57 protein-coding genes (1 of these 57 only partly in view) are annotated in these 56,166 nt (G+C 73.7%); 28 read left to right on the top strand and 29 right to left on the bottom strand.

Features of this window, described 5'->3' with window-relative positions:
• Window positions 1-1,191: the 3' portion of an aldehyde dehydrogenase family protein gene (locus ABZS58_RS39555; RefSeq protein WP_354788748.1), read on the top strand. Its footprint begins 270 nt before the window's first position; only the last 1,191 of its 1,461 coding nucleotides appear in the window; its start codon lies beyond the left edge, outside the window; it ends in the stop codon at window positions 1,189-1,191.
• Window positions 1,192-1,257: 66 nt separating this feature from the next.
• On the opposite strand, the gene ABZS58_RS39550 is transcribed toward ABZS58_RS39555, so the two are convergent.
• A complete protein-coding gene (locus ABZS58_RS39550) occupies window positions 1,258-2,652 on the bottom strand; it encodes an MFS transporter (protein WP_354788747.1) in 1,395 nt (464 codons plus the stop codon).
• 52 nt (window positions 2,653-2,704) lie between these two features.
• The gene (locus ABZS58_RS39545; protein ID WP_354788745.1) at window positions 2,705-2,980 is read right to left on the bottom strand and encodes a Dabb family protein; all 276 of its coding nucleotides are present in this window, start codon (window positions 2,978-2,980) and stop codon (window positions 2,705-2,707) included.
• Between the two features lie 83 nt (window positions 2,981-3,063).
• On the opposite strand from ABZS58_RS39545, the gene ABZS58_RS39540 reads away from it, so the two are divergent.
• From ABZS58_RS39540 to ABZS58_RS39500, 9 genes are all read left to right on the top strand, one after another.
• Entirely contained in the window at window positions 3,064-4,659 is a 1,596-nt protein-coding gene (locus ABZS58_RS39540) for a nitrilase-related carbon-nitrogen hydrolase (protein ID WP_354788744.1), read from the top strand.
• 61 nt (window positions 4,660-4,720) lie between these two features.
• Window positions 4,721-5,521 (top strand): oxidoreductase, encoded by an 801-nt coding sequence (locus ABZS58_RS39535; RefSeq protein WP_354788743.1) that lies wholly within the window; start codon window positions 4,721-4,723, stop codon window positions 5,519-5,521.
• An 85-nt stretch (window positions 5,522-5,606) separates the two neighbouring features.
• Window positions 5,607-6,572, top strand: a complete 966-nt coding sequence (locus tag ABZS58_RS39530) for an alpha/beta hydrolase (protein WP_354788742.1) — start codon at window positions 5,607-5,609, stop codon at window positions 6,570-6,572.
• Window positions 6,573-6,592: 20 nt separating this feature from the next.
• Entirely contained in the window at window positions 6,593-7,783 is a 1,191-nt protein-coding gene (locus ABZS58_RS39525) for an aromatic ring-hydroxylating dioxygenase subunit alpha (RefSeq protein WP_354788741.1), read from the top strand.
• Window positions 7,783-8,517: a hypothetical protein gene (locus tag ABZS58_RS39520; RefSeq protein WP_354788739.1), complete on the top strand. Its 735-nt coding sequence runs from the start codon at window positions 7,783-7,785 to the stop codon at window positions 8,515-8,517. Before ABZS58_RS39525 ends, ABZS58_RS39520 begins: the two co-directional genes overlap by 1 nt.
• Window positions 8,514-9,437, top strand: a complete 924-nt coding sequence (locus tag ABZS58_RS39515; protein WP_354788737.1) for a hypothetical protein — start codon at window positions 8,514-8,516, stop codon at window positions 9,435-9,437. Before ABZS58_RS39520 ends, ABZS58_RS39515 begins: the two co-directional genes overlap by 4 nt.
• Window positions 9,434-10,189 (top strand): SDR family oxidoreductase, encoded by a 756-nt coding sequence (locus ABZS58_RS39510; RefSeq protein WP_354788736.1) that lies wholly within the window; start codon window positions 9,434-9,436, stop codon window positions 10,187-10,189. Before ABZS58_RS39515 ends, ABZS58_RS39510 begins: the two co-directional genes overlap by 4 nt.
• Entirely contained in the window at window positions 10,186-10,806 is a 621-nt protein-coding gene (locus ABZS58_RS39505) for a hypothetical protein (protein WP_354788734.1), read from the top strand. The genes ABZS58_RS39510 and ABZS58_RS39505 overlap by 4 nt, the downstream gene beginning before the upstream one ends.
• Window positions 10,803-11,546 carry an arylmalonate decarboxylase gene (locus ABZS58_RS39500; RefSeq protein ID WP_354788733.1) on the top strand — a complete coding sequence of 248 codons (744 nt, stop codon included), beginning with the start codon at window positions 10,803-10,805 and terminating at the stop codon, window positions 11,544-11,546. The genes ABZS58_RS39505 and ABZS58_RS39500 overlap by 4 nt, the downstream gene beginning before the upstream one ends.
• A gap of 381 nt (window positions 11,547-11,927) precedes the next feature.
• On the opposite strand, the gene ABZS58_RS39495 is transcribed toward ABZS58_RS39500, so the two are convergent.
• From ABZS58_RS39495 to ABZS58_RS39485, 3 genes are all read right to left on the bottom strand, one after another.
• Window positions 11,928-12,923: an AI-2E family transporter gene (locus ABZS58_RS39495; protein WP_354788732.1), complete on the bottom strand. Its 996-nt coding sequence runs from the start codon at window positions 12,921-12,923 to the stop codon at window positions 11,928-11,930.
• Between the two features lie 129 nt (window positions 12,924-13,052).
• A complete protein-coding gene (locus ABZS58_RS39490) occupies window positions 13,053-13,643 on the bottom strand; it encodes a hypothetical protein (protein ID WP_354788731.1) in 591 nt (196 codons plus the stop codon).
• Window positions 13,633-14,043 carry a hypothetical protein gene (locus ABZS58_RS39485; RefSeq protein WP_354788729.1) on the bottom strand — a complete coding sequence of 137 codons (411 nt, stop codon included), beginning with the start codon at window positions 14,041-14,043 and terminating at the stop codon, window positions 13,633-13,635. The genes ABZS58_RS39490 and ABZS58_RS39485 overlap by 11 nt, the downstream gene beginning before the upstream one ends.
• 114 nt (window positions 14,044-14,157) lie before the next feature.
• Here ABZS58_RS39485 and ABZS58_RS39480 point away from each other — a divergent pair, with 114 nt between their 5' ends.
• Together ABZS58_RS39480 and ABZS58_RS39475 are read left to right on the top strand one after the other, a co-directional pair.
• Window positions 14,158-15,420 carry a cytochrome P450 gene (locus tag ABZS58_RS39480; RefSeq protein ID WP_354788728.1) on the top strand — a complete coding sequence of 421 codons (1,263 nt, stop codon included), beginning with the start codon at window positions 14,158-14,160 and terminating at the stop codon, window positions 15,418-15,420.
• Window positions 15,417-15,620: a ferredoxin gene (locus ABZS58_RS39475; protein WP_354788775.1), complete on the top strand. Its 204-nt coding sequence runs from the start codon at window positions 15,417-15,419 to the stop codon at window positions 15,618-15,620. The genes ABZS58_RS39480 and ABZS58_RS39475 overlap by 4 nt, the downstream gene beginning before the upstream one ends.
• Before the next feature lie 3 nt (window positions 15,621-15,623).
• Here ABZS58_RS39475 and ABZS58_RS39470 read toward each other — a convergent pair whose 3' ends face one another.
• From ABZS58_RS39470 to ABZS58_RS39420, 11 genes are all read right to left on the bottom strand, one after another.
• Window positions 15,624-16,853 (bottom strand): MFS transporter, encoded by a 1,230-nt coding sequence (locus tag ABZS58_RS39470; RefSeq protein WP_354788727.1) that lies wholly within the window; start codon window positions 16,851-16,853, stop codon window positions 15,624-15,626.
• A 22-nt stretch (window positions 16,854-16,875) separates the two neighbouring features.
• Window positions 16,876-17,037 carry a LuxR C-terminal-related transcriptional regulator gene (locus tag ABZS58_RS39465; protein WP_354788725.1) on the bottom strand — a complete coding sequence of 54 codons (162 nt, stop codon included), beginning with the start codon at window positions 17,035-17,037 and terminating at the stop codon, window positions 16,876-16,878.
• 34 nt (window positions 17,038-17,071) lie between these two features.
• The gene (locus tag ABZS58_RS39460; protein ID WP_354788724.1) at window positions 17,072-18,448 is read right to left on the bottom strand and encodes a hypothetical protein; all 1,377 of its coding nucleotides are present in this window, start codon (window positions 18,446-18,448) and stop codon (window positions 17,072-17,074) included.
• A 5-nt stretch (window positions 18,449-18,453) separates the two neighbouring features.
• Window positions 18,454-19,086, bottom strand: a complete 633-nt coding sequence (locus ABZS58_RS39455; protein WP_354788723.1) for a neocarzinostatin apoprotein domain-containing protein — start codon at window positions 19,084-19,086, stop codon at window positions 18,454-18,456.
• 11 nt (window positions 19,087-19,097) lie between these two features.
• Window positions 19,098-21,938, bottom strand: a complete 2,841-nt coding sequence (locus tag ABZS58_RS39450) for an ATP-binding cassette domain-containing protein (protein WP_354788721.1) — start codon at window positions 21,936-21,938, stop codon at window positions 19,098-19,100.
• 58 nt (window positions 21,939-21,996) lie between these two features.
• Window positions 21,997-22,725, bottom strand: coding sequence for an ABC transporter ATP-binding protein (locus tag ABZS58_RS39445; protein ID WP_354788720.1), 729 nt, complete (start codon window positions 22,723-22,725; stop codon window positions 21,997-21,999).
• Window positions 22,712-24,088 (bottom strand): hypothetical protein, encoded by a 1,377-nt coding sequence (locus tag ABZS58_RS39440; RefSeq protein ID WP_354788718.1) that lies wholly within the window; start codon window positions 24,086-24,088, stop codon window positions 22,712-22,714. Before ABZS58_RS39440 ends, ABZS58_RS39445 begins: the two co-directional genes overlap by 14 nt.
• On the bottom strand, window positions 24,075-25,319 hold the full coding sequence (locus tag ABZS58_RS39435; RefSeq protein WP_354788717.1) for a hypothetical protein: 1,245 nt from the start codon (window positions 25,317-25,319) through the stop codon (window positions 24,075-24,077). Before ABZS58_RS39435 ends, ABZS58_RS39440 begins: the two co-directional genes overlap by 14 nt.
• The gene (locus ABZS58_RS39430) at window positions 25,316-26,299 is read right to left on the bottom strand and encodes a DUF916 domain-containing protein (protein ID WP_354788715.1); all 984 of its coding nucleotides are present in this window, start codon (window positions 26,297-26,299) and stop codon (window positions 25,316-25,318) included. The genes ABZS58_RS39435 and ABZS58_RS39430 overlap by 4 nt, the downstream gene beginning before the upstream one ends.
• Window positions 26,300-26,356: 57 nt before the next feature.
• Entirely contained in the window at window positions 26,357-28,006 is a 1,650-nt protein-coding gene (locus ABZS58_RS39425; RefSeq protein WP_354788713.1) for a hypothetical protein, read from the bottom strand.
• Between the two features lie 295 nt (window positions 28,007-28,301).
• Complete coding sequence (locus ABZS58_RS39420) at window positions 28,302-29,078, bottom strand: alpha/beta fold hydrolase (protein ID WP_354788712.1); 777 nt, start codon at window positions 29,076-29,078, stop codon at window positions 28,302-28,304.
• A gap of 53 nt (window positions 29,079-29,131) precedes the next feature.
• Between ABZS58_RS39420 and ABZS58_RS39415 the strand changes: the two genes are divergently transcribed.
• Together ABZS58_RS39415 and ABZS58_RS39410 are read left to right on the top strand one after the other, a co-directional pair.
• Window positions 29,132-29,725 (top strand): helix-turn-helix domain-containing protein, encoded by a 594-nt coding sequence (locus tag ABZS58_RS39415; protein WP_354788710.1) that lies wholly within the window; start codon window positions 29,132-29,134, stop codon window positions 29,723-29,725.
• Complete coding sequence (locus ABZS58_RS39410) at window positions 29,722-31,155, top strand: NAD(P)/FAD-dependent oxidoreductase (protein ID WP_354788709.1); 1,434 nt, start codon at window positions 29,722-29,724, stop codon at window positions 31,153-31,155. Before ABZS58_RS39415 ends, ABZS58_RS39410 begins: the two co-directional genes overlap by 4 nt.
• Here ABZS58_RS39410 and ABZS58_RS39405 read toward each other — a convergent pair.
• Window positions 31,131-31,769, bottom strand: a complete 639-nt coding sequence (locus ABZS58_RS39405) for an acetoacetate decarboxylase (protein WP_354788708.1) — start codon at window positions 31,767-31,769, stop codon at window positions 31,131-31,133. The two genes, ABZS58_RS39410 and ABZS58_RS39405, sit on opposite strands and share 25 nt — an antisense overlap.
• A gap of 122 nt (window positions 31,770-31,891) precedes the next feature.
• Between ABZS58_RS39405 and ABZS58_RS39400 the strand changes: the two genes are divergently transcribed.
• The 3 genes from ABZS58_RS39400 (at window position 31,892) to ABZS58_RS39390 (ending at window position 34,337) form a co-directional block, all read left to right on the top strand.
• Entirely contained in the window at window positions 31,892-32,860 is a 969-nt protein-coding gene (locus ABZS58_RS39400; protein ID WP_354788707.1) for an alpha/beta hydrolase, read from the top strand.
• A 113-nt stretch (window positions 32,861-32,973) separates the two neighbouring features.
• Complete coding sequence (locus ABZS58_RS39395) at window positions 32,974-33,903, top strand: hypothetical protein (RefSeq protein ID WP_354788706.1); 930 nt, start codon at window positions 32,974-32,976, stop codon at window positions 33,901-33,903.
• A gap of 116 nt (window positions 33,904-34,019) precedes the next feature.
• Window positions 34,020-34,337, top strand: coding sequence for an STAS domain-containing protein (locus ABZS58_RS39390; protein ID WP_354788704.1), 318 nt, complete (start codon window positions 34,020-34,022; stop codon window positions 34,335-34,337).
• Here ABZS58_RS39390 and ABZS58_RS39385 read toward each other — a convergent pair.
• Window positions 34,309-35,550, bottom strand: a complete 1,242-nt coding sequence (locus tag ABZS58_RS39385; protein ID WP_354788703.1) for an acyltransferase — start codon at window positions 35,548-35,550, stop codon at window positions 34,309-34,311. The two genes, ABZS58_RS39390 and ABZS58_RS39385, sit on opposite strands and share 29 nt — an antisense overlap.
• Window positions 35,551-35,840: 290 nt before the next feature.
• Between ABZS58_RS39385 and ABZS58_RS39380 the strand changes: the two genes are divergently transcribed.
• Window positions 35,841-36,731 (top strand): ABC transporter substrate-binding protein, encoded by an 891-nt coding sequence (locus ABZS58_RS39380; RefSeq protein WP_354788701.1) that lies wholly within the window; start codon window positions 35,841-35,843, stop codon window positions 36,729-36,731.
• 62 nt (window positions 36,732-36,793) lie between these two features.
• Here the strand turns inward: ABZS58_RS39380 and ABZS58_RS39375 are convergent, their stop codons facing one another.
• Window positions 36,794-36,997, bottom strand: a complete 204-nt coding sequence (locus ABZS58_RS39375; RefSeq protein ID WP_354788700.1) for a cold-shock protein — start codon at window positions 36,995-36,997, stop codon at window positions 36,794-36,796.
• Window positions 36,998-37,249: 252 nt separating this feature from the next.
• Window positions 37,250-37,768 carry an NUDIX domain-containing protein gene (locus ABZS58_RS39370; protein WP_354788698.1) on the bottom strand — a complete coding sequence of 173 codons (519 nt, stop codon included), beginning with the start codon at window positions 37,766-37,768 and terminating at the stop codon, window positions 37,250-37,252.
• Here ABZS58_RS39370 and ABZS58_RS39365 point away from each other — a divergent pair.
• The 3 genes from ABZS58_RS39365 to ABZS58_RS39355 all read left to right on the top strand — a co-directional run bounded on the left by ABZS58_RS39365 (window position 37,767) and on the right by ABZS58_RS39355 (window position 39,608).
• On the top strand, window positions 37,767-38,204 hold the full coding sequence (locus tag ABZS58_RS39365) for an alpha-hydroxy-acid oxidizing protein (protein WP_354788697.1): 438 nt from the start codon (window positions 37,767-37,769) through the stop codon (window positions 38,202-38,204). The genes ABZS58_RS39370 and ABZS58_RS39365 overlap by 2 nt on opposite strands.
• 64 nt (window positions 38,205-38,268) lie before the next feature.
• Window positions 38,269-38,481 (top strand): hypothetical protein, encoded by a 213-nt coding sequence (locus tag ABZS58_RS39360; protein WP_354788696.1) that lies wholly within the window; start codon window positions 38,269-38,271, stop codon window positions 38,479-38,481.
• A gap of 116 nt (window positions 38,482-38,597) precedes the next feature.
• Window positions 38,598-39,608, top strand: coding sequence for a discoidin domain-containing protein (locus ABZS58_RS39355; protein ID WP_354788694.1), 1,011 nt, complete (start codon window positions 38,598-38,600; stop codon window positions 39,606-39,608).
• A 236-nt stretch (window positions 39,609-39,844) separates the two neighbouring features.
• Here ABZS58_RS39355 and ABZS58_RS39350 read toward each other — a convergent pair whose 3' ends face one another.
• From ABZS58_RS39350 to ABZS58_RS39315, 8 genes are all read right to left on the bottom strand, one after another.
• The gene (locus ABZS58_RS39350) at window positions 39,845-40,834 is read right to left on the bottom strand and encodes an ADP-ribosylglycohydrolase family protein (protein ID WP_354788693.1); all 990 of its coding nucleotides are present in this window, start codon (window positions 40,832-40,834) and stop codon (window positions 39,845-39,847) included.
• A complete protein-coding gene (locus tag ABZS58_RS39345) occupies window positions 40,759-41,625 on the bottom strand; it encodes a metal ABC transporter permease (RefSeq protein WP_354788691.1) in 867 nt (288 codons plus the stop codon). The genes ABZS58_RS39350 and ABZS58_RS39345 overlap by 76 nt, the downstream gene beginning before the upstream one ends.
• Entirely contained in the window at window positions 41,618-42,475 is an 858-nt protein-coding gene (locus ABZS58_RS39340; protein WP_354788690.1) for a metal ABC transporter permease, read from the bottom strand. The genes ABZS58_RS39345 and ABZS58_RS39340 overlap by 8 nt, the downstream gene beginning before the upstream one ends.
• Window positions 42,476-42,483: 8 nt before the next feature.
• Entirely contained in the window at window positions 42,484-43,203 is a 720-nt protein-coding gene (locus tag ABZS58_RS39335; RefSeq protein ID WP_354788689.1) for an ABC transporter ATP-binding protein, read from the bottom strand.
• A complete protein-coding gene (locus ABZS58_RS39330; protein ID WP_354788687.1) occupies window positions 43,196-44,140 on the bottom strand; it encodes a metal ABC transporter substrate-binding protein in 945 nt (314 codons plus the stop codon). Before ABZS58_RS39330 ends, ABZS58_RS39335 begins: the two co-directional genes overlap by 8 nt.
• Before the next feature lie 168 nt (window positions 44,141-44,308).
• Entirely contained in the window at window positions 44,309-44,701 is a 393-nt protein-coding gene (locus tag ABZS58_RS39325) for an SCO5389 family protein (protein WP_354788686.1), read from the bottom strand.
• A gap of 72 nt (window positions 44,702-44,773) precedes the next feature.
• Complete coding sequence (locus ABZS58_RS39320) at window positions 44,774-45,736, bottom strand: ATP-binding protein (RefSeq protein ID WP_354788685.1); 963 nt, start codon at window positions 45,734-45,736, stop codon at window positions 44,774-44,776.
• 156 nt (window positions 45,737-45,892) lie between these two features.
• Window positions 45,893-46,249 (bottom strand): hypothetical protein, encoded by a 357-nt coding sequence (locus ABZS58_RS39315; RefSeq protein WP_354788683.1) that lies wholly within the window; start codon window positions 46,247-46,249, stop codon window positions 45,893-45,895.
• 169 nt (window positions 46,250-46,418) lie between these two features.
• On the opposite strand from ABZS58_RS39315, the gene ABZS58_RS39310 reads away from it, so the two are divergent.
• The gene (locus ABZS58_RS39310; RefSeq protein ID WP_354788681.1) at window positions 46,419-47,663 is read left to right on the top strand and encodes a PQQ-dependent sugar dehydrogenase; all 1,245 of its coding nucleotides are present in this window, start codon (window positions 46,419-46,421) and stop codon (window positions 47,661-47,663) included.
• Window positions 47,660-48,337, top strand: coding sequence for a pentapeptide repeat-containing protein (locus ABZS58_RS39305; protein WP_354788680.1), 678 nt, complete (start codon window positions 47,660-47,662; stop codon window positions 48,335-48,337). The genes ABZS58_RS39310 and ABZS58_RS39305 overlap by 4 nt, the downstream gene beginning before the upstream one ends.
• Window positions 48,338-48,482: 145 nt before the next feature.
• On the opposite strand, the gene aqpZ is transcribed toward ABZS58_RS39305, so the two are convergent.
• Window positions 48,483-49,274 (bottom strand): aquaporin Z, encoded by a 792-nt coding sequence (gene aqpZ / locus ABZS58_RS39300; protein WP_354788678.1) that lies wholly within the window; start codon window positions 49,272-49,274, stop codon window positions 48,483-48,485.
• Window positions 49,275-49,330: 56 nt separating this feature from the next.
• Here aqpZ and ABZS58_RS39295 point away from each other — a divergent pair, with 56 nt between their 5' ends.
• The 5 genes from ABZS58_RS39295 to ABZS58_RS39275 all read left to right on the top strand — a co-directional run bounded on the left by ABZS58_RS39295 (window position 49,331) and on the right by ABZS58_RS39275 (window position 56,010).
• A complete protein-coding gene (locus tag ABZS58_RS39295) occupies window positions 49,331-52,102 on the top strand; it encodes an FtsX-like permease family protein (protein WP_354788676.1) in 2,772 nt (923 codons plus the stop codon).
• 82 nt (window positions 52,103-52,184) lie between these two features.
• Window positions 52,185-53,018 (top strand): alpha/beta hydrolase, encoded by an 834-nt coding sequence (locus tag ABZS58_RS39290; RefSeq protein ID WP_354788675.1) that lies wholly within the window; start codon window positions 52,185-52,187, stop codon window positions 53,016-53,018.
• A 12-nt stretch (window positions 53,019-53,030) separates the two neighbouring features.
• A complete protein-coding gene (locus tag ABZS58_RS39285; protein ID WP_354788673.1) occupies window positions 53,031-53,510 on the top strand; it encodes a phosphoribosyltransferase family protein in 480 nt (159 codons plus the stop codon).
• A gap of 104 nt (window positions 53,511-53,614) precedes the next feature.
• Complete coding sequence (locus tag ABZS58_RS39280; RefSeq protein ID WP_354788671.1) at window positions 53,615-54,955, top strand: hemolysin family protein; 1,341 nt, start codon at window positions 53,615-53,617, stop codon at window positions 54,953-54,955.
• Window positions 54,952-56,010 carry a hemolysin family protein gene (locus ABZS58_RS39275; protein ID WP_354788669.1) on the top strand — a complete coding sequence of 353 codons (1,059 nt, stop codon included), beginning with the start codon at window positions 54,952-54,954 and terminating at the stop codon, window positions 56,008-56,010. Before ABZS58_RS39280 ends, ABZS58_RS39275 begins: the two co-directional genes overlap by 4 nt.
• Window positions 56,011-56,166: the final 156 nt, after the last annotated feature.

Raw genomic sequence — 56,166 nt, 5'->3', positions numbered from 1 at the left:
GAGATCGGGTTCGCCGTGCAGCACCTGCGGTGGGTCATCGAGTACGCGCCGGGCGCGTACGCCGACCGGGAGCTCGACGACGCGCAGGGCCGGCTGCTGAGCGTCCGCAAGCCCTACGGCGTGGTCGTCGCCGTCACCCCGTGGAACGCGCCGGTCATCCTCGCGATGCTGAAGCTCGCCGCGGCGCTCGCCGCCGGCAACACCGTCATCGTCAAGCCGTCCCCGCTCGGCCCGCTCACCGTCGACCGGGTCGTGCGGCTGTTCCAGGCGCACCTCCCGGACTCCGCCGTCCAGGTCATGCACGGCCACGCCGACCTGGTCACGGCGCTCGTCACGCACCGCCTCGTGCGGAAGGTCGCGTTCACCGGCGGCGAGGACGCCGGGCGGGCGATCGCCGCCGCGTCGGCGGACCGGCTCATCCCGGCGGTCCTCGAGCTCGGCGGCAACGACCCGGCCGTGTTCCTGTCCGACGCGCCGTTCGACGACGCGGTGATGGAGCGGCTCGTCATGGCGAGCTTCGCGACCGCCGGTCAGGTGTGCATGGCCGCGAAACGGCTGTACGTGCCGCGCGCCCGGCAGACCGGGTTCGTCGACGCCTACGTGGCCGCCGCGCGGCGCGTCCTGGTCGTCGGCGATCCCCTCACCGACGGCGTCACGATGGGGCCGCTCATCAGCGCCGGCACGCAGTCCCGCGCGTTCGAGCTGGCGACCGCCGCCGACCACACCGCCGGGAGGGTCATCGACCTGGGCACCGAGGCCGACGGCTATGACGAGACGGCGGGCTACTTCTCCCCGCCGCTGCTCGTCGTCGACCCCCGGCCCGACGCGGCACTGATCCACGAGGAGCAGTTCGCGCCGGTCGTGCCGCTGATCCTCTACGACGACGAGGACCAGGTCCTGGCCATGGCCAACGACGACGACCTCGGTCTCGCCGCGTCGGTGTGGAGCGCCGACGAGGACCGCGCGTTCGCGTTCGCCCGGCGTCTGGAGGCCGGGTTCGCGTTCGTCAACACGCACAACCGCACCGGCATGTCGCTGCGGGCCCCGTTCGGCGGGGTGAAACGGTCCGGCTGGGGCCGCGAGTACGGCGAGGAGGGCCTCGCCGAGTACGTCCAGACGTGCGTCGTGCACGCCCCGGCCGCCTTCCGCGCGGGCGGTGCCGGCCTGTCCCCCACCGCCTACCCGTCGTAGCGCGCCGACACCCCGGATCGTCGCCGGGTCCCGCACCACCGGCGCCGGCCCGCGCGAGGAGCCGGGTCAGGGCGGGCGGCGGCGGCGGGCGAGGGCGACGTCGGTGACGGCGGCGGCGAGGGCGAGGACGACGAGGCCGATCGCGACCGTCAGCGCCATCTCGAACGCCGCCGTCCAGTCGCCCGAGGTGGCGTCGAGCCGGGCGAAGAACACGGCGCCGATCGCGGCGATGCCGAACGCGGCGCCGACGCGTTGCGCGGTCTGCACGACGCCGGCGGCGCTGCCGGACCGGTCGACCGGCACGTCGGCGAGGGTGAGGGTCTGGTTGGGGGTGATGACCAGGCCGCTGCCGATGCCGGCGAGCAGCAGCGGCGCCGACAGCGCCCAGGGTGACGGCACCAGGTACAGCACGGCGACCGTTCCCGACAGGCCCGCGACGACGGTGATCAGCCCGGCGACGACGAGGGGCCGGCCGAACCGGTTCACGACCCGGCCGCCGGTGAACGCGGCGAGGGCCGAGCCGAGCGCGAACGGGGTGGTCGCCAGGCCCGCCTGCAGCGCCGTGAAGCCCTGCCCGCGCTGCAGGTACAGGGTGAGGATGAAGAAGTTCGCGGTGAACCCGCCGAAGTACAGCAGGACGACGGTCGTGCCGAGCGCGTAGGACCGCCGGCGGAACAGCTGCAGGTCCGCCAGGGGCGTGCCGGGGCACCGCAGCTCCCACCACACGAACCCGGCGAGGGTCAGGATGCCGGTGCCCACCAGGTACCAGTGCCGCTGCTCGATCAACGGGAGCAGCAGTTGCACGACCGCGACGCCCAGGAGCAGCACACCGACCGGGTCGAGGCTCTCCCGGCGGCGCCGGTCCGCGGGTCGCTGCGGCAGCAGCCGCCAGCCGAGCACCGCCGTGGCGAGACCGACGGGCACGTTGATGTAGAACACCCACCGCCAGCCGTCGTGCGGGCCGGCCAGCTGGATGATCACCCCGCCGAGCAGCGGGCCGGCGGCGGTGGCGATGCCGATCGTGGCACCGAGCAGCCCGAACGGCCTGGCCCGCTCCGGCGGCGCGTACAGGCGCTGGATGAGGCCGGTGACCTGCGGGTTGACCACGCCGGCGAAGGCGCCCTGGACGAGGCGGGCGACGACCAGCCACGCCTCGCTCTGCGCCGCTCCCGCCGCGGCGCTGGCGGCGGTGAACCCGACGAGCCCGGCGACGAAGACGGGCCGGATGCCGCGGGCGTCGCCGAACCGGCCGGCGGGCACCAGCAGCAGGCCGAACGTGAGCGCGTATCCGGACAGGACCCACTGCAGCCCGCTGGAGCCCATGTGCAGATCGGCCTGCATGGAGGGGATGGCGACGTTGACGATGCTGACGTCGAGCAGCGTCATGAACGCCGCCACGAGTGCGATCGCAAGCGCCCGGCCTCTCATCGTCCCCGTGTTGCCCGCGCGCCGCCGGTTCATGCCCGGCGGCGCTCACCACGCAGCGCTCGTTTCGTGCCGGGCGCGGCGGCTCTCAGAAGTCGACGGCGGTGCGGGACGCCAGGCGCGGGCGCAGCCAGGCGCCGACCTCCTGGTGCGCCTCGTGCGACTGGTAGCCGCGCAGCCCGTCCAGGTCGTCGTGGGTGGTGATCATGCACAGGTCGCCGGACACGTCGCCGCGCACGGTGTCCAGTCCCACAAGCATCGAGCGGACCTGCGGCACCACCCCCACCAGGGCTTCCAGTCGATCCTTGGCCTCCGGCGCGTCGGCGGGATCCACGAACTTCATGACGACGACATGGGTCAGCACGACAATCGGCCTCTCTTTCAGTGAACGCGCGGCGAGTGTATGTTCGGGAAACACTGTTCCGCTAGAGGAACCAGGAGGCCCTCGTGAGGGTTGCCGCTGTCCAGTTCGCCGTCGGTCAGGACGTGTCCGCGAACCTCGCGAACTGCCTGCGGATGATCGACCAGGCCGCCGCCGAGGGCGCGGATCTGGTGGTCCTGCCGGAGTTCTGCAACCACCTGTCGTGGTACGACGACCGCGACCATGCCCGGCGCATGGCCTGCCGGCCCGGCGACGCGTTCCTGACCGCGGTCGCCGGCCGGGCCGCCCGCCACGCCGTCCACGTGAAGATCAACGTCACGCTCGCCCGCGACGACGGCCGGACCACCGGCACCAACCTGCTCTTCGGGCCGGACGGCGCACTGCTCGGGCAGAGCGACAAGCAGACCCTGATGGGCAGCGAGAACGACCACCTGCACCGCGGCAGCGAGAACGGGCCGGTCGTCGGCACCGCCTTCGGTACCGTCGGCATGTATGCCTGCATGGAGGGCGTCGCACCCGAGGTGGCCCGCGGTCTCGCGCTGCGCGGGGCGGAGGTGCTGCTCAACAGCCTCAACTCGTTCGCCACCGACGAGGCGAGCCTGCACATCCCGGTGCGGGCGGCGGAGAACCGGGTCTGGGTCGTGGCGGCCAACAAGGTCGGCCCGCTGCTGCCCGCCGACAAGCTCGACGTCATCAGCGCCGGGCTCAAGGTGCCGCCGGAGTGGCTGCACGGCGCCGGGGAGAGCCAGATCGTGGCGCCCGACGGCACCGTCGTGGCGAAGGGCCCCCGGTCCGGTGAGGCGGTCGTGATCGCCGACATCGACCCGGCCACGGCCCGCGACAAGCGACGGCCCGACGGCACCGACCGGTTCACCGCGCGGCGCGGGCCGGTCTACGCGCCGATCGGCCTGCCGCCGCGGGTGCCCTCCAGGCCGGCGGCCGCCGAGTCGCTGCGGGCCGCCGTGGTGCGAGCGTGCGACGACGTCAAGGACGCCCTGGCCGCCGGGGCGCGGCTCCTGGTGCTGCCGGAGCTGCAGGAGCCGTCGGTCGTGCCGGCCCTGCGGGACCTCCTGCGGGGCACGGAGGCGGTCGCGGTGACCAGCGTCCTGGAGGACGGCGCGCACGTCGGCGTCGTGGTCTCCGGCGCCGGTGTCATCGGCAGGCAGTTGCAGCTGCACCCGGTCGCGCGCCTCGACGGCCGGGTCGGCCGGCACGGCGACGACGTGCGGACGTTCGACCTGCCGTGGGGGCGGCTCGCCGTCGTGGTCGGCGACGACGCCATCTATCCGGAGGTGTTCCGGGTGGCCGCGATCGCCGGCGCGGACGTGGTCGCGGTGCCGTTCACCCCCGCCGAGGACTGGGAGCTCGCTCTGGGCCTGCCCGAGCGCGCGGCGGAGAACCGGCTCAACATCGTCGCCGCCTCCGCCCTGGAGCACCCGGCCGCGTTCTACGCGCTGAGCCCCGACTTCACCCTGTGGACCGCCTGGGAGGGCCCCTTCACGGGCAGGATCAGCCACCCGGTCGTCACCGCCGTCGAGACGGGCACGCCGGTCGCCACGGCCGTCCTGGCGCCCGCACAGAGCCGCAACAAGCTGGTCTCGCGCGGCACCGACCTGCTCGACGGGCGGCCCTGGCAGCTCGTCGACGCCCTGACCCGTTGACATCCGTTACCCGTAGCGAAACACTGTTTCCATTGCAGCTTGAGAGTTGGGGAGTGAGCGCGTGGAGGAAACCGTCCAGCACGTCGAGGAGATGCTCGACGCGTCGCCCGTGATCGACGTCCACGACACCTTCGCACAGTTCCAGCAGCTCCTGGCGGATCTCAAGGCCAAGATCGACGCGAGGTTCGCCACGACGCGCGACCCGTCGACCGACACACTGGAGCAGTACGGGACGTATCCGGAGGGTCCGGGCGGCCGGGTCGCCGCCTACAGCGGGACGGAGGTCGACTGGATGGTGCACTCGTGGCTGGGCGACCCGTCGCGCAGCTTCGTCAACCTGCACCTCACCTGCTGGCTCGGCCCGCAGGTCAAGGTGCCGCACCTCGGCATCGCGCTGCTGTGCTGGCCCGGCGGCTGGTTCTACACCGACTACATCCCGCGCACCGACATCGTCGTGGACGGCGACTACTTCGACCGCTACTACGCGGGCCCCAACGACGCGTGGCTGGAGCACCGGGCCGACGAGGAGTTCGCCTGGTTCACCAGCCGGGCCGGCTTCATCCGCGCCTCCCTGTCGCCGAACGCGTACGTGTACTCGTTCGAACGCAAGGAACGCAACCTCAAGGTGGTCGGCGACGTGCTGCACGCGCGGGTCGACCAGTGGCTGGCGTGGGTCGACTCCGCAGAGGCGGTGCCGTTGTACGAGCGCGACGCCCTGCGCGAGCGGGACCTGGCGACCCGGCGCAACATCGCCGACCGGGACCCGGCCAACGTGATGGGTGTGCGGTACTTCGGCGAGGAGCTCACGTCCCGTCTCGTCCGGGCCCTCTGGGGCGGCGACCGCGAACTGCCCCGGCCATGACCGGCCCGGAGCGCAGCGGAGAGGCTGGTCATCATGAGCACAGCTTTCAGTCGGGGCGGCGCCGGAGCGCAGCGGAGGTGACGTCGTGAGCACCGTCCGCTCCCTGTGGTCCGCCGTGACGATCCCCGGCGCGCCGGACCCCTTCGCCACCGCACATCTCAAGGTGCACTACCCGGCCCTGGTCACCGGGTCGGACGCCGAGCGGCTCAGCGGCGTCTTCCAGGCCGACCCTTCGGGCGGCCCGTATCCGGTGGTCCTGGTGCTCAGCGGCATCAACGTCGGGCAGGACGCCTACCGCTGGCTCGCCGTCGAGCTCGCCGGGCAGGGGTTCGCCGTCGTCACCTACGACTGGGTCGGTCCCCTGTTCGCCGGCCAGGTCGGCATCACGCCCGGCGTCGACCTCGCCCTCGCCCGGCCCGGCACGTACGGCGACGGCCCCACCTGCCAGGCCCTGGATCCGATCCTCCGGCGGCTGGCCGCGCTCGACGCCGACGAGGGCCCGCTGCGGGGCGCGCTCGACCTGGACCGGGTCGCGCTGTTCGGGCACTCCGCCGGCGGCACCGTGGCGCTGCAGTCGGGGCGGTTCTTCCCGCAGGTGCGGGCGGTCGCCACGTACGGCGCGCACACGATGGTCTCCACGATGCTCGGCTGGCCCGCCGGCCACATCGCCGAGGCGCTCGTCGACTCGCCGGTGCTGCTGCTCGCGGGCACACAGGACGGCGTCATCGCCGCCTCCGCCGACCGCTACGGCAGCTCCGGCGGCGCCCCGCACGACCCGGTCGGCCGCACGTTCGACGAGGCGCTCAAGGACCGCGACGGCGACCACGTCCTCGCCACCCTGCACGGCGCCAACCACTTCAGCGTCGTCGAGCCCGCCGACCCCACCGCCGCCCGGTCGTTCCTCGACCGTCCGTCCACTGTGGGCGAAGCGACGGCCCGCGGCGCCATCGCCGGCCTGCTGACCGCGTTCCTCCACACCCACCTGCGCGGCGGCGATCCGGCCGCGCTCGACACGTTCCCCCCGGACCTGGTGTCCGTCCGGCGCCGCTGATCCGCGCTTAGGAGCACTGCATGTTGAAGAACTTCTGGTACGCGGTCGAGTTCGCCGACCGGGTCACCACCAAACCCCGGCGCGCCACGTGTCTCGGGCAGGAGCTGGTGCTGTACCGCACGCCCAAGGGCCGCCCCGTCGCCCTGTCCGACCTGTGCGTCCACCGCGGCGCCGCGCTGTCCGGCGGCTGGGTCAAGGACGACTCGATCGTCTGCCCGTACCACGGCTGGGAGTACGACCCCAGCGGCGCGTGCGTGAAGATCCCCGCGAACCAGCCGGGCCGCGGCATCCCGAAGAAGGCCCGGGTCGACTCGTACCCGGTGCAGGAGCGCTACGGCTTCATCTGGGTGTTCCTCGGCGACCTTCCGGAGCAGGAGCGCCCGCCGATCCCGGTCTGGCCCGAGTTCGACGACCTCGTCGGCAACGGCGGCCGGTTCAAGGCCGTCACCGGCGAGTACCTGTGGAAGTCCAACTACGAGCGGATCCTCGAGAACGGCTGCGACATCGCGCACACGCCGTTCGTGCACGCCGGCGCCTTCGGCAACCCCGAACGCCCCGACGTCGAGGAGTACGAGCTCGAGATCCCCGACGAATGGTCGGCGTTCGCGACGGTGCGGCTGCATCCTCCGGCGCCCAAAGGCATCTGGGCGATGGTCGGGCGGCGCGGGAAGGACCTCAAGGAGCGCCCGCCGGTGGCGACGACGGCCGGCTGGATGCTCCCGAACATGATCAAGCTGCATGTGCGGCTGCCGCTGGGCAACCTCATCATCTACGACACCAACATCCCCGTCGACGAGACCACGACGCTCGTGAAGTGGGTCGCGCTGCGCGACTTCTTCACCGGCAACTGGGCCGACAGGAACGCGATCCAGCGGGTGGAGAAGATCTTCGGCCAGGACGCCCCCGTCGTCGACAAGGTCCGCCCCGAGCTGCTGCCCTTCGACCTCGGCGCGGAGCTGCACGTGAAGAGCGACCTGATCGCCGTGCACTACCGCCGCCGCCGGCAGGAGCTCGCCGAGCAGGGCTGGCTCCTCGGCGACGAGGACCGCATCATGGGCGACGTCCCGCGCCGCGAGGCGACGGTCATCGCGTCCCCGGCCCGCCGGGAGAACCCGGAACTCGCCCGCGCCTGGGTGCACAAGGCGAAGGGCGAACACCCCACGGTCGCCGAGGCGGAGCGTCTCGGACAGGCCTATTTGGAGGACCAGTGATGTCGCTTCCCTTCGCGCTCGCCACGCGGGCCCTCGACGCGATCCTCGCCCGGCCGGCCCTTGCCCTCACCGAGGTCGGCTCGCCCTACCGGGAGCTGCGCTCGCCCATGTCGCCGGCGCAGGTCGGCATGGTGCGGGTCTGGGAAGGTCCCGCCGCGATCTCGCGGGTGGTGTACGTCGGGCTGACGGTGCCACCGATCGGGCTCGACTCGCACATGGTGTTCGCGTTCACCGCCCCGAAGTCCGGGGTCCCGCACTTCACCGTCGACTCCGTCCACGGTGGCGGGTACTACGCCTACCACCTGGACCTCATCCCCCGCGCCGAGCTGTCCTCGCACCTGTCCTACATGGACAGCGCGTACCATCCGCTGACGGCGCTCTACGAGGAGGCGTCGCAGCGCGAAGGGCTCAGCCGGGCGCACATCGGCCCGCGCCAGCATGCCCTGATGTCGCCGTGGATGCTGGTGCACCGCGCCGACGGGACCGCGTTCCGCGCGATGGACCCGATCGTCGACGCCTACGTGTCGCACTGGCTCGGCCTGGTCTCCGCCGGGCTGCCCGACGACGTGGCCGCCTCGCTGGGCGACACCGACCTCGCCACCCGCGACGCGACGGTCCGGGCCAACCTGTTCAGCCCGGCCGTCGACCCCGTGTGGGCGCAGGTGTCGCGGCTGCTCGGCGAGGCCGCCTCCGACGAGATCCGCGACGTGCTCATCGGCGGGCCGCTCACATGAGCGAGCCCTCGGAATGGCAGCAGCGCATCGCCGGTGAGTGGCACGGCCGGCCGAGCCTCTTCGACGCCGACGGCACCTGGCGCGGCTACGAGGACATCCGCCGCTCGTCGGTCTTCGCCGACGGCGTCACCACGTACTACATGGACGGCGGCCTCGAGGGCGGCGGCCCTCTCGCGGGCCGGTTCCGGCTCGGCGCGCCGTTCGCGTTCGGCGTCGTCGACTCCGACGCCGACCGGATCTACACCGGGCCCGACTTCTACGGCACCGGCCAGCCCTACGGCACGTTCGTCGACGCGCACTACTACGGCCCCGGCTGGCAGGTCGACCTGAACACCTGGAACCAGGTGCTCGGCGACGACACCCAGGTGTACTCCTCCATGCTGTTCCAGGGGCCGGCGGTCGTCGGCTGCTTCAACGGCGTGTACAAACGGGGCGTCTCCGCCTCGTCGTTGGAGCGGCACCTGGCGGCGGAGACCCGCAACGGGCCCGTGCCGTTCATCCTCCCCACCAAGCAGTCCGGCGCCTACAGTGGACAGTGCGAGCTGTGGGGCGCCGACCAGAAGCTCGCCGGGACGGTCGACGTCCAGATCGCGCTCACCCCGGTCGACCTGCTGCGCACCCGCCTGTCGGTCACCTGGTCCGGCGCGTTCGAACGCTCGTACACCGTGGACTGGCGGCGTGACGGGTTCCGGTCCTTCTACGAGGGGCCGGGCGCGTGGGGCAACGCGATCGCGTTCGGCCGGGCGAACTACAGCACCGTGCACTGCACCGACGTCGTGAAGGTGACGGGCCGCGAGTTCATGCTGGACGCCTCCCCCGGCATGGGCGCCGGCACCTCCCTCGCGGTGGCCTATCGCGTGTACCAGGGCGCCACGCTCACCGGAGTCGTGCACGGCTCGCTGTCGTGGAGTGCCTCATGACCGTCGTCGTGGTCACCGGCGGCACCCGGGGCATCGGCGCCGGACTGGTCCGTGAGTTCCTCACCCGGGACTGCCAGGTCGTCTACTGTGGACGTTCGCTGCCGGCCGGGTCTGCGGACCCCCGGTCGCTCGGGGTGGTCGCCGACGTGACCGACCGGGCCGCCGTGCGGCAGCTGTGGGACTCGGCGATCGCCGCGTTCGGGCGGGTCGACATCTGGGTCAACAACGCCGGGGTGAGCACCGCCCGGAAACCGCTGTGGGAGCTGCCGCCGGACGAGCTCGACGCCGTCGTCGACGTGAACCTGCGCGGGCTCGCCCACGCCAGCGCGGTGGTCGTCGCCGCCATGCGCGCCCAGGGACACGGGGCCCTGTGGAACATGGAGGGCTTCGGCTCCGGCAACCAGAAGGCGCCCGGGCTCGCCGCGTACGGCATGACGAAACGGGCCGTCACATACCTCACCGACGCCTTGGCGAAGGAACTCGGCAAGGACTCACCGGTCACCGTCGCGCACCTGTCGCCCGGCATGGTCGTCACCGACCTGCTGTCCCGCGACTACACGCCCGAGGAGTTCGCGAAGGCGAAGAAGATCTTCAACATCCTCGCGGACAAGGTCGAGACGGTCACGCCGTGGCTCGCCGACCGGGTCCTCAAGGGCGTGCCGAACGGCGGCCGGGTCGCCTGGCTCACCACCCCCAAGGCGTTCGGGCGTTTCGCCACCGCCGCCTTCCGCCGCCGGGACCTGTTCGCATGACGGGCAACGACTACCCCGTCATCCTCGCCGTCGAGGACTTCGTGCCGACGTTCCTCGCCCTGTCCGGTTTCTGGCTGCTCGCCGGGCTCGGCCGGGTGACACCCGGACGTGCCGGGGCCGTCCTCATCGGTGCCGGCGGCATCGCGAAATCCGTCTGGAAGCTGCTCGTCGCCGGGTTCGGCGTCGACCTGCCGTGGCTGGAAGGCGCGTTGTTCCCGCTCATGTCGGCGGGTGCGGTGCTGCTGATCTGGGCGCTGCTGCCCAGGGCGCCGTGGTGGCCGTTCGCCGTCCTGTACGTCGCGGTGGCCTCCGGAGCTCTGGCCGCCTCGACGATGAAGCCCGTCTTCATCCTCGCCACCGCCGGGGTGACCACGGCCAGCGTCATCGGCGCCGTGTACGCCGGGCGGCGGCGCGACTGGACGGCCGTCGGGCTCTACGCGCTCGGCATCGTCCTCGTCACCGCGCTCGTGCCGCTGCGCAACCACCCCGACCACGAGACGCTGCGCCTGCAGTGGATCGAGCAGGGCACGAACACCGCCGCGCAGTTGGCGTTCCTCACCGCCGCGTGGCTGACCGTCCGCTCCTTCACCCGTCGCCCTGTTGAGGTGTCCGCATGACCGACGCTCTGGGATGGCGCCACAAGTTCGGCGTCATCGCCCCCTCCACCAACACGATCGTCGAGCCCGACTTCTACGCCATGGGCGTGCCCGGCGTCACCGCGCACTTCTCCCGCATCCACATCCGCGACCAGGACCTCTCCACCGACGAGGGCTTCGAGAACCTGCTGCTGCAGATCCGCGAGGAGATCGGCCACGCGTGCGAACGGGTCCTCACGTGCCAGCCCGACTTCATGGTCATGGGCATGTCCGCGGAGACCTTCTGGGGCGGGGTCGATGGCAACCGCGAGTTCGTCGCCCAGATCCACGGCATCACCGGCCTGCGGGTCGCCACGGGCGCCGAGGCCTGCGAGCGCGCCCTGCACCTCTACGGCGCCCGTAGGATCGGCGTCGTCACCCCGTACCAGCCGATCGGCGACGAGAACGTGGTCCGGTTCTTCTCCGAGCTCGGCTTCGAGGTCGTGCGGATCAAGGGCCTGCGCTGCCCGACGGCCGTGTCGATCGCCCACGTCACGGAGGCCGAGCTGCGCGCCGCGATCCTCGAGGTCGACGGCCCGGACGTCGACGCGATCGTGCAGTGCGGCACGAACCTGTCCATGGTCCGCCTCGCCGACGAGGCCGAACGCTGGCTCGGCAAGCCGGTGATCGCCATCAACGCCGCCACCTGGTGGATGGCCCTGCGCGACAACGACATCCAGGACAAGCTGCACGGTGCGGGCTCCCTCCTCCGCGACCACTGACCCACCCGGATGCAGGGTAGACTACGCAGAGCGACGCCTTCGAAGATCAATTAGGAGCGGTCGGCTAGCGTAGGTAACGAACGGAACGCCCCACCGCCGCCCACCTTCCGTAGGTTCTCTGGCGCCGCGTCCAACTGCTCACGACTCACGGAGCGACAGCGGGGTCACGGCCAGCCCGACGGCCCACGGCTCCTGGTCCGGCGGGCCTCACAACCCGCGCGGATGCCGGCGACGGCCTCGCACGGACAGCGGCTCACGGTTCGCGCGGTCAGCGGTCAGCTCACGGTCCACGGTCCACGGGTTCTCGCGCGGTCAGCGGTCAGCTCACGGGTCCACGGTTCTCGGGCGGTTCACGGGTCCACGGTTCGCGGAGCGGGCGGGTCACGGTTCGCGGAGCATCGCGCGCCAGGAGACGGCGATCGCGGCGATGGGCGGGGCGAGCAGGACACCGACCAGGCCGGCGAGGGCGCCGCCGACCAGCGTGGCGAGGAGGATCGCCACGGGGTGCAGGTCGAGGGCCCGGCCGAAGATGTAGGGACGCAGGACGCCCTCCAGGACGTTCTGCGTCACCAGGACGATCGCCAGCATCCACGCCGCCGCGACCGGCCCGCCGGCGCCGAGGGCGACCACGAGCGCGAACACCGCCGACACCCAGGCGCCGAGGTACGGCACGTACGCGGCGACGAACGTGATCAGCGCGATCATCCCGATCAGCGGCAGCCGGAGCACGACCGCGCCGAGGGTGATGACGACGGCGTCCATGGCCGCCACGACCGTCGTGCCGAGGACGTACTGGCGCAGCCGGACCGCGGCGCTGTCCAGCATGCGGCGGGCCAGGCCGGGCCGCAGCGGCAGCCGCCGGTCGAGGTGGTCGACGAACGCGGGACCGTCCTTGAACAGGTAGAACAGCAGGAACGCGCCCAGCAGCACGCCGAACGCGGCCTGCGCCACCAGCGCGGCGGTGCTCAGCAGCGCCGAGCCTGCGCCGAGCAGCGCGTCACGCCAGCGCGGCGAGCGCAGCAGCGTGTCCAGGGGGTCGGCGCCCAGCGCCGAGCGCAGGTGCTTGGCCGCTTCGTCGGCGACACTCGACCAGGTCTCGCCGGCGCCGGCCACGGTGTGCCACACGAGGACCCCGAGCACGATCAGTAGCACCGGCACCAGCAGCGCCCCGGCGAGCGCGGCGAGGGCCGCCGGGACCCCGTGCCGGCGCAGCGCGGCGACGACGGGTTGCAGCGCCGCGGCGACGGTCACGGCGACGAGGACCGGCGCGAGGACCGCGAGGACGACACCCACCCCGACGATCAGCGCGGCGGCCCCCACGACGACGCCCGTGACCAGCCAACCGGACCGGCCCAGCCGCCTGAGCCAAGAGGGCATGCGGCCACAGTGCCCGAGGAAGGCGGGGGCCGCGTCATGCCCGGCGGATGACCGCTCTCCCCATTGGATCGTATGGCCGGGCCGGGGACCGGCGGCGTCCGGGATGGACGCCGCACGAGGCCGGGATGCTCACTCTTCGAGGGCGGTCACGACCGTGCGCGCCTTGCGGCGGCTCAGGTGGAGCAGGCTCGCGAACGACACCCACGAGCCGTCGGTGAACTCGACCGTCAGCCGGCCCGGGTGCAGGCGATGCCAGCCGACGCGGGCGGACCGGACCTCGGACCGCGGCGCGTCCCACAGCGCCAGCAGCCGCTCGCCGGCCGGTCTGCCGTGCAGGGACGGCTCGTCGATGAAGTAGGCCTGGTCGCGCGGCTCGTACAGGCGCAGGCGGGCATCCGTGACCACCAGCAGCAGCGGGTTGTGCCCCAGGGTCGCCTTCCGGCACGCGGCGGCGGTCGACGTGGCCGCGCCGCGCCCGGACCGGCCGAACAGCAGCCACCAGAAGAACCCCTGCCCCGGCTTCGGCGGGGACAGGATCGCGCCGGCGACGGCGCCCGCGACGGTCCCCGCCGTCGCCGGTCCGTCGTCGCCGGCCGGCGGCAGCGGCGGGTCGACGCCGAGGGGCGCGTTCGCGACGACGGCGGCGAGGACCCGCTCCCCGGGCGCGAGCTCGGCGAGCGCGTCGGCGTAGACCGAAGCGGCGGACGGGTCAGTGTCCATCCCGGCCCCGCTCGGGCAGCGGCTCGAGCAGGGCCCGCACCGCGAACGCGACGGCGCTCGCGCCGAACGACACCGCGGCCGCGACCGCGGCGATGATGAGCTCGGCGAGGTACCACAGGATGAACTCGAAGATGATCTCGCAGAGCAGGTTGAACGCCTCGACGCAGGCGTTCGCCGCCTCGACGAGGATCTGCGCCATCTGGTCGAAGCCGTCGGCGAGGTCCTCGGCGACCTGCTGGTAGACGTCCCACAGCTGGAGCGACGCGGGCAGCGGCCCGAAGGACATCCGGCCGACCCCGGTGCCGGCGCGCATCGTCTCGAAGCGGTCCGCGACGGCGTGGGTCCGGCGCACGAACGACGTCATCTCGGCCGGATCGACGTAGCTTTCCTCTGCGCCCACTCCGCTCCCCCCGGTCGTGGTCGAATGCGGCAGAGGGTACCAATCCCGCGTCACAGCGGGCTGCCCCGATCTCCCGCGTCCGGTACCCTTCGACGAGGATGAATGGGGGTCGCCATGACAGCCGTGCAGCACGACCAGCAGTCCGAGGCGTTGCCGCCGTTGCCGTTGCCCGCCGCGACGGGCTGCCCGTTCGGCCCGCCGGCGGAGTTCGAGCAGCTGCGCGCCGGCAGCCCGGTGATCCGGGTCGGCTGCCCGACGGGGGTGCGGGCGTGGCTGGTGAGCCGCTACGCCGACGTGCGGGAGGTGCTCGGCGACCCGCAGCGCTTCAGCAACCGGCCCGGCACGGCCGCGCACATCCTGCTCGGCTTCGGCGGTGACATTCCCGTCGGCGAGGGCGAGTTCCCGCGCATGGACGGCGCGGAGCACCTGCGCTTCCGGCGGCGCATGGCCCCCGAGGTCTCCAACATGAAGCGGATCGGCCAGCTGCGCCCCCTCGTGCAGCAGATCGTCGACGAGCACCTCGACGCCCTCGCACAGGCGGCGACGCCGGTCGATCTGTACGGCGAGTTCGCCCGCCCGGTGACGACGGCCGTGATCGCCGGCCTGCTCGACGTCCCCAGGGACGACCACCACCTGTTCAAGAACGCGGCGGAGGCGCTGTCCGACGGCAGGTCCAGCGCCGAGGACGTCGCCGGCGCGATGCAGCCGCTGTTCGAATACCTGTACATGACGGTGGTGACCCGGCGCGCGAACCCCGGCGAGGACGTGATCAGCCGGATGATCGTGCGTAGCGACCAGACGGACCGGCCGTTCACCGACATGGAACTGGTCATGATGAGCGCCGCGATGCTCATCGCCGGATACGACACCACCGCCAGCATGATCAGTCACGGGCTCCTGGCGCTGCTGGAGCACCCGCACGAGCTGGACCGGCTCCGCGCCGACCCGTCGCTGGCCGGTGTCGCCGCCGAGGAGCTGGTGCGCTACCTCGGGGTCGGCGCGGGGCTGCTGCGCGAGGTCACCGAGGACACCGAGATCGCCGGGCAGCCGGTGCAGGCCGGCGACTACGTGGTCGTGGCCATCCAGTCGGCGAACCGGGACCCGGACCTGCATCCCGACGGCGACACCCTCGACATCGGCCGCGCGACCGGGCCGCACCTGGGCTTCGGGCACGGCCCGCACCAGTGCGTCGGCCAGCAGCTCGCCCGCCTGGAGCTGACCACGGTCCTGGCAACGCTGCCGCGGCGGATCCCGTCGCTGCGCCTCGCCGTGCCGCTCGACGACATCCGGCTCAAGGTCGACACGTCGGTGTACGGGCCGGAGACGCTGCCGGTCACGTGGGACGCGATCGAGCCGGCCGGGAAGGCGGACGTCTGATGCGGGTCGAGGTGGACACCGACAAGTGCATCGGCTCCGGCGTGTGCGCGCTCGTCGCCGGCGACGTGTTCGACCAGCGCGACGACGACGGTGTGGTGATCCTGCTCGCCGAGCGCCCGGCGGAGGAGCACCACGATTCGGTGTACGAGGCCGCGACCCGCTGCCCCGCGGCCGTCATCGAGGTGCACGCCGCCGGATAGGCGTCAGGCGGCGTGGGCGATCCGGGTCAGCTCACGCCACAGCAGCACCACGAACAGCGCCGAACCGGCGAAGGCGAACCAGAACGGCGCCGTCACATCGACGCGCGTCGCCAGGACGCCGCCGATCACCGACCCGGCGACGAGACCGCCGAAGACGCAGATGGTGTTGACGCTGCCGACGCGGCCCTGCAGGTGGTCCGGCACGGCCCGCTGCCGGACGGTGACCGACGTGGTGCCCCACACGAACGCGTGCGCGCCGAAGACGAAGAAGATGGCGGAGGCGACCCACACCGACGTCGTCACGGCGAGCGCGAGGTGCGTGAGGGTCTCGATGATGAGCCCGGCCCGCATGATGTTGCCGAGGCTGAAGCGGCGGGTCAGCCTCCCGTAGAGGCCGGTGCCGAGCAGCCCCCCGGCGGCGGAGACCGTGGTGAGCAGCCCGAAGCCGACCGGGCCGAGGCCGAGGCGCTGCTGCACGTACAGCACGAGGACGGACCACGCGGCGCCGAACGTGACGTTGAAGACGAGGATCGTCAGCGACAGGGTCCGCACGGCCGGGTGCCGGACCGTCCAGCGGAACCCTTCGACGACCGCGTGCCACACCCCGACTGGCGCTTCGCCCGCCTCCGGGGACGGCTTCGAGGGCAGCGCGACCCGGGAGACGAGCAGTACACCGGCGGTGACGAGGACCGTCTCGGCGGCGAACGGCCACGCCAGCCCCGCGGCGAACAGCACCGCGCCGATCGGCGGCCCGGCGAGCTGGTTGAGGGTGATGAACCCGGCCTGGAGCCGGGCGTTGGCGACGACGAGGTCGTCGCGGTGCACGAGCGTCGGGGTGAGCGTCGCGGCGGCGTTGTCGGCGAAGACCTCGGCCGTCGTCAGCAGCCCCAGCGCGACGAGCGCGGCCACGACCGACAGCCGGTCGGCGGCGATCAGGGCGACGAGCGCGAGCAGCACGACGGCCCGCAGCGCGTCGGCGGCCATGACGATCCGCCGCCGGTCGAGCCGGTCGGACAGCACCCCGGCGTACAGGGCGAAGACCAGCGCCGGCGCCCACCGCAGCAGCGCCGCGAGGGACACCAGGAACGCGTTGTCCGTCAGCGACGCGACGAGCAGCGGCCCGGCCGCGACCGCGATCCCGTCGCCGAGGTTGCTCGTCCACGACGAGGCCAGCAGCCACCGGAACCCGGTGCCCAGCCGCGCCGGCACGACCTTCTCGACGACATCGCCCACGAGGACGGAACCTTACCCGCATTCAGGACGGTTTGAGTGCCTCGGCCCGGGCGACGACCGCGCGGCGGCCGGCGAGGCCGAGCTTCGTCAGGACCGCGGACACGTGATGGTCGGCGGTCCTGACGGAGATGAACAGCCGGTCGGCGATGCGTGCAGCCTCGCCGCCGGCGGCCTCCCCCGGCATCGGGAGCCGTTACCTGTTCGGCGCCGCCCGCTCCCTACGCTCTCTGCCTGCGCCGGGCTCTCGCGGGCAGGACCACGAGGGCGCCGGCGCCGGTCAGCAGCAGGGCCGTGCCCCACAGGACGATCACGGGGAGGATGCCGTCGTCGCCGGTCTTCGGCAGGGCCTGCCCGGCGGCCTCCGCGGCCGTCGCCGCCGTCGACCTGACCGTGAACTTCGCGACGATCGTCGTGTCGGCGGGGCCGGTCACCGGGTCGCTGCCGTTGTTGCACTGGGTGTCGACCTGCGGGTGGTCGAACAGGATGTCCGCGACGGTGAGCGTGACGAGGCCGGGCGTGCCGGCGGTGAACTGGCCGGTGAGCGTCGCGCCGGGCACCGTCGCCTGGGCGGCGACCGCGCCGTAGGCGGGGCCGGTCAGCTTCACCGTGCCGGTCTGCGCGCCGCTGAGCTTCACGGTCGCGGTCGGTTTGAGGTCCCCGGCCGTGATCGGCGCGGGGCCGTTCTTGCCGCCGTTGTCGAAGGTGTACGTGACGGTGACGTTCGCGCCGTACCCGGGGTTGGCCGGGGACATGCTCAGGGTGTGCGTCGCGGTCCAGTCGCGGATCGTGCTGAGCGTCTTGCACTTCATCGTCACCGACGCGGGCCCGAACGTCTCCGCGGGCGTGACCGCCTCCGACGCACTCGCGCCGGCCGACGCACTGGCACTGACCGACGCGCTGGCACTCGCCGACGCACTGGCGCTCGCCGACGCACTGGCGCTGGCCGACGCGGTGACGCTCGCCGAGCCGGACGGCGCCGGGGTCACGACGGCCGACGCGGTGACCGGGGTGTCCACCGGTGCCGCCTTGTGGTCGCGGTCGCCGCCCGCCGAGCAGTACGTCGTCGCGGTGGTGTTGGCGAACGCGACCTGCCGCACGGTCAGCGACACGGTGCCCGCGACCGTCGCCGTGTACGTGCCGGTGGCGCTGACCGGGCCGAGCGGCACCGCCGCCGCTTTCGCCGACGCCGGGTACGCGGCCTGGTTGAGCGTGACCGTCCCCGGCTGCGCGCCGCCGAGGGCGACGGTCACCCGCACCGGCACGTCACCGGCGTTGAGCGGCACCGGTCCGTTGGTGACACCGGCGACGGCGGCGAGGGTCACGGTCACCGTCTCGCCGGCCGCGGGGCTCGCCGGGGTCTGGCTGAGGGTGAACGTGTCGCTCCACGTGGTCGGTGAGGTGCCGGTCCCGGTGTCGCTGAAGTACAGCCGGCAGCCGAGGCTCGCCTCGACCGGCGCGGCCACGGCCGGCCCGGCGAGCGTCACGACGCCGACGAGACCGCCGACGGCGGTGACCGCCAGGGCGGCGGCGCCGACCGCGAGACGGCGCACGGCGGTCACATCCCTGCCCGCGACCCCGACCGCGAGACGGCGCACGGCGGTCACATCCCTTCCGCGGTGCGGGCCCGGCGGCGACGGGCCGGGAGGACGACGAGGAGGCCGACGCCGACGGTCAGCAGCGCCGAGCCGGCGAGCAGCACCACGAACGGTTCGTCGCCCGGTCCGGTCTTCGGCAGCGCGGTCGCCTCGGGCGCGGCCGTGGTCGCCGCCGGCTGGGTGGTCGCCTGGGCGGCGGCGCCGAACGTGAGCTTCACCGACGCCTTGTTGGCGGCGATCTCGCCCGCGTTTCCGCCGGACGGGAGGATCTGCGCGGCGATCACGCAGGTGCGTTTCGTGCAGTCGAAGGTGCCGAACTTGGCGGCCAGCTTCAGTGTGACCGTCGGCAGCTTGCCGGAGGCGTCGGCGTTGACGAACTGGGAGCCGCCGGCGAGGTTGCAGTCGGTCGGGCCCTTCACCTCCTCGATGCACTGCCCGACCGCGATCTGCTTCAGGTTCGCGGTGAAGCCGCTGCCGCCGACGGTCACGGACGTGCCGTCGGTGAGGCCGGTCGTCTTGCTGACCGTGAGCGTGGGCGCGGCCTGCGCGGCGGTGAAGGCGGGCGCCGCGCCGAGCGGCACGACACCGGCGACCGCCGCGGCGGTCAGCACCGCGAGGGTCGAGATCCGTCGTTGCATCGGGAGTCTCCTCATGTGGTAGCGCTCGTGTGGTCGCGCGTCTGGGTCGCGCTCATGTCGTCGCGGGTCTGGGCCGCGCCGGAACGGTTGACGGCGGCGAGGTCGGTGCCGAGGTAGGACCGCACGACGGCCGGGTGCGCGCGGACGTCGTCCGGGGTGCCGTCGGCGATGATCCGGCCGCCCTCCATGGCGACCATGCGGGTGGCGAGGCGGGACAGCAGCGGCAGGTCGTGCTCGATGACGAGCAGGGTGGTGCCGAGCTCCCGGTGGACGCGCAGCAGCAGGTCGCCGAGGGCCGCGCCGTCCGCCTGGGACACGCCGGAGGACGGTTCGTCGAGCAGCAGCAGCGCCGGTTCGAGCGCGAGCAGGCAGGTGATCTCGACCATCCGCCGGGTGCCGGTCGACAGGTTCCCGACCAGCGCGTCGGCCACTGTGGACAGTCCCATGAGGTCGACGAGCCCGGCGGCGCGCGCGGCCTTGCGGCGCTCGGCGACGGGGCCGCCGAGCGCGGAGGTGAGCAGGTGGCTCGGCGCCGTGCGCTCCCCGGCCGTCATCACGGTCTCCAGGACGGTCATCGTGGCGAACAGTCGCGCGTCCTGGAACGACCGGACGAGCCCGAGCCCGGCCCGGCGTTCCGGAGTGGCCCGTGTGACGTCCCGCCCGGCGAACGTCACGGTCCCGGCGTCCGGCGGCACGAACCCGGCGATGATCTCGAACAGGGTCGTCTTCCCGGCGCCGTTCGGCCCGATGATGCCGAGCACCTCCCCGGCGGTCACGTCGAGGTGGACGCCGTTGACGGCGGTGACCCCGCCGAACGCCTTCGCGATGTCCCGCACCACGAGCAGCGGCCCGCCCCCGGCGGGCGCCCGCAACGGCACCGTCCGGGCCGGCAGCGTCGGCACCGCGGGCCCGGGCGCCGCGGATTGCTCCAGAAGCGCGGGCGTCTCGTCGAGGCCTGGGGGGCGCGCGTCGGCGGGTGGGCGGGACCACCGGGCGGTGAGGGCGTCGCGGGCTCGTACCAGCACCCCTCCGAGACCACCGGGGAGCAGCACGACGACGAGCAGCCATCCCAGGGTGAGCGCCGCCTGGCCGGGGATGCCGAGGTCCACGAAGGACGGGATGCCGACGATGACGAGCGCGCCGAGCAGCGGACCGCCGAGCAGGCCGATCCCGCCGACGACGGTGACCGCGACGACGTCCACGCTCGCCGACGCCGGGAAGCTGTTGACCGTCAGCTGTGTCTGGCCGTGGCCGATGACCGCGCCGCCGAGGCCCGCGAGTGCGCCGGCGACCGCGTACGCCTGGAGTTTGCGCAGCGGCGCGGACACGGTCAGCGCCCGCGCGGCCTCCTCGTTGTCCCGCAGCGCGGTCAGCAGGCGGCCGAACGCGCCGCGGCGCAGGTTCGCCGTCAGCCACATGCCGAGGCCGAGCATGAGCAGCGCGAACAGGTAGTAGTCCTTCGCCATTTCCAGGGTGTAGCCGGCCCAGCGCGGTTTCGGGGTGCCGACGCCGGAGCCGAGCAGCCAGTCGCGGCGCAGCAGGTACGCACTCGTGGCGAGCGCGAACGCGAGAGTGGTGACGGCGAGGGCGAGACCGCGCAGCCGCAGCGCGGGCACCCCGACGGCCGCGGCGGCGAGGGCGGCCGCGGCGCAGCCGGCGACGACACCGGCGAAGAAGTTGCCGGTGTCCGCGCCGACCCGCACCGACACGGCGCCGCCGATGCCCGCGAACGCGAACTGGCCCAGTGACAGCTCCCCCGCGACGCCGGTGACGACGAGGACGGACAGCGCGACGAGCGTGAAGCCGGCGACCGTGGTCAGCGCCGACGCCGTCTGGTTGTCCACCAGGTAGGCGAGCGCCGCGGCGAACAGGAACCCGGCCGCGGCGACGAGCTTGCCGAGGTGCCGCACGGGCCACGGGCCGGTCAGCGGCGCCGCGCCGGAGCGGGCCCAGCCGCCGTCGTCGGTGTCGCGGCGGCCGAGCCGGGGCTGGCGCAGCAGCGCGATGAGGATCGTCGCGCCGAGCACGACCTGGACCAGACCGGTGCCCGAGGACCCGGACAGCAGGACCTGTTCGAGGACGCCGATGCCCAGCGACGCCGCGAACGCGACCGGGATCGACGACAGCCGGGCGATGACCGCACCGGCGAGCCCTTTGAGCAGCAGGTCCGGGCCGAGCGTGTCGATCGACTGGGCGCCCTGGGTGGGGGTGACGAGGATGGCGGAGAACGCGGCGATCCCGCCGGCGATCGCCCACGCGACGGTCGCCATGCGGGGTGCGGCGACCCCGTCGAGGAGCGCGGCGGACGGCTGGTCGGCGGCGGCGCGGATCGCGAGGCCGTGCCGGGACCGTTTCAGGAACAGCGCCAGGGCGACGAGCAGGAGCGGGGTGAGGATCAGCATCGCGGTGAACGCGGGCCCGACCGGGGTCCGCCCGACGGTGAACGACGGCAGCCCCGGCGGCTTCGGGAACGTGGCGCCGCTGACGCCCTGCCGGTTCACCAGCAGCGACACGACGAGGATGAACTGCGACAGGCCGAGGGTGGCGATCATGCCGATGACCCGGGATCGGTGCCGGAGCCTGCGCACGACGCCCGCCTCGACACCGGCCGCGACACCGGCGGCGACGAGCATCGCGGCGGGGAACGCGACCCAGTAGGCCACGCCCTCCCCGACCACCAGGCGGCCCAGCACCGCGGCGCCGAACACGCCGATGGAGCCGTGCGCGAAGTTGACGAACCGGCTCGACCGGTAGGTCAGCACGAGCCCGACGGCGAGCAGCGCGTAGGTGAGCCCGGTGAACAGCCCCAGCAGGATCCGGTCCGGCCCGAAGTCGTATCCCCAGAGACTCATGCCGCCGCCTCTGCTGCGCTCCGGCGTCGGCCTGAGCTCGAACTGCGCTGCGGCCCGCTCATGCGTGCCCGCCCAGCATCAGCGACCGGACGAGGTCCGGCCGGCCGGCGAGGTCCGCGGACGTGTGCTCGGCGACGATCGTCCCCTTCTCCATGAAGTACGCCCGGTCCACGAGGGACAGTGCGACGTTGACCGACTGTTCGACGACGAGCAGCGCGGTGCCGAGCCGGTTGAGCCGGCGGACCATCTCCAGCAGACCGCCGACGACGACCGGGGCGAGGCCGAGCGAGAACTCGTCGATGAGCAGCACCCGCGGGCGCTGGATGAGCGTCTTGGCGAGGACCAGCATCTGCCGTTCGCCGCCCGACAGCGTCGAGGCCGGTTGGTCGCGCCGCTCGTACAGGCGGGGGAAGACCGCGAACGCGCCGTCGACGGCCTTGCGCAGGCGCCCGTCGCGGCGGCTGACCGTGTAGCCGTACATGCGCAGGTTCTCCGCGACGGTCAGCGACCCGAACGCCTGCTGCCCCACCACTGTGGACAGTCCCAGGCGGACGCGGCGGGCGGCGGGCACCGCGGTGATGTCCCGGCCGGCGAGCAGCACCCGGCCGGTGCCCGGGCGTTGCAGGCCGGCGAGGACCCGCACGAGGGTGGTCTTGCCGACGCCGTTCGGGCCGCAGACGCCGACCATCTCGCCGTCGGCGACGCGGACGCGGACGCCGTAGAGGACCTGCACGGGACCGTAGGCGGCGTCGACGCCGGCGCAGGCGATGGCGTCAGCGGGCGGCAAAGGGGGCCTCCTCGCCCTGGTAGGCGAAGCAGCCGCAGCCGCTGTCGTACGCGAGGGGCCGGTAGCCGTTGGCGGCGGAGTAGCGGCCGGGGCCGAGCAGCCCGGTGAAGCCGGTCGCGGGGCTGAAGCCGGCGCCGATCGCCCGTGCCGCCTGCGACCAGGCGGCCGCGTTGAGGTCGGCGCCGAGGTCGCGGGCGGCGGCCTGCAGCAGCCGCGCCGCGTCGCAGTAGGGGAACGCGACGCGGGCGTTCTCGCGGGTCGCGAACCGCTGCCCGTCGGCCTCGTAGACGGCGAGGCAGGCCCGTTCGGCGTCGGTGCCGGGGAACGGGTACGCGCTGTCCGGGACGTCCTGGCTGGGGTTGAAGCCGATGCCGACGGCGCCTTCGAGGCCCTCACGCGGGATCGTCGCCGGGTTGTTCACCAGGAAGCTCGGGTTGTCGAAGCTGGACAGTGCGTAGCGGGCGGTGAAGCTCTGCGCGGCGGCGACGGTGAGGAAGAACGACGCCATCCGCGCGCCGCCGAGGAAGAACACCCGGTCGATGCCCTTGGCCCGGAAGTCGACGGCGGCCTGGTTCAGCCCGGCGTTGAGGGTGCCGAGGTCGGTGGTGTCGATCCACGCGACCGCCGGTGTCACGTTGAGCCGTCGCAGCTGCGGCACCGCCAGCCGCTCGTACGCGCTGCGGTTGGTGGGCGTGTCGGCGGCGACGACACCGGCCTTGGACGTGCCGGCGAAGTACCGGGAAGCCTCCAGGCTGCCGAGGAACGCGCGGACGAACTCGTCGTAGTCCGGGTAGCTGGCCGACCACAGGTACGGCGCGAGCTTCGTGAACGTGGTCTGGTCGTTGGCGACGAGGGTCGCGTCGAGCACGAGGGTGCGCCGGGTCGCGTAGCAGGGGCGGGCGTTGCTCTGGAACTGGCCGGTCAGCACGACCGCGAAGGCCTTGTCGTCCTGGGTGATCTGGTTGCACAGCCGCTCCTCGGCGGCCGGTGAGTCGTCGGCGGCCTCGTAGTTGCGGTAGACGGCGACCATCTTGCGGCCGGCGACGCCGCCGTTGGCGTTGACCCACGTCTCGATCGCCTTGACCTGGCGGGCCGGGTCGCCGGCGTCGGCGGTCTTGAAGCCGGTGACGCTGGCGGTGGCCTTGAGGTCGACGCCGACGAACACGACCTTGACGCTGTCGGCGGTCACCCCGGGCCCGGTGCCGGTGAGCCGCTGGTCGTCGCCGCCGCCGGTGCCGCCGGGGCCGCCGAGCGCGCCGGGCATCACCGACGAGCAGCCGGCGAACGCGACCACGGCCGCGACCGCGGCGGCGCCCGCCCGCAGGGTCAGCGACCAGTCGTGCACCCGCTCACGCACCCACATCAGGGCTCCTCTTCCGCCGGCCGGACCGGCCCTTCCGTGGTGGACGCTGCAGTGCGGCCCGCCAGTCGTCGGCGTCCGCGTGGCCGGCGAGGTAGGCGTCGAGCTCGCCCAGGTCGACGACCGCTTTCGCCCCGCCGGTGTCCTCCTGCGACGCCGGTCCCCTGGTGGGGCGGCCGCCGGTGAGGACCGCGTCGAGGGCGGCGAGGTCGACGATCGCCGTGCCACCGTCGCCGTCCGGCTCGCCGAGCAGCTCGCGCAGGGTCGCGGCGCTGATCTGGGCCGTCGCCCGCCGGTGGAGCCGGTGCGCGCCGGGTGCGTCGTCGAAGACGAGGACGGCGCCGAGCGCGGGCACCCGGACCAGGGGTGGCAGCAGCAGCGGGTCGTCGCTGCGCGGGACCGGGGCGCCGGCGAGGCGCCGGGCCTTGAGCCGGCGGTGGACGCCGAGCACGATGAGCGCGACGCCGAGCACGTTGAGCGCCAGGAGCCCCCACGGGTAGGCGTCGTGGGCGACCGAGGCGGCGCCGAGCCCGGCGATGTCGGCGCGGACCTGGTAGCGGCCGAACGCCGCGAACGGGACGGTCACCGGCACCCGGTACTCGCGGGTCTCGCCGGGGCGGATCTCGCCGGAGCGCGGCGCCTCGGCCGGGTCCCCGCCGCCCTTGCCGACGCGGACGTTGAGCGGCAGCTCCCGCAGGCTCTGCCCGCCCGGGTTGCGGACCTCGTAGACGAGGGTCCGTTCGGCGCGGGCGCCGAACCACTCCGTCCACGACGCACGGCCGTCGAGGTGGATGCGGACCACGTCGAGGCGGGCGACGGTGCCCGCCACGGCCGGCGCCGGGCCGGTGGTGTGGCCGGGGATGTCCAGCGGCACGTCGACGTGCCCGCTGGTGCCGGCGCCGACGAGCGCCACGTGCACGACGCACGGGCAGGGGCGGGGCGGGTCGCCGACGCGGATGTCGACGCTGAACGTCCCGTCCGGCCGGGCCGGGGTCGCGAGCGCGGCGCGCATGTCGCAGGCACCGGACCCGGTCAGGGCGAGCTCGCCGCACGTGACGACCTGCAGCAGCTGCCCGGCGGGCCAGCCGGCGCCGGTGACCTTCAGTGTCGCGCCGGGTTTCGCCGACGGGGCGCCGACGCTCGCGGTCAGCCCGTCGGCGTGCGCCGGGGCGGCCGGCAGCCACACCGGCGCGGCGAGGGCCAGTCCACACAGGACGGTGAGGGTCCGCCTCATCGCACCGTCACCGGCTCGGGCAGGCGTCTGCGCGGCTTGGCGGTCACGGCGGTGGCGCGGCGCCGGCGCTGCCGGATCAGCAGCACGAGACCGGCGACGACGACGGCGAGCGTCGGCCACGGCACGACCACCGTCGTGTCCTGCGACCGCGCGGAGACGCCGCCGTCGGCGGTGACGGTGACCGAGGTGGTGACGACGTCGAACGGCCACACGCCGCTGACGGCGCCGGAGAGCCGGGTCTTCGCGCCGGGCAGCAGGTCGATCTGCGGGGCGGTGCCGTGCCGGCGGATGTGGTGGCCGAACAGGCCGGTGACGCGCACGGACAGCGTCGGCGGCAGGTGCAGGTTGCCGGTGTTGACGACGTCGTAGGTGTAGGAACCGTCCACAGTGGTCGGCAGCCAGGGCTGGTCGTGGCTCGTCGTCACCCGCTCGACCCGCAGGCCGGGGATGGTCGGCCCGCTGACCCGCAGGTAGACGCGGGCGGCCACGGCGCGGCGGACGGTGACGTCGACGCCGTTCTGCTTCGTGGTGGCGCCCGGCTGCTCCTCCATGGCGACGACCCCGCCGACGTGGTCGCCCGGGGTCGCGTTGGCCGGCACGGTGATGACGAACGGGACGTCCGCCTGCGACTTCGCGGGCACCGTCACGGTCGCGGCGCCGACCTGCGTCCACGCGCCGATGTCGACGTTCGCGGCGTCGGCGGTGCGCAGGCCGAACCCGCCGTCGTTCGGGGTGTTGTACGCGTCGGCGCCGTAGAGGCGGAACGTGCGCGGCTGGTCGGCGAGGTTGGTGACCCGCACCGAGTCCTGCACGGAGGTGCCCGGCGGCGACTCGAGGAAGAAGTACAGCCGCGGCGCCGGTCCCGCCTGCGCGGGCGGCGTCGGGTTGACGGACCACTCGCCGTTGTCGGCCGCGTGGGCGGGTGCCGGCACCGCGCCCAGTGCCAGGGCGGCGACGGCCGCCACGACCTTTGCCCGCATGCGTCCTCCTCGTGCTGTGAAAAGGTGGGGGCCCGGCAGGACCCCCACCCTCCGGTGCTAGCTCAGCGTGATCGTGAGCGTCGCGGTGTAGCCGCCGGCCAGCTGGTTGGCCGGGATCTGCAGGTCGAGCGCGGCGCCGGCGTCGAAACCGCCACCCGTGCCGGCCGCGTCGGCCGGGGCCGAGCACAGGGTCGATCCGTCGACCGCACCCGCGGAGCCCGCCGTGGCGGTCACCGCGTTCGTCGAGCCCGGGGCGCCGACACAGGTCGGCACCCAGGTGAGGTTCGCCTTCGCGATGGTGCCGCCCGGTGTGCCGGTGAAGTCGGTGACCGCACCGACCAGGCTCCAGCCGAAGGTGCTGCCCCGGTGGTCCGTGACGGTGATCGGTGCCAGGGCGCCGGTGCCGTGCTGGACGGTCCCGTTGAGCGTGACGCCGCTCAGCGTGACGTTGCCCGAGCCGGTCGTGCGGGACATCGCGAGGTTGCCCGCCGTGACCGTCTGGGACAGGTTGTAGGTGAGGTTGCAGGAGCCCGTGGTGGCCGGGCCCGTCTTCGCCACGCAGGAGTCGGCCGAGGCCGCCCAGGTGGCGACCGCGAACAGGGTGCCCGGGCCCACGCCCGAGGAGGCGCCGATGTAGGCGGTGGTCGGGTCGTTGACCGTGAACGAGCCACTGATCGCGCCGGCGAGCCCGGCCGTCACCGTGACCGCCGCGTCAGCGGTCGCCGGCGGCGGAGGTGCCCCCGCCTTGTAGCCCCGGATGGAGACGGTGCTGCCCGGGTTCCAGTTGGTGCCCGTGACCGTGACCGCCGTGCCCGCGCCGCCACCACCGGGGGTGATGGAGATGGCCGGTGCGCCGAGGATCGTGATCGGCGTGGTGACCGTGTTGGTGCCGTCGGACACGGACAACGTCCGGGACCCGACGGTGGCGCCGGCGGGGACGACGAGCGTCCCGGTGCCCGCACCCGTGGCGTCGGTGCTGCCGGCGCCGGTGCCTTCAGCGGTGCCGCCGCCGCCCGCGTTCTTCAGCGACGCGGTGAGGGTCGCGCTTGGAGCCAGCCCGGTCACGGAGAAGTTGATGGTGTTTCCCGCCCGCGCAGCGCTCGTGACGCTCTGCCCGGTGACCGAGGTGATGCTGGTGCCGCCGCCGAACACGCTGTAGTTCTCGACGATCGTGCTCGCCGCCGGGGCGGCCTTGTGGTCCCGGTCGCCCGGCCCCGAGCAGTACGTCTTGGCGGTCGCGTTGTTGAACACGGCCTGCGTGACGGTGAGCGACGCGGCGCCGGCCGGGCCGGCCACGTACGTGCCGGTCGCGGTGATGGCGCCGAGCGGCGCACCCGCGGCCGCCGCGGCGGTCGGATAGGTGGCCATGTTGAGCGTGACGGTGCCCGACTGGGACCCGCCGAGCGCCAACTTGATGACGACCGGCACGTCACCCGCGCTGAGCGGGACCGGACCGTTGTTGGGTCCGGCCGCCGCCGTGAAGGTGACGGTGACGGTCTGCCCGGGCGACGGCGTGGCCGGCGTCTGGGTGAGCCCGAACGTGTCGTTCCACGTCGTGGGCGAGCTGCCGGTGCCGGCGTCGCTGAAGTACAGCCGGCAACCGAGCGAGTTCGCCGCGGGCCCGTACGCCTCGGCGCTGGTGCTGCCGAGTGCGATGGCGGCGGTGAGGCCCAGGGCCCCCGCCGCCAATCTGGAGGGGATCTTCATCGAATCTGCCGCTTCCTCTCTGGTGTTCGCTCCGGCGGACTGCTCCACCGCTTCAGGCGCCGTTTCGCAGAGTGGAACGATGTTTCTGCGGTGGTAACGTCTATGAAGGCAGTCGCGTCCCCTGTTGTCAACCGTCCGGACAGGTGCTGTTGCCCCTCCCGGGCCCGTCCCACCATGTGAACCAGCACCACGCCGGCCTGCCGTTTCTGGGATTCCGCCCGCGCGCCGCTGGCAGGTGCCGCCGACAAAGCGGTGGATCCCCGGTGTCCTGCCACCGGGTGGTCGCCCCGACCGGTCAGGTGGTGCGGATGAGGGCCGCGCAGGAGGCGGGGTCGTCGGAGAACGGGAGGTGGCCGCAGCCCGCGAGACGGACGTGGCGGGCGTGGGGCAGGGCGGCGGCGGCGCGGCGGGCCTGGAAGGCGGGCAGGATCGCGTCGCGGGTGCCCCACGCGACGGTGACCGGGATGCGGTCCAGGGTGCCCGGGCCGGCGAACCGGTGACCGGCGAACGCGGCCCGCGCGGCGGTGAAGGCGGGCGCCGCGACGAGCGCGTCGACGTCGGCGAGGCACACCGCGGGATCGAGCCGGGCCGGGTGGCCGAAGAACACGCCGAACAGCGCGATCCGGCCCGCCGCCGTGGACGCGAGGGCGGGCAGCGCGGGCCGGGCGACGCGGCCGAGGACCCGGGCGCCGGTCACCGCCGCCTGGCACCAGCGGCGGGAGAAGGGACCCCAGAAGCCGATCGGCGCGAACGCCGTCACCGACCGGGCCACGCCGCGCCGGCCGAGCTCCAGCGCGACCCCACCGCCGAGGGAGCTCCCGGCGACGTGGAACCGCGCGGCATCGGGAAACGCGCCGGCGGCGAAGCGGGTGACCGCGTCCGCGAGGGCGCCGACGTCGACGGCGCCGGTCGAGGGCGAGGCGCCGAAGCCCGGCAGGTCGAGCGCGACCACGTCGAAGCGGGACCGCAGCAGCGGCAGGACCGGCTCCCACAGCTGCCACCGGCTGCCGATGCCGTGGATCAGGACCAGCGGCGGGCCGGTGCCCGACCGGTGGTGCGACAGCGCGGTCACGGGGCCACCGTACGTTGTTGACACCCGGCCAACAACAGTGCACGGTGGCTGCCATGCGTGCGGAGCGGGGGCGGAGGCTGGAGCCCGACGTGCGGCGGGAGCAGATCCTCGCCGTCGCGGTGCGGTTGTTCGGGGAGCGGCCGTTCGCGGAGGTGTCCACCACCGACATCGCCGAGGCGGCCGGGGTGGCGCGCGGCCTGATCAACCACTACTTCGGCACCAAACGGGGGCTGTTCATCGAGGCGGTGCGGGTCCTGGTGACGATCCCCGCGGTCGCCGTGGAGCAGCTGCCCGACGGCGACCTCGCGACCCGCGTCGACGCCAGCGTCACCTGGTTCCTCGACGTGGTGTCCCGGCACAGCACGTCGTGGCTGGCCGCGGTCGACGGCGGCGGGGTCGGGCGGGACCCGGACATCGAGCGGGTGCTCAGGGAGGCCGACGACATCGCCGCCGACAGCATCCTCGTCGCGGTCGGCCTCGGCGGCGAGCCGGGGCATCGCGACGAGCGGCGGGCGATGGTCCGGGCGTACTGCGGACTCGCCAAGGCCACCGCGCGGGAGTGGCTGGAGCGCGGCGTGCTCAGCCGCGAGCAGGTGCACCTGCTGCTGGCGACCACGCTCATCACCCTCGTGGAGAAGGTGCTGTGACCCGGATCCTGGTCATCGGCGCCGGTTTCGGCGGGGTCGCCGTCGCGCACCTGTTGCGGCAGGCGGGTTTCCGGGATCTGACCATTGTGGACCGGGCGGCGGGCGTCGGCGGGGTGTGGCGCGACAACACGTATCCGGGGTGCGCGTGCGACATCCCGGCGCCGCTGTACTCGTACTCGTTCGCGCTCAACCCGGACTGGTCGCAGCGCTTCCCGCCGCAGCCGGAGATCCTGGACTACCTGCGCCGGTGCGTGCGCGACTTCGGCCTGGAGCCCCACCTGCGGCTCGGCACCGAGGTCACCGCCGCCGCGTGGACGGGCGAGCGGTGGCGGGTGACGTTCCAGGGCGGCGGGACCGACGAGTTCGACGTGCTGATCCCGGCGATGGGCCAGCTGTCCAGGCCGAAGGTCCCGGCGCTGCCGGGTGCGGAGGACTTCACCGGCCCGGCGATGCACACGGCACACTGGGACCCGGCCGTCGACCTCACCGGGAAGCGGGTCGGCGTCATCGGCACCGGAGCGAGCGCGATCCAGCTGGTGCCGGCGATCGCGCCGCACGCCGGACACGTCACCGTCTTCCAGCGCACCGCCCCGTGGACGCTGCCGAAGCCGAACCGGCGCTACCGGCCGTGGCGGCGGGCACTCAACCGCCACGTGCCGGCGGTGATGCGGGCCGCCCGCGCCGGCACGTGGCTGCTGACGGTGGTGACCGGCAGGGCGGTGACGGGCAACCGCCCGGCGCGGCTCGCGGTGTGGGCGCTGTCCAGCGCGCAGCGGGCGGTGCAGGCGCGCGGCATCCGCAAGACCGTCACGCCCGGCTACGCGATGGGCTGCAAGCGGGTGCTGTTCACCGGCGACTGGTTCCGGACCCTGCGCCGCCCCGACGTCGATCTGGTCACCGCCGGCATAGCGCGGGTCACCACCGGCGGCGTTCAGACCGATGACGGTGTCACGCATGGTTGCGATGTCCTGGTGTACGGCACGGGCTTCGCGGCCACCGAGTTCCTGGCACCGGCGCGGATCGTGGGGCGCGACGGCCGTGAGCTGCGCGACGAGTGGCGCGGCGGCGCCTACGCGCACCTCGGGATGGCGGTGCCGGGCTTCCCGAACATGTTCCTGATGTACGGGCCGAACACCAACACCGGCAACACGTCGGTGGTGTACTTCCACGAGGCGCAGGCCCGCTACATCGTGCAGGCGGTGCGGCTGCTCGCCGCCGCCGGCCCGGTCGAGGTGCGGGCTGAGGTGGCGGAGGCGTTCGACGCGGAGATGCAGCGACGCCTGGCCGGCAGCGTGTGGGTGGGCTGCGACAGCTGGTACCGCACCGGCGAGGGCCGCGTCGTCACCAACTGGCCGGGCATGGCGAGCGAGTACGCCGCCCGCACGGCCCGGCTCGCCGCGGCGGACTACACCGCGGCAGCGGAGCGCTGAGCGGCGCCGAACCGCATCCGGAAGTCGGCGGCCACGAACGACACCAAGGGCCGCCGCCCGGCGAGGAACCCCAGCGGGCCGCCGGGCGCGACGCTCCACGCGACACGGGCGGGCCCGTAGCGCGCGGTCGAGCGGACCGCGGTCGTCTTCGCCCGTCCGGCGAGCGCCTGCACGACCCGGAACCCGACCGGCAGCCGCGGCGGCAGCCCACCCCCGCGCGGCAGCGTCGCCGACGCGATCGGTCCGTCCCCGGTCGCCGCGGACGCCCGGCCGCCGGCCGGCACCGCGAGCGTGGCGAGGTCCTTCGGGATGCCCCACAGCGCCCGGCCACCGTCGCGGGACGGGACGCTGTCGACCCAGATGTGCGTGATCGTGACCCGCGGCCGCCAGCCGGCCCGGGTCAGCACCGCGGACAGCAGCTCCCGATAGGCCAGGTCACCGCCGGGCCGGTAGTCCACCCACGCCGTGCCCACGAACGCGCGGCGGCCCACCCTCAGCACCCGCACGGCCCCGGCCAGCTCGCCGGGCAGCGCCGGCACGTCGGCGAGCGGCACGGCCCACACGGACACGTGCATCCGGCCGCGCAACGACCACGGCGAAGGTGGATACGACATCGATGAGCTTCCCTCCACGACGGCACTCTACGCCTCTTGACAGCCTGCCAACAAGCGGAGCTTAATCACTCCTCAGGAAACAGCGTTTCGTCCAGCGATACACGTCAGGAGGCAAGTGCACGATGTTCTCCAAACGGTCGACCGCCCTCTCCGCCCTCCTCATCGCCGCCGCGTTGAGCCTGCCCGGCACCGCCGCACAAGCGGCAACGTGGACCCAGGTCAGCAACACCACCGACGTCTCGTGCGCCGGGCTGACCTACCGCCCGGCGACGGACTGGTTCCTGCCCGCCGGCACACCCAAGGGCCTGGTGTACCTGCAGCACGGCTTCTCCCGCTCCAACGGCAACATGGCCGACCTCGCCGGGCACTACGCCGCGGCCGGGTTCGTGGTCTTCGCCCCGACGCTGCCGTCCGCCGACATCTTCGGCTGCACGGTCAGCAACCTCGGCAACAACGCCCCGTTCCTGAACAACGTCGCGGCCTGGCTCGGCCAGGCGAACACCGCGAGCGGTGCGCTCGCCCGCAGCTACGCGAACGCGCTGAGCAGGGCGGGCCGCCCGGCGAGCGCACTGCCGGCGTCGTACGTCATCGCGGGCCACTCGGCCGGCGGTGAGGTCGCCGCGTACGTGGCGAACCGGCTGCGCACCACCTACCCGGGCCAGTACGCGAAGGTGCGGCTCGTGCAGCTGCTCGACCCGGTGAAGTCCTTCATCGGCTCCAACATGGCCACCGGGCTCAACGGCCTCAACCTGACCAGCACCCCGATCTTCGCGATCTCGTCCCCGCCGTACACCGCGAACTCCAACGCGAACGGGACGGTCGAGCTGACGAACGACGTGCACCGGCCCTTCCTCGGCGTGCGGCTCACGACCGGGTCGCACTGCGACGCCGAGGGCGCGAGCACCGACGGGCTGTGCACCGTCCTCAACGGCACCTCCCAGCCGGGCAACGTCACCGCGCTGCAGACCCTCGCGGTCGCGTGGGCGGACGACGCGGTCGCCGGCACCACCACCGCCACCTACTACCCGGGCGGCGCGTACTACCAGTCCCTGCTGACGAGCGGCGCGACGCAGACGCTGAGCGGAAGCTGACGGACCCGGGGCCCGCCGCCGATGCGAACAAGGCATTGACGGCGGGCCCCACTCTTCCCGTACGCTGTCGCCCTATAGGAAACTGTGTTCCACTGAGGGAAACAGAGGTCCGAATGGCACAACGTCTCAGCCGTCGCGGCGTGCTGCTCGCAGCCGGCGGCGCGGTCGTCGCGGGCGCCTTGATCAGCCCCTCCCGGGCGAGCGCCGCGTACTCCTCCGTCAGCACGTACGGCACCACGGTCAACGGCGACCAGGCCGACGTGCACCACCCCGTCACCTCCTCGCCGCACCAGCCGTGGCCGGTCGTGCTGCTGCTGCAGGGCGCGAACGTCGGCCGGGCGAACTACACGGGCTTCGCCCGCAAGGTCGCGTCCTACGGCTTCGTGGTCGTCGTGCCCGACCACACCCGCGTGATCTTCGGCGTCCCCGGCCTGTACGCCGACGGCGCCGAGGCCACCTGGACCGTCGCGTGGGCCGCCGCCGAGAACGCCCGGACCGGCTCGCCGCTCAAGGGCCGCATCGACGCCGGCACGCTCCTGCTCGCTGGCCACTCGTTCGGCGGCGCCGCCGGCCTCGGCCTGACCACCGGCCTGTCCACGCCGCCGTTCACCGACGTGCCGATCCCGGCGCCGCCGCAGCTGAAGGCGGCCGCGTTCTACGGCACGAACAACGCCGTCCCCGGCACGCCGGTCGTCCCGCCCGTCGCCAACACCGTCCCGGTCGCGCTCATCCAGGGCGCCGTGGACGGCGTCGGCAGCCCCGCGAACGGTCTCGGCACCTACGCCGTCCTGCTGGGCACGCCGAAGCTGTACGTCAGCGTGGCCGGCGCCAACCACTACGGCATCACCGACGCGCAGAACCCCGCCGGGGCCCGGCCCGACCTGTCCCCGCAGACGCTCGGCCAGGCCGGCGGCGTGGAGAACATCGCCCGGTGGGCCGCGCTGTGGCTGCGCGCCCAGCTCGGCGACCCGGTCGGCACCGCCTGGGTCTACGGCATCGGCGACGCCGTCGACGCGGGCGTGGAGACCCAGTTCGTGCGCTGACGACGTGCCGGGGTGGGTGCCCGCACCGCGGGCGGGCACTCACTTGCCTGATGGCAATGACCACGCTTTGAGCAGGCCGGATAGTGTCTCACCGATCGAGGTTGGGACGGTTTGGCGTGGATTTGAACCTGCATGTGCAAGGACGCATCGGTGGCGGCACCGTCATCGTGGCCCGCGGCGACCTCGACTACGGCGCCGCGGAGCGCTTCCGGGCCTGCGTCGAGCAGGCGCTGCAGCCCCCGCCGGGCGCACTGCACCTCGACCTGCACCTGGTGACGTTCGTCGACTCCAGCGGCATCGGCGCCCTGGTCTCCGCCCAGAAGCAGGCCGAACGGGCCGGCACGCGGCTGGTCCTGGAGAACCCGTCGGCGGCGCTCCTGCGGACCCTGCGCACCGCCGGCCTGGTCACCCTCTTCGGCCTGCCATCGCAATAGACCCGGAACCGCCGGCAGGCCCGCCCACCGGCTCCAGCGGCGCGACAGCCCCGGCCGCCGGGTAGGGCACCTGCGCCGGCACCCTCGACGCGACCGGGCGCCGCCGCAGGCGGGGCGTCCAGTCCTTGAGCGCGAGCACCCGCCGCTCGACCAGGTGCCACGACAGGGCCGCCGCGGCGAACGCCAGGACCAGCGACATCGCGATGTACGGCAGGTACCCCCACCGGTTCCAGCCGAGGCCCGCGAGGACCTGCTGGCCGATGAACCCGTAGATGTAGACGCCGTAGGAGTAGTCGTTGCGCCGGCCGATCCACCGCAGCGCGGGCGGCATCCGCACGGCCGCCCAGATCAGCGCGTAGACGAGGGCCGGGAAGCCGATCACGAAGAACCCGCCGAACAGCAGCGACCCGGCGAGGGCGGCGAGACTGGCGACGCCGGCGCCGTCGTGGATGACGACGCGGTCGCGGTACAGCTCGGCCGCGGCACCGGTGAGGAACAGCAGCCCCAGGTACATGAGCCAGTGGAACGACACCTCCCCGAGCAGCGGCAGGTGCACCGAGCCGTAGTGCGGCGTCGGCGGCCCCAGCAGGGGACGCTTCTGCAACTGGTCGATGAGCACGACGCTGTACAACGCGACGACCAGGCACACGACCAGCCATCGCCGGCGGTGCAGCACCGCGGTCACCGCCAGGATCGCGGCCACGCCGTAGCAGAGCACCTCGTACACCAGCGACCACAGCGCACCGTCGAAGACGCTGCCGCCGCTCTGCCGCCCCCACGGGGTCGACGCGCCGAGGAGGTCGTGGATGCCGTACTGCCGGACGCCGGCGAACCAGTTGCCGGTGACGTACTGCAGCGGCCCCTTCGGCCCGGACCAGAACCCGGTGAGGTTCCCCCATTCGTGCAGGGCGACCAGCGGCGCGACGACGAACGCGGTCACCAGCAGGCACACCCACAGCGCCGGCAGGATCCGCAGCATCCGGTGCCACACGAAGCGGCCGATCGTCGTGCGGGCCGCGCTGCGCGTGATCATCAGCCCCGACAGGACGAAGAAGCCGAACACGGCGAGGGTGCCGGTGTTGGTCTGCCCGCGGAACAGCGACTCGGCGAGGTCCTCCCAGCCGAAGCCGAGCGACGTGCCGTGCGTGAACACGACGAGGACGGCAAGGCCGAGCCGGATGACGCCGATCCCGTTGTCGCGTCCTTCATACAACTGCCCGAGGGTCGCGGGCTTCCGCCCGTGCCGTGGCCGTGACCGCGTCACCACATACCTCTCCCTCGCGCACGCGCGACGGGTCGGGGACGCGGGCCGGGCGGGACCAGCGTCAGACATCGCTGACAGATCTGCGGGGGGAGGAGACGCGGGGTTGATCGCATCCCTCGACGAGGCTATCCGATCAACCTCGTCACGCAGGGTGAATGCGGGGCGGCGCAACGGTGAAGTGTGACCGGGTGAAACCCGGCGCGTGTTCACCCACCCTTAGGCTTACCGGGGTGCGCCTGGTGTCGTTGCTGCCGTCCGCGACCGAGATCGTCTACGCCCTCGGGCTGGGCGACGACCTGGTCGGCGTGACCTTCGAGTGCGACGAGCCGCCGTCGGCGAGGGTGGACAAGACCGTGGTCGTCGGCGGGCGCGACACCCGCGGGATGGCGCCGGGCGAGATCGACGCGTATGTGCGGGAGCGGTTCGCGGTCGGCGACGACCTGTACACGCTGCACGCCGGAGCTCTGGCGGGCCTCGACCCCGAGCTGATCCTCACGCAGGACCTGTGCCGGGTGTGCGCGCTGCCGTCCGGTCACGTGTCGGACGCCCTGGAGCACCTCGGGTGCCGCGCGGACGTGCTGTCGCTCGACCCGCACTCCCTCGACGAGGTGCTCGGCACGATCCTCGAGGTGGGTGACCGCGCGGGCGTCGCGGACCGGGCCGCGCGGCTCGTCGCGGGCCTGCGGGCCCGGCTGGACGCGGTGGCCGCCGCCGTGGCGGGCCGTCCCCGGCCGCGGGTGCTGGTGGTGGAGTGGACCGACCCGCCGTTCACCGCCGGGCACTGGGTGCCCGACCTGGTCACGGCCGCCGGCGGGGAGCCCGTCGCCGCGCATCCCGGTGCCCGGTCGCGGGCCACGACGTGGGAGGCGCTGACCGCCGCCGCGCCGGACGTGGTCGTGGTGGCGCCGTGCGGCTTCCACCTGGACGGCGCCACCGAGCAGGCCCGGTTGGTCGCGCCGCGCTTCCCGGACGCGTCGGTGTGGGCGATCGACGCGGACGGCATCGTGGTGCGGCCCGGGCCGCGGCTCGTCGACGGGGTCGAGGCCCTCGCGGCGCTGCTGCACCCGGACGCCTGCCCGGACGCTCAGCTCGGGGAACGGCAACGGGCCCGTGCCACGCTCATCGAGTGAGCGCCGCACGGGCCCGCAACGCTGCGGTCACCGGCGAATGCGCGGCTTCCGGAGCAGGACGATCAGATGCCGCGAACGTTGTCCGCCTGCGGGCCCTTCTGGCCCTGGGTCACGTCGTACTCGACCTTCTGGCCCTCGGACAGCTCGCGGTAGCCGCTGCTCGCGATCGCCGAGTAGTGCACGAAGACGTCCGCGCCGCCGTCGTCCTGCTGGATGAAGCCGAAGCCTTTTTCGGAGTTGAACCACTTCACGGTACCGCTAGCCACGCGTTCCTCCTGAACACAGTGAGTCCTGCCGACCATCTTTGCCGGCAGTGAAGACCTCACCGAGGACCACCGTACTGCCAGTGACCCCATAGAAACAGCCGAGACCACCCGTTCGTCACACGAATCCTTGAGGTAAATGAGGAATAAAGCGGATGAAACACCCGAAAAGTTTCACCTGATCGTTTGTATTTCGCAACACAGTTGATCGCCCGATAGGCTGAACGCGTATGAGCGCCGCCGCCCACGTCGATCTCACCGGGCCCAGGGGCCGTCCGGCGCCAGGGCGGTCAGGACGTCGAGCAGGTGCGGCGGCTGCAGCTCGTCGGGCAGCGCCGCCAGGTCCTGCCAGGCGACCCACGCGTGCGTGTCCAGGGTCTGCCGCTCGTCGGGCAGCAGGCCGGTCCGCACCAGCGGCGGCCGGTCGCCGGCGAACCGGGCGACGAAGAACTGCTCGATCCCGACATACCGGGTGCCCTTCCACCAGGAGTCGCGCTCCACCTCCACGCACCGGTCCCGCACGGCCGCCGGGTCGAGGCCGGTCTCCTCGGCCAGCTCCCGCCGGGCCGCGTCGAACGGGGTCTCACCGGGGTCGATGCCACCGCCGGGCGGCTCCCACAGCCACCTGCCGTCGAACGGGTCCCGCCAGCGCAGCAGCAGCACCCGGTCGGCGGCGTCCAGGCAGATGACCCGCGCGGCGGGCCGGTGCTTCGTCACGACCCGACGGTAGCGACCTTTGCGGTGCGCGGTCCGTTGGGGATGATGGGCAACCATGACGAGCACCCCCGGGCCGGGACGGGTCAGGCAGATGGCCCTCGACACCACGATCGTGCACCCGGATGACGCCCGGACCGGCGTCGACGCCGGCGTCGACGGGATCATCGTGTCCAACCACGGCGGCCGGCAGGTCGACCACGCGATCGCCGCCCTCGACGCGCTCGTCACCGTCCGCGAGGCCGTCGGACCGGACCCGACGGTGCTCTTCGACAGCGGCATCCGCTCCGGCGCCGACGTGTTCGTCGCCCTCGCCCTCGGCGCCGACGCGTGCCTGCTGGGCCGGCCGCACATCTACGGCCTCGCGCTTGCCGGTGCGGCCGGTGTACAGCAGGTCGCCGACAACATCATCGCGGAGCTGGACCTGACCATGGCCCTGGTCGGCGTCCCCGACCTGGCCGCCGTCACCCGGTCGCTGCTCGTGCCGTCCTCCTGATCGGCTGAGTACCGCCACTCAGCCGGACCTGAGTCTTCCCGCGCAGGTCGCGCCGCCTTCCCCCGTGCTCCACATGCCGGTCCTGGCGATCCTCCACGCCGTGCTCATCGGCCCCGTGTCGGACGCGGCCCCGGCGACGCAGGTGCTGCTCGCGGTCGCCGAGCCGGTCCTGCTCGCGGTCGCGGTCACCTGGATCTGCCTCGCCCTGGAGCGCAGCCTTCCGGCCTCCTTGCTCGACCTCCCGCGCCGGCGGAGCGGTGTCGCACCGCGGCGGTGACGTCCCCGGCGGGACGGTGGTGCGGGGGATGCCGGGTCCGGCGACTTCCCAGCGGCGGGGCGCGTGCGCCCCTATGCTCCGAACCGTCGGGCGGTCCGGCCTGAGGGGAGTGATCGGTGGCGCACGAGGAGTCCGAGCCACCTCGCCTCGTCAGGCCCTATGTCACACCCGACCCGGAAACCCCGGCGGACCCCGCGGACCCGGCACCGGCGGCATCCCGGCCCGACGGCGCGCACCGGTCCCGGCCCTTGACCCGCTCGTTCGCCCGGTCCGCGGCACCACGCCGACCGGCAAAGCCCGGCGACACCCCCAGGGCCGCCGACCGCGCGAAGGCCGGCCCCGACGCAGGGACCAGCGGCGACGCGGGGGCGGGTGGCGGTGCGGAGGCCGGGCCGGGCGATGTGGCGCCCGCAGCGGCGGCGCGGCGGCGGGTGGTGTTCGCTGTCGTTGCCGTCGTCGTGGCGGTCGCTGTCCTCGGCACGGCGGTGGCGCTGCACCTGCGGGACGCGGGGAGCCCGGCCGGAGCGGCGCCGTCCGCCTTGCCGTTGCCGTCGGCCGGGGCGTTGCCGTCCGCCGGGTCGTCGGAGTCCGGCGCGTCGTCGCCGGACGGCGTTCGGGGCTCGTCGGCGGCGGCGAGCCCGGGTGGCGGGTCCCGGACCCCCTCCCGGCAGGCGACGCCGGGGAGGTCGGCGACGACGGGTGCGTCCGCCGCCCGGACGCCCGGCGGCGCGGCGAATCCGGGCGGAGCCAACCTCGCGCTGAGCCGGCCCGCCACGTCGTCGTCCGTGGAGGGCGACGCGTATCTGCCGGGCAACGCGGTCGACGGCAACCCGGGCACGCGGTGGAGCAGCGCCTTCAGCGACCCGCAGTGGATCAGCGTCGACCTCGGCAAGGTGTGGCTGGTCACCGAGGTGGTGCTGCGATGGGAGGCGGCCTACGGCGTCGAGTACGACATCGCCGTCAGCCCCGACGGCGCGACCTGGAGCACCGTGTGGCGCACCACCGAAGGCACCGGCGGCCTGCAGACCGTGCGCATCGCCGCGACCCCCGCGCGCTACGTCCGGATGAACGGCGCCCGGCGCAACGGCATGTACGGCTACTCACTGTTCGAGCTCGAGATCCGCTGAGGCGCCGGTCCCGGCACCGCCGCGGGCGCGGTCGCAGCTACGGCGGAGGTGCCACGCACGTCGCACGGCAGCCCCAGGTGCGGCCCAGGCACGGCCCAGGGCACCGGACGCGAGCCGCGCTCAACAGAACGGCGGCCTCAGGGGAACGGCGACCCCGGGCGAACGGCAGCCTCACGGGCGAACGGCGGTTCCAGGGGCGGCCCGGCGCGGCGAGGACGGTGGGCGCGCCGTGGCGGTCAGTCCCAGGCGCGGCCGAGGGTGGCGAGGGCGGGGGCGTACTCGATGCGGTCGAGCCACGCGGACGGCCAGGCGGGCATGCCGCGTTCGGCGCCGATGAACGCGCCCGCCAGGCAGGCGATCGAGTCGGAGTCGCCGGACGTGGTGGCGGCGCGGGCGAGGGCGGTGACCGGGTCGTCGGCGTGGCGGACCGCGCACAGCAGGGCGGTGGCGAGAGCCTCCTCGGCGATCCAGCCCTCGCCGGTCGCCGCGCACGGGTTGCCGCCGTCGTCGGGGCGGGACAGGGCCAGGTCGAGGCGGTCCAGGACGGCGAGGCACTCGTCCCAGCCGCGGCTGATGAAGTCGGCGGGGGTGGCGACGGCGGGCTGCTGCCAGAGCTCGCCGAGCCAGTCCGACCGGTAGGTCGTCCGCTGCGACTCGCACCGCGACCGCAGCGCGGCGGGCAGTGACGCGAGGGATGCGCCGTCGCGGAGGAGGCGGACGGCGTACGCGGTGAGCTCGCTGGCGGCGAGCGCCGTCGGGTGGCCGTGGGTCATGGCCGCCTGCAGCTGCGCGACGCCGGCGAGGGTGTCCAGGTCGTAGGGGGCGAGGCCGACCGGCGCGACCCGCATGTTGGCGCCGCAGCCCTTGGAGCCCGCGACGGTCGCCTCGACCCACGGCACGCCCCGGGACAGGCCGCCGCAGGCGCGCAGGCAGGTCATGCCGGGCGCGCGGTCGTTGTCGGGGCTGTGTGCCCACTCGACGAACCTGGCGCGCAGCAACGGCTCCAGCGCCGCGGGGGTGGGGGCGGCGGCGTCCAGCAGGGCCCAGCCGACGGCGAGGGTCATCTGGGTGTCGTCGGTGACGAGCGCCGGGTCGCCTTCGAGCTGTCTGGGGCCGCCCGGCCCGTACCGCGCGACGATGGCGTCGACCGTCATGAACTCGGTGGGTTTGCCGAGGGCGTCGCCGTACGCGAGACCGAACAGGCACCCTGAGGCTGCAGTCGACATGCCCAGGATCGTAGCGGGGGCGCGGCGAGCAGGGAGACACCGAAGCAGGCCGCCACGGTCAGGCTGACCGCGCCACCGGCGGCGACGTCCCAGGCACGGGACAGCAGCAGGCCGCCGGTGGCGCCTCCGACGGCGACCGCGACGGCGACGGCGGTCATGGGGCCGATCCGGTCGGTCCACAGCCTGGCGGTGCCGGCCGGGGAGACGACGAGGGCGACGGTCAGGATCGTGCCGGCGGCCGGGACGGCGGTGACGACGACGGCGGCGACGAGCAGCAGGACCGCGGCGTCGACGGCGGCGACGGGGAGACCGGCGGCGCGGGCGCCGTCCCGGTCGAACGCGGTGAACGTCAGCACTCTTCCCCCGGCGGCGAGCACGGCCGCGACGACGGCGGTGACACCAGCGGCGACCGCGAGGTCCTGCCGGGTGACGGTGAGGACGGAGCCGACGAGGTACGCCGTGAGGTCCTTCGCGAACCCCTGCTGCGCCGACAGCAGCGCGACCCCGGCGGCGAACCCCGCGGCGAGCGCGACGGCCGTGGCGGTGCCCGTGTCGTGGCGCCGGGACAGGCCGGCGACGGCCAGGGCGGCGATGAGCGCGGTCGCGGCGCCGCCGATGTACAGGCTGACCCCGGCGACCGCGGCGACGACGACACCGGGGAACGTGGCATGCGTCATCGCCATGGTGAAGAACGCGAGCCGGCGCAGGACGACCTGCACCCCGAGCAGCCCGGCGGCCGTGCCGACGAGCGCCGCCTCGATGAGCGCCCGGTGGAACGCGACGTCAAGCACCGCCCCTGACCCCCTCCAGCCGCGACGACAACGACGACCACAGGAGCGCGAGGACGTAGAGGCCGATCAGCACGAGCACCACGGTCGCGCCGCTGGCCAGGGGGATGCCGTACGTGACGGACGCGCGGTAGCTGACGGCGAGTCCCCCGTAGCCCGCCAGCGCCGCGGCCGCCACTCCCGTGAGCGTGATGACGAGGGGCCGGGACGACAGCAGCCGCCCCGCCGCCGCGGGCACCACCAGCAACGCGATGACGAGGATCGTGCCGACCGACTGGGCCGCCGCCACCACGACCAGCGCGACGCTCACGTTGAGCAGCAGGTCGAGCAGCCAGGCGCGGTACCCCATCGCGGCCGACGTCACCGGGTCGAACGCGCGCAGCCACAGTTCCTTGCGCAGCAGCCCGAGCACGCCCAGCACGACGGCGGCGACGGCGGCGGTCTGCCACAGCTGCGCCGTGGTGACCGCGAGCAGCCGGCCGAACAGGAACGCCGTGAGGTCCGACGTGAACGACGGGCGCCGCGACACCAGCACCACGCCCAGGCCGAACATCCCGGCGAGCAGGACGGCCAGGGCCGTGTCGTCGGTGACCAGGCCGGACCGGGTGAGCAGGGTCAGCAGCACCGCTGTCACCGCCGCCGCGACGAGGGCTCCCGGCAGTACACCGGCGGCACCGGCGGACAGGTGTCCGATGACGACACCGGGAAAGACGGTGTGGGTGGTGGTGTCGGCGACGAAGCCGAGCCGCCGGACCAGCACGAACACGCTCACGACCCCGCCGAGCAGGGCGAGCAGCAGCAGCTCGGCGAGGGCCCGGCGCATGAACGGCACCGTGAAGGGCTCGATCAGCACGGCGTGCATCACGCGGCCCGGCCCGTGTACGCGGCGTGCAGCAGGTCGGGGGTGAGGACGCGGGCGACCGGGCCCACGCCGTACACGCGACCGTTGAGCAGGCACGCGTGGTCGCAGGCCAGGTGGGCCAGCCGCAGGTCGTGCGTGCTGATCACGGCGGCCGTCCCCCGCCGTCGCAGCGCACCGATCGCGACGAGCAGCGCGTCCTGGCTGACCGAGTCGACGCCGTTGAACGGTTCGTCGAGCAGCAGCAGCCGGGGTTGCTGGGCGATGGCGCGGGCGAGCAGGACCCGCTGCCGCTGCCCGCCGGAGAGCGTGCCGAAGCGCGCCCTCGCCCGGTCCGCGAGACCGACGGCGGCGAGGGCCTCGGCGGCGGCCGCCCGGTCGGCGCGGCCGGGGCGGCGCAGCCAGCCGGCCCGCCGGTAGCGGCCCATGAGCACGACCTGCGCCGCCGAGATCGGGAACCGCGGGTCGAGGGTGTCGGCCTGCGGGACGTAGGCGACGTCGCGCCGGGCGGCCGCCGGGGACCGGCCGAGGACGGTGACGGCGCCGGCGGCGACCGGGACGAGCCCGAGGACGGCGCGGATGAGCGTCGACTTGCCGGCGCCGTTGGGGCCGACGAGCGCGACGGTCTGCCCGTCGCAGACCTCGACGCTGACGTCGCGCAGGACGGCGGTGCCGCCGTAGGCGACGGTGGCGCGGTCGACGAGCAGGGCCGGCTCAGCCACCGAGGGCCCTGACGATCGTGTCGGTGTTGTGGGTTTCCATCTTCAGATAGGTGTCGCCGTCGCTGCCCTCGGGGCCGAGGGTGTCGCCGTAGAGGGCGTCCTCGCCGGCGACGACCTTCACGCCGGCCTGCCGGCCGATCGCCTCGGCGGTCTTCGGCGGCAGCGAGCTCTCGGAGAACACGGCCGTGGTGCCGGTCCGGCGGATCTTCGCGACGATGTCGTCGACGTCCTTCGCGGACAGCTCGGCGGACGTGTCGAAGCTCGGGATGATCGCGCCGACGTACTGCAGCCCGTAGCGGTCGATGTAGTAGCCGAACGCGTCGTGGTTGGTGACGAGCTTGCGGTTGCCGGGCGGCAGCGAGGCGATCCTGGCCGCGATGGTGGCGTCGAGCTCGTCGAGCCGGGTGGTGTACGAGCCGAGGTTGCGCTCGAACACGGCGGCGTCGGCGGGTGCGGCGGCGGCGAACGCCCGCTCGATGGTGGCCACCATCAGCTTGGCGTTGCGCGGGTCGTGCCAGATGTGCGGGTCCCGCTCGCCCTCGCCCTCGCCCTCGCCGTCGCCACTGCCGTCGCGGAGCCTCACGCCGGTGCTCGCGTCGGCGACGGTGCCCTTGAAGCCCGCGGCGGCGACCGTCGCGTCAAGCCAGCCCTCCAGGCCGATGCCGTTCTTCACCAGGACGGCCGCGTTGCCGATCGCGGTCACGTCGGCGGCGGTCGGCTCGTAGTCGTGCGGGTCGATGTTCGGCTTCAGGATCTGGGTGACGCTGACCCGGTCGCCGCCGACCGCGCGGGCGAAGTCGGCGACCTGTGTGGTGGTCGCGACGACGGCGAGCCGGTCTCCGTTCCCGGCCGCGGCGGGTGTACCGCCGGTGTCACCGCACCCGGCGAGCCCGGCCAGCACGGTCGCGGCCGCCGCGAACGTTCGGATCCTCATCATCGTCTGCTCCTCGCAGTCCAGGGGGTCGGACCGCGCAAACGATACTTGTTTTCATTTTCAATAACGAGCCGTCGCATCGCGATGTGCGCATGCGGGCCCGGCGCCAATTCCGGCGCCGGGCCCTTTGTGGACGGTCGGCGGTCGCGCGGGTGCGGGACCGGTGGACGCTCAGCAGTCGCGCAGTTCCGGGGACTGGTTGAGCAGCTGGCCGCGGGGCGAGACGAACGCCAGCCAGCGTTCGCCGCCGACGGCCGCCGGGGTGAACGCGGCGACGCGGTGGCAGTTCTGGAACGCCAGGCGCACGTCGAGGTGCCGTTCGAGGCCGCCGCGGATCGCGTCACTGGCGAGGGCGCGCAGCAGCTGCCCCCGCTCGGCCTCACCCGGCGGCGGCACCTCGTGGTCGGCGAACTCGCCCCCGCGCGCCTTCAGGTCGGCGGCGACGCCGGTGATGACGGTCCAGGCGTACGGCAGCGAGTCGCGCACACAGGCGACGAACTCGGCGTCGTCGACCTGGCCGGCCTCCGCCCTTTCGAGCAGCGCGGCGGGAACGTCGAGTGACATGGATGGTGCTCCTTTTCGGTTGCGGCCCGGCGACGGTCGCCGGGCGCGGGGTTCGATGCGTGGCGCCGGATGTCAGAGCGCGGCGGCGGTCGCCGGGCTCATGACGTAGCCGGGGTCGATCTGGGTGGTGAGGTCGGCGCCGGTGCGGGCGTTGCCCCAGGCGGCCGCGTTGCGGGCGTGGAAGTCGGCGGCCTGCGCCGCATACCGCGCCCAGTCCTTCGCGCAGCCGTCCAGCGCCGCCCGCATCGCGCGCAGCGCCCCCGCGTTGGTCGGCTCCAGGTGGTCGATCGGCAGGTGGCGGCCGCGTTCGGCGGCCTTCACGAACGGGGACCGGCCCAGCACGCACAGCAGGTCGTCGCCGACCTCGTCGCGCAGGAACCGCTCGTCGTCGCCGTCCTCGACCTTGTTGCCGACGACCGCGACCCGCACCCCGTGGTCGCGGGCGTAGCCGGTGTACTGCCGGTAGACGCCGACGCTGCGCACGGTCGGCTCGCACACCAGGAACGTGAGATCGAACCGGGTGAACAGGCCGGAGGCGAACGAGTCGGCGCCCGCGGTCATGTCGACGACCACGTATTCGCCGGGCCCGTCGGCCATGTGGTTGAGCAGCAGCTCCACCGCGCCGACCTTCGAGTGGTAGCAGGCGACCCCGAGGTCCCCCTCCGCGAACGGACCGGTCACCGCGAGCCGCACCCCGCCGACCTCCCGGACGAGGCGGTCGTAGACCGGGTTGGCGGAGCCGACGTCCACGACCCGCGACCCCGCGCCCGGCGGTGTCGTCTTCAGCATGGCCGCCGCGGAGGCGATGCGCGGGTTTTCGCCGCGCAGATGGTCCTTGATCAGGTCGAGATGGTCACCGAGGGCCGGCAGCAGCGCCGCCTCGTCCTGGGCGGCGCCGAGCGCGACCGCCAGGTGCTGGTTGATGTCCGCGTCGATCGCCAGCAGGGCGACCCGGTCCTGGGCGAGATGTCGGGCGAAGAGGGCGGCCAGCGTCGTCTTGCCGCTGCCGCCCTTGCCCACAAAAGCAGCTTTCACGCCCTATTGGTATCCGTTTTCATTTTCACCGTCAAGCGGATCGGCTCGTTTGCACGCGAACGGCCCCGGCAGCGTGACGCTGCCGGGGCCGTGAGGTCCGTCCGGGGCCCGTCCCGGACGTCGGTCCGGAGCTTTCCCGATCGCTCGTAAGGGGGGCTACCCCAGGTCGGCGATCCCGGCCGGTGTGCCCTGCCCGGGGGTCGCGCCCTGCCCGGGCGCGCGGCGTGGCGCCCTGGGCTTCGCGTCCGCCGGAGCGGAAGCCGCGGTGGCGGCGGACGGTGTCGCGGCGGCGGGGGACGGTGTCGCGGCGGGCGGTGCCGCGGGCGGCGTCAGCGTGGCCTTCGTCCCAGGTGCCGTCGCGAGGTGCTTCGCCGTCGCCGACGCCTGGGCGAAGGTCGGGTTCGCGCGCAGCTGCCGGGCGCCCTCGACGATCTGCTCATACTTGCCCCGGCCGGCACGCGTGCCCAGCACGTAACCGGTGGCGAGCCCGGCGGCCAATGTCAGCAGTCTCATCCTGGTCTCCCTCGTGGGTGCGGGTGCTCGGGTTCCCCGCCGTGGTGCCCCGGCCACCGCGTGGTCAAACGCCGCCGCGACGATCCTTCGCCGGAGGTGACGCAGGTCGCCACGGAATTCGTGATCGTGCAGGGAGACGTTGTACGGGTGCGCGAGCGGAGGCCGGTCCATGGGTACACCCGTCCGCGCGGTGGCGATGCTCGGCGCGCTGCTGACCCTCGCCGCCGGCTGCACGTCGGACGCGCCCGCCGCGGTGCCGTCCACGACGCCCGGCGTCGCCGACCCCACGTACTTCGGTCACGGCCCGATCGACCCGTCGGCGAGCGGCGACGCCGCGGTCTCCGTCAGCACCGTCGCGCGGCACCTCGACATCCCGTGGGGCGTCACGTTCCTGCCCGACGGCAGCGCCCTCGTGACCGAGCGGCGGACGCTGCGGATCCTGCGGGTCGGGCCCGGCCGGATGACCAACGGCGCCCTCGCCGTCACCCCCGTCACGAAGATCAGCGAGGCGACGGCGGACAACGAGGGCGGGCTGCTCGGCATCGCCGCGTCGCCGCGGTTCGCCGTCGACCAGACCGTCTACATCTTCTACACGACCAGGGACGACAACCGGATCGCGAAGCTGAAGCTCGGCGAACGGCCCCGGCCCATCCTCACCGGCATCCCGCGCGGCGGCATCCACGACGGCGGGCGGCTCGCGTTCGGCCCGGACGGCTACCTGTACGCGACGACCGGCGAGGCATCGATGACCGAGGCGGCGCAGTCGCTCACCAATCTCGGCGGGAAGGTCCTGCGGATGACCACCGACGGCAGGCCCCCGCCGGGCAACCCGTTCCGCGGCTCGCTCATCTGGTCGTACGGCCACCGCAACCCCGAAGGGATGGACTGGGACGCCGACGGCACCATGTACGTCTCCGAGATCGGCCAGGCCGTCTGGGACGAGCTGAACGTCATCAAGCCCGGCGGCAACTACGGCTGGCCGATCGTCGAAGGCATCGGCGGCAAACCCGGGTACATCGACCCGGTCGTCGCCTGGCATCCCGAGGTCGGGGTCAGCGCCGGCGTCGCCGTGCTGGGCGACACCGCCGTCGTCACCTGCCTGCGCGGGCAGCGGGTGTACCTCGTGGGCATCCACGGCACCGGCGAGCAGGAGGCCGGCCGCCGTCCCCCGGAGGGCGGCGGACCCGACGCGCCCGGCGTCCGGTGGCGCCCCGCCGCCGGCGTCACGAAGAAGCCCGTCGAGGCCCTCGCCATGCAGTACGGCCGGCTGCGCACCGCCATCAAGGCACCGGACGGCAGCGTCTGGATCACCACGTCCAACCGCGACGGCCGCCTCGACCGGGGACCGTCCACTGAGGACGACAGGATCCTCCGGCTGACGCTGCGCCCGCTCACCTCCCCCGCTCCCCGTTGACGAAGCTTCCGGCCCGGACGCGCCGGCGGCTGGCGGTCGCGTGCCTCGCCGCCGGGGCCGTGCTGTCGGGCGTGCTGCTGCTCGTACACACGCGGCAGAACGAAACGCACGGACGGCGCTGCGACGCGCCCGGCGCCGCGTCGCTGCCGCGCCAGGAGGTCAACGACGCCGAACTGTCCTCCCGGCAGCTGCGCTGCGCCGACCTGGAACGCTCCACGGTGCGCGGGTTCGTGCGGGAGGCGAACCTCAGCGGCTCGAACCTGCACAAGGCGCACCTGCGGTCGCTGTCGATGGAGCACGTCGACCTGTCCGGCGCCGACCTCACCGGCGCCGACGCCGAGGACGCCACCCTGACCGGTGTCGAGCTCGGCCGCGCGGACCTGCGCGACACCACCTGGCGCGGCGGCACCCTCACCGACGTCGGCCTGCGCGGCGCCGACCTGCGCGACGCGGACCTGCGCGACGTCACGCTGCGCCGCTCCGATCTCGGCGGCGCGGACGCCCGCGGCGCCGACCTGACCGGCGCGTGGCTCGCCGACACCGACCTGCGCGGCACCCGCCTCGACGGCGCCTCCCTCGGCAACACCACCTGGTCCAACGTGGTCTGCCCCGACGGCACGAAGTCCGACGAGTCGTGCGCCGGTCACCTCGCCCCGGCCGGCACACCGCGGTGAAGCCGGACCTCGTCTCTTCCGTGCACCGCTTCCACGGATTCCCCGGGTCCGGGCCGCGCAGATCGGCGCCGAGGACGCGAAGCCCGAACGGGCGCCGGCGTTCGCGAAGGGCCACCCAATGGATGGCGGCTCTTTCCGATACCGGTCAGCCGTCGACGTCCTGGGCCTCGGCGGCCGCCTCGATCGTGCCCGTGCCGCCGGTGATGTGCCGGTAGCCGAAGCCCGCCACGAGCGCCCCGGCGAGCGGCGCCAGCCAGAACAGCCACAGCTGGGACAGGGCGGCGCCGCCGGCGACGAGCGCCGGGCCCGTCGAGCGGGCCGGGTTCACCGACGTGTTCGTCACCGGGATGCTGATCAGGTGGATGACGGTGAGCGTCAGCCCGATCGCGAGAGGGCCCGTGCCGCGCGGCGCCCGGACGTCGGTCGCGCCGAGGATCACCAGGACGAACACCGCCGTGAGGACCACCTCGATCAGCAGCGCGGCGCCGAGGTGGTAGCCGCCCGGGGAGTGGGTGCCGTAGCCGTTGATGGCGAAGCCGTCCCGCGCGACGCTGAAGCCCTTGCGGCCCTCGGCGACCGCGAGCAGGACACCCGCGGCGCCGAGCGCGCCGATGACCTGCACCACGACGTAGGGCAGGACGTCGGCGGTCCGGGTGCGCCCGCCGAGCCACAGCCCGACGGTGACCGCCGGGTTGAAGTGGCCGCCGGAGATGTGCCCGAACGCGTACGCCCCGGTGAGCACCGCGAGGCCGAACGCGAACGCGACACCCAGCAGCCCCACCCCCACGGTGTCGAAGCGCGCGCTGAGCACGGCCGTGCCGCAGCCTGCGAACACCAGCCAGAACGTGCCGATCAGCTCGACGGCGAGCCGCCGGCCGAGCTTCGGCGCTGTCTCCACCCCGTCGACCCTGCCGGGGGCCGGCGTCCGCGTCCTCACCCGTGGCACGTGAACCGCGTCTTGCATTGTGACAATGTATGCGCGAAGGTGGTGACGTGATCCGATTCGTCTGGGCGCATCTTCGGGGGCGGGCGGGACGGGCGGTGGCACTCCTGCTCGGGGTGCTCACCGCCACCACCGGCTTCACCGTGCTGACCGGCGCCTCCGCCACCGCACGGCTGGAGGTCACCGGCACCGTGGAGGCCAACGTGCGGGCGGCGTACGACATCCTCGTGCGACCCAAGGGCAGCAGGCTGCCGCTGGAGGGCGACCGGGCGCTGCTGCGACCCAACGCGGTCTCCGGCATCTACGGCGGCCTCACCATGGACGACTGGGCGAAGGTCCGGGCGGTGCCCGGCATCGACGTCGCCGCGCCGATCGCGATGGCGGGCGCGGTCAACGCCGCCGTCGTCGCGCCCGTCGACCTCACCGACCTCGTCGACCCCACCAGGGACCGGCAGGTCATCCGGATCGACCGCACGCTCCTGGCGGACCGCGGCCTCAGCCGCACCCCGGCCACGCCCGTCTGGGTGTATGTCACCACCCACGACGTCTCGTGGCCCGTCCCCACCGGCGGGACGGAGCTCACGTTCAGCGGCGGCCAGAAGATGACGTTCGAGCAGTTGTGCGGCGGCAACTTCGGCTTTCTCGAGGACGGCCGGCAGCTCTGCCCGATCGCCGAGCCGGGTCAGGTCACCGACGCCACCACCCAGTTCGTCGACGTGGTCCGCCGGCTTCCGGACGGCAGGTTCGAGAGCAACCAGCCGGGCGCGCAGGACCGGCTCGTCATCCCGGTCGTGTGGCACGAGCCGATGCTCGTCGCCGCCGTCGACCCCGCGTCCGAGGACCGGCTGGTCGGTCTGCGCGGCGCCACGCAGGGCACGTTCCTCAGCGACGCGCCGCCGCGCACCAGCGTCCCGGGGGTCGGCCTCGAGGAGCGCAAGATCGTGCCGGTGCTCGCCTCGACCCGGCGGTACTCGGACACCACCACCGCCATCAGTGTGTCCCGCGCGCCGCTGACCGCGATGCCGGGCGGCACCCCGGAGGCGATGCTCGCCGCGATGACCGCCGCGCCCGCGACCCACCTGCGCGACGACGTCCTGGACACCGACGCGGCGTATCAGCACACCACCCGCACCGAGCTCGACCGGGCGGGCGCGGGCTACGGCTTCGTGTACGGCCACGAATGGCTCCTGCAGTCCGGCGGCGTCAGCTACCTCGAGGCCCCCGACGGCAGCCTCGCCGCGGTCCCCGTGCCGGACAACGCCGCCGCCTACGTGCTGCCGCACTCCTTCGGGTTCCCGGCGCCGTGGCAGATCGACGACACGTCGTTCCGCACCGTGCAGAACGTGTCCGTCCGCCTGTCCGGCGGGCCGACCACGACGGAGTTCGGGGTCGTCGGCACGTTCGACCCGTCCCGGCTCACCACGTTCAACCCGCTCAGCCGCGTGCCGATGGAGACCTACGAGCCGCCGCTGGCCGTCGGCGCCGACCAGCCCACCCGGGACCTGCTCGGCGACCGCCCCCTCGCGCCCGGCGGCAACCCGGGCGGCTACCTGTCCTCGCCGCCGATGCTGCTCACCAGCATCGCCGCGCTGCCCGACCTGCTCACCGACACCATCGGCGCCGACAAGAGCAGTCCGCTGAGCGCGATCCGCGTCCGCGTCGCCGGCGTGCACGGCTTCTCCGCCACCTCCCGCGAGCGGGTCCGGCTCGTCGCCGAGGACATCTCCGCCCGCACCGGCCTCGACGTCGATCTCACCTACGGCTCCTCACCCGCCCCGCAGACCGTGAGCCTCGTCGCCGGCAAGTACCAGCGCCCGGAGCTGCGCGTCACCGAACACTGGGTGAAGAAGGGCGTGGCCACCGACATCATCACCGCGATCGACCGCAAGAGCGCCGTCCTCTTCGTCCTGGTCCTCGTCGTCTGCGCCCTCTTCCTCGCCAACGCGGTCGCCGCCGGTGTCCGCGACCGGCGCACCGAGCTCGCGACCCTCACCGCCCTCGGCTGGCCCGCGCACCGGGTCTTCGCGGCGGTCCTGGGTGAGGTCACCGCCATCGGCGCTGTCGCGGGCCTCGGCGCCCTCGGCCTGGCCGCGCCGCTCGGCGCGCTGCTGTCCGTGCACACCACGTGGACGCAGGCGCTGCTCGCCGTGCCGACCGCGGTCGCGCTGTCCCTCGTCGCCGGCCTGCTGCCCGCCCTCACCGCGGCCCGGGGCCGCCCGGCCGCCGGGCTGCGCCCCGCGGTCACCCGCCCGCGCCGCGCCGGTCGCCCCCGCGGCCCGGTCACCATGGGCCTGCTCAACCTCGTCCGCGTCCCCGGCCGGACCGTCCTGGGCGCCGGCGCCCTCGCCATCGGCATCACCGCCGCCACCGTCCTCGGCGCCATCACCTACAGCTTCCACGGCGCCATCGTCGGCACCCTCCTCGGCGACGCCGTCTCCCTGCGGGTCAGGGCCGTCGACACGATCGCGGTCGCCGCCACGGTCCTGCTCGGCGCGTTCGCGGTCGCCGACGTGCTGTACCTCAACATCCGCGACCGCGCCGCCGAGCTCGCCACCCTCCGCGCCACCGGCTGGACCCCGTCGGCGCTGGCCCGCCTGGTCGCCGCCGAGGGCCTCGGCATCGGCCTGCTCGGCGGCGCCGCGGGAGCCGCGCTCGGCGTGACGGGCGCCGCCTGGCTCGTCGGCGACCTGACCACCGGCCTGCTCACCACCGCCGCCGTGGCGGTCGCGGCCGGGGCGGCCCTGGCCACCTGCGCCGCCCTCATCCCCGCCGCCCTCCTTCAGCGCCTCCCCACCGCCCAGGTCCTCGCCGACGAGACCTGACTGACCGACCGTCCATCCGGCCCGCTGCTCACGGCGCCGCAGCGGTCCGATCATCGATGGACGGGGCACATATCATCGCCCGGTGGACTTCTTCACCGGTGTTGACGGCACGAGGCTCGCATACCACCGCAGCGGCGACGGGAGTCCGCTGATCTGCCTGCCCGGCGGGCCGATGACGGCGTCGGCCTACCTGGGGGACCTCGGCGGGCTGTCGGCGCGGCACGAGCTCGTCCGGCTGGACCTGCGCGGCACCGGCGGGTCGGCGGTCCCCGAGGACCCGGCGACCTACCGGTGCGACCGGCTCGTCGACGACGTCGAGGCCCTGCGGGAGCACCTCGGCCTGGAGCGGGTCGACCTGCTCGCGCACTCGGCGGGGGCGGCCGTCGCGGTGCTGTACGCCACCCGCCACCGCGACCGGATCGGCCGGCTCGTCCTGGTGACCCCGTCACCGCTGGTGGTCGGCCTCGAGGTCAGCGACGCCGACCGGCGGGAGGTCGCGGAGCTGCGCGGCGGGGAGCCGTGGTTCCCGGAGGCGTTCGCCGCGTTCGAGCGGATCTGGGCCGGCGACCCCGGCGCCGGGGACCGGGACGCGATCACGCCGTTCATGTGGGGCCGGTGGGACGACACGGCCCGGGCGGTGGCCGCCGAGCAGCACGCGCTGCGCAACGACGAGGCCGCGGCCGCGTACTACACCGGCGCCGACCCGGCCGCGGCCCGGGCCGCCGTCGCCGACCTGCGGGCCCGGGTGCTGCTCACGGCGGGTGAGTACGACGTGGCGCTGCCGCCGAAGCGCGCCGCCGAGTACGCGGGGCTGTTCCCGCACGCCGAGGTCGCCGTCCAGCCGGGCGGCGGGCACAGCCCGTGGCTCGACGACCCGGCCTGGCTCGCGACGACCGTCGCCGGCTTCCTGCGGTAGAGGGTCATGGACATGGACGAGCGGGAAGAGCTCGGCTGGCAGGAGTTCGGGGACGCGTCGCGGGTCCTCGCGCAGCGCGTCGCCGACGACGGGTTCCGGCCCGACGTGGTGCTCGCCGTCGCGCGCGGCGGGCTGCTCCTCGCCGGTGCCCTCGGGTACGCCCTCGACGTGAAGAGCGTCGTGATGATGAACGTCCTGTACTACACGGGCGTCGAGGAGCGTCTCGACGCGCCGGTGGTGCTGCGCCCGACGCCCGACGGCGCCGACCTCGCCGGGGCGCGCGTCCTCATCGCCGACGACGTCGCCGACACCGGCGCCACGTTGCGGGTCGTGCGGGACTTCTGCCTCGCGCACGCCGCCGACGTCCGGATCGCCGTGCTGTACGAGAAGCCGGCGACCGCCGTGCGCTGCCGGTACGTGTGGCGCCGCACCGACCGGTGGATCAACTTTCCGTGGTCGGCCGAGCCGCCGGTGGCGCCGCGTTCCCAGTGAACGTTCAGCGAAGGCTGCTAGCGTCTGATCATGGTTGGTTGGAGTACCGGGCCGGGCCTCGCCCGGCTGACCCGGTCCACGACGCATGAGCAGGCAAGGCCCTCATGCTGATCGCGATCGGTCTCGCACTCATCGTCCTGCTCACCGCCGCAACCGGCTACTTCGTGGCGGCCGAGTTCGCCTACGTCGCCGTCGACCGGGGCAAGCTCAAGCGCGCCGCCGACGGCGGTGACCACTCGTCCCGGCGGGCGCTGCGGGTGACCGGGCGGCTGTCGTTCATGCTGTCCGGCGCGCAGCTCGGCATCACCGTGACGGCGCTGCTCGTCGGGTTCGTCGCCGAGCCGTTCCTCGGCCGCGGCCTCGCCGACCTGCTCGGCCTCGCCGGTGTCCCGCGCGCCGCGAGCGCGTCCGCGGCCGTGGTCCTCGCGCTGCTGACGGCGACCATCGTGCAGATGGTCCTCGGCGAGCTCGGCCCGAAGAACTGGGCGATCGCCCGGCCGGAGGCCCTCGCCCGCGGCCTGGCCCGCTTCACCCTGTTCTACCTGGCGGCGGCCGGGCCGCTGATCCGGATGTTCGACGCCGCCGCGAACCGGCTGCTGCGCCGGGTCGGCATCGAGCCGATCGAGGAGCTGCCCGAGGGCGCCACGCCGGAGGACCTGGAGCGCATCATCGCCGAGTCGCGGACCGGTGGGCTGCTCGACGCCGACACCTCGCAGCTGCTGCAACGCGGTCTGGCCTTCCGCGCGCGTACCGCCGAGGAGGCGATGATCGCCCGGGTCGACGTGGTCACCGTCGCCGCGACGGATCCCGCGATCCGTCTCGTCGAGCTGTTCGACACCGGGCACACCCGCTTCCCCGTCGTCGGTGACAGCGTCGACGACCTCATCGGCGTCGTCGGCGGCGCCGACCTCGTCGCCCTGCCCGCGGCGGAGCGGCACCGCGTGACGATGGCCGAGATCGCGCTGCCGCCGGTCCTGGTGCCGTCGACGGCGGCGCTGCCCATGGTCCTGGAGCGGCTGCGCACTGAGCACCGCCAGCTGGCCTGCGTCATCGACGAGTACGGCGGCTTCGCCGGCATCATCACCCTGGAGGACGTCGCCGAGGAGCTCGTCGGGTCGATCCGGGACGAGGACGACGCCCCGGAGCCGTCGGCGGTCCGCCAGCCGGACGGCTCGTGGCTGGTCCCGGCCCGCTGGCGGGTCGACGAGGTCGCCCGGACGACCGGCGTGATCCTGCCGGAGAGCGACGACTACGACACCGTGTCGGGGCTCGTGCTGCAGCGGCTCGGCCGCATCCCGCGCCCCGGCGACATCGTCGAGGTCACCCTGCCGCCCGCGCAGCCCGACGAGGACGCGACGCCCAGGCCGGTGCGGCTCGAGGTGCTCACCGTGCACCGCCACGTGCCGAACACCGTCCGCGTCACCCGGATGCGGGTGTCGGCGTGAGCACTGGATGGGCGCTGCTGGTGTCGGCGCTGTTGCTGGCGGCGAACGGGTTCTTCGTCGCCGCCGAGTTCGCGCTCGTCGCCAGTAAGCGGCACCGCTTGGAGCAGGCCGCCGCCGACGGCAGCCGGGCGGCACGGGCCGCGCTCGCCGGCAGCCGGGAGCTGTCGCTGATGCTCGCCGGGGCACAGCTCGGCATCACCCTGTGCTCGCTGGGGCTGGGCGCACTCGCGGAGCCCGCGATCGCGCACCTGCTCGACCCGCTGTTCCACGCCGTGGGCGTCTCGGAGCGGTTCAGCTACCCGATCTCGTTCGTGATCGCCCTCGCCGTTGTGGTGTTCCTGCACATGGTGGTCGGCGAGATGGCCCCGAAGTCGTGGGCGATCAGCGACCCGGAGCGCTCCGCCCGGGGTCTGGCGCTGCCGTTCAGAGCGTTCACCCGGCTCGTACGCCCGCTGCTGGCCCTGCTCAACGGCCTCGCCAACGCCTGCCTGCGGCTGATCAAGGTGCAGCCGCAGGACGAGCTGTCGGCGGCGCACGGGCCTGAGGAGCTGATGATGCTGCTGGAGTCCTCCCGCCAGCACGGCACGCTCGCCCAGGACCAGCACCAGCTGCTCAGCCGGATGCTGCAACTGCAGGGCACCACGATCGCCGAGGTGATGACCCCCGGTGCGGAGATGGTGACGGTACCGTCGGCAGCCAGCGCCTCCGACGTCGAGCAGGCGAACCAGGCCACCGGCCGGTCCCGCTTCCCCGTCGTCGACCCGTCCGGCGGCGTCGTCGGCGTCGTGCACGTGCGTGACGCGTTGCGGGCCACGACGGCCGGCACGCAGGCGACCGCGGCGGACCTGATGATCGCCGCGTACACCCTGCCGGCGCGCACCAGCGTCCTGGCCGCGGTGCGGTCGATGCGCGAGTCGAGGGCGCAGCTGGCCGTCGCCACGGACGACGGGTCGCCCATCGGTCTCGTCGCCCTGGAGGACCTCCTGGAGGAGGTCATCGGCGAGTTCGACGACGAGACCGACCCGATCACCCCGGCGGCCCGCGTCAGCGGCTGAGCCACCACCGCGCCGGCGGGCGGCCTATTTTTCATGATCTGGAAGAGTCTGTGTCGTCATAGCTTGAGTTTTAACCGGTCGGCCCGAAGATCTTCGATCTTTCGGGCTGGTTTCGGTGTGTCGCAAGGACATGGGTACGGCCACCCGTGATCATTC

The sequence above is a fragment of the Dactylosporangium sp. NPDC005555 genome, assembly GCF_040605635.1.
Classification (GTDB): Bacteria; Actinomycetota; Actinomycetes; order Mycobacteriales; family Micromonosporaceae; genus Dactylosporangium.
Note: the sequence above shows the minus strand (reverse complement) of the source record. Positions and strands in the feature narration are given on the sequence as shown.

Excerpts from the sequence above, each read along its gene's own strand:
- ABZS58_RS39330 (WP_354788687.1), bottom strand. The coding sequence starts at position 44,140 with ATGATGAGGATCCGAACGTTCGCGGCGGCCGCGACCGTGCTGGCCGGG.
- ABZS58_RS39505 (WP_354788734.1), top strand. The coding sequence starts at position 10,186 with ATGACGGGCAACGACTACCCCGTCATCCTCGCCGTCGAGGACTTCGTG.
- ABZS58_RS39405 (WP_354788708.1), bottom strand. The coding sequence starts at position 31,769 with ATGTCGTATCCACCTTCGCCGTGGTCGTTGCGCGGCCGGATGCACGTG.
- ABZS58_RS39455 (WP_354788723.1), bottom strand. The coding sequence starts at position 19,086 with ATGCAACGACGGATCTCGACCCTCGCGGTGCTGACCGCCGCGGCGGTC.
- ABZS58_RS39415 (WP_354788710.1), top strand. The coding sequence starts at position 29,132 with ATGCGTGCGGAGCGGGGGCGGAGGCTGGAGCCCGACGTGCGGCGGGAG.
- ABZS58_RS39450 (WP_354788721.1), bottom strand. The coding sequence starts at position 21,938 with ATGAGTCTCTGGGGATACGACTTCGGGCCGGACCGGATCCTGCTGGGG.
- ABZS58_RS39370 (WP_354788698.1), bottom strand. The coding sequence starts at position 37,768 with ATGGTTGCCCATCATCCCCAACGGACCGCGCACCGCAAAGGTCGCTAC.
- ABZS58_RS39510 (WP_354788736.1), top strand. The coding sequence starts at position 9,434 with ATGACCGTCGTCGTGGTCACCGGCGGCACCCGGGGCATCGGCGCCGGA.
- ABZS58_RS39315 (WP_354788683.1), bottom strand. The coding sequence starts at position 46,249 with ATGAGACTGCTGACATTGGCCGCCGGGCTCGCCACCGGTTACGTGCTG.
- ABZS58_RS39550 (WP_354788747.1), bottom strand. The coding sequence starts at position 2,652 with ATGAACCGGCGGCGCGCGGGCAACACGGGGACGATGAGAGGCCGGGCG.
- ABZS58_RS39500 (WP_354788733.1), top strand. The coding sequence starts at position 10,803 with ATGACCGACGCTCTGGGATGGCGCCACAAGTTCGGCGTCATCGCCCCC.
- ABZS58_RS39495 (WP_354788732.1), bottom strand. The coding sequence starts at position 12,923 with ATGCCCTCTTGGCTCAGGCGGCTGGGCCGGTCCGGTTGGCTGGTCACG.
- ABZS58_RS39365 (WP_354788697.1), top strand. The coding sequence starts at position 37,767 with ATGACGAGCACCCCCGGGCCGGGACGGGTCAGGCAGATGGCCCTCGAC.
- ABZS58_RS39430 (WP_354788715.1), bottom strand. The coding sequence starts at position 26,299 with ATGCGGGCAAAGGTCGTGGCGGCCGTCGCCGCCCTGGCACTGGGCGCG.
- ABZS58_RS39310 (WP_354788681.1), top strand. The coding sequence starts at position 46,419 with ATGGGTACACCCGTCCGCGCGGTGGCGATGCTCGGCGCGCTGCTGACC.
- ABZS58_RS39435 (WP_354788717.1), bottom strand. The coding sequence starts at position 25,319 with ATGAGGCGGACCCTCACCGTCCTGTGTGGACTGGCCCTCGCCGCGCCG.
- ABZS58_RS39285 (WP_354788673.1), top strand. The coding sequence starts at position 53,031 with ATGGACGAGCGGGAAGAGCTCGGCTGGCAGGAGTTCGGGGACGCGTCG.
- ABZS58_RS39325 (WP_354788686.1), bottom strand. The coding sequence starts at position 44,701 with ATGTCACTCGACGTTCCCGCCGCGCTGCTCGAAAGGGCGGAGGCCGGC.
- ABZS58_RS39525 (WP_354788741.1), top strand. The coding sequence starts at position 6,593 with ATGTTGAAGAACTTCTGGTACGCGGTCGAGTTCGCCGACCGGGTCACC.
- ABZS58_RS39465 (WP_354788725.1), bottom strand. The coding sequence starts at position 17,037 with ATGCCGGGGGAGGCCGCCGGCGGCGAGGCTGCACGCATCGCCGACCGG.
- ABZS58_RS39440 (WP_354788718.1), bottom strand. The coding sequence starts at position 24,088 with ATGTGGGTGCGTGAGCGGGTGCACGACTGGTCGCTGACCCTGCGGGCG.
- ABZS58_RS39400 (WP_354788707.1), top strand. The coding sequence starts at position 31,892 with ATGTTCTCCAAACGGTCGACCGCCCTCTCCGCCCTCCTCATCGCCGCC.
- ABZS58_RS39520 (WP_354788739.1), top strand. The coding sequence starts at position 7,783 with ATGTCGCTTCCCTTCGCGCTCGCCACGCGGGCCCTCGACGCGATCCTC.
- ABZS58_RS39515 (WP_354788737.1), top strand. The coding sequence starts at position 8,514 with ATGAGCGAGCCCTCGGAATGGCAGCAGCGCATCGCCGGTGAGTGGCAC.
- ABZS58_RS39395 (WP_354788706.1), top strand. The coding sequence starts at position 32,974 with ATGGCACAACGTCTCAGCCGTCGCGGCGTGCTGCTCGCAGCCGGCGGC.
- ABZS58_RS39350 (WP_354788693.1), bottom strand. The coding sequence starts at position 40,834 with ATGTCGACTGCAGCCTCAGGGTGCCTGTTCGGTCTCGCGTACGGCGAC.
- ABZS58_RS39480 (WP_354788728.1), top strand. The coding sequence starts at position 14,158 with ATGACAGCCGTGCAGCACGACCAGCAGTCCGAGGCGTTGCCGCCGTTG.
- ABZS58_RS39490 (WP_354788731.1), bottom strand. The coding sequence starts at position 13,643 with ATGGACACTGACCCGTCCGCCGCTTCGGTCTACGCCGACGCGCTCGCC.
- ABZS58_RS39280 (WP_354788671.1), top strand. The coding sequence starts at position 53,615 with ATGCTGATCGCGATCGGTCTCGCACTCATCGTCCTGCTCACCGCCGCA.
- ABZS58_RS39425 (WP_354788713.1), bottom strand. The coding sequence starts at position 28,006 with ATGAAGATCCCCTCCAGATTGGCGGCGGGGGCCCTGGGCCTCACCGCC.